Origin of the sequence: Mycoplasma buteonis (assembly GCF_000733865.1) — a bacterium.
GTDB lineage: Bacteria > Bacillota_I > Bacilli_A > Mycoplasmatales > Metamycoplasmataceae > Mycoplasmopsis > Mycoplasmopsis buteonis.
Map to the genome: position 1 here is coordinate 1 of NZ_JPOK01000009.1, position 57,671 is coordinate 57,671.

The 57,671-nt window shown below is 28.0% G+C and carries 59 protein-coding genes, 2 tRNA genes and 1 rRNA gene (1 of these 62 running past the window's edge); 46 read left to right on the plus strand and 16 right to left on the minus strand.

Annotation, left to right across the window (positions count from 1 at the left end; genetic code table 4):
- The 14 genes from EI91_RS02785 to EI91_RS02850 form a co-directional block, all read left to right on the plus strand.
- Positions 1-249, plus strand: a 23S ribosomal RNA gene (locus tag EI91_RS02785); the annotation flags it as partial.
- Between the two features lie 166 nt (positions 250-415).
- Entirely contained in the window at positions 416-1,795 is a 1,380-nt protein-coding gene (gene secY / locus EI91_RS02790) for a preprotein translocase subunit SecY (protein WP_245597292.1), read from the plus strand.
- Positions 1,789-2,436 carry an adenylate kinase family protein gene (locus EI91_RS02795; protein ID WP_036452870.1) on the plus strand — a complete coding sequence of 216 codons (648 nt, stop codon included), beginning with the start codon at positions 1,789-1,791 and terminating at the stop codon, positions 2,434-2,436. Before secY ends, EI91_RS02795 begins: the two co-directional genes overlap by 7 nt.
- Positions 2,437-2,509: 73 nt before the next feature.
- Complete coding sequence (gene map, locus EI91_RS02800) at positions 2,510-3,256, plus strand: type I methionyl aminopeptidase (protein WP_036452872.1); 747 nt, start codon at positions 2,510-2,512, stop codon at positions 3,254-3,256.
- A 1-nt stretch (position 3,257) separates the two neighbouring features.
- Positions 3,258-3,473: a translation initiation factor IF-1 gene (gene infA / locus EI91_RS02805; RefSeq protein ID WP_036452873.1), complete on the plus strand. Its 216-nt coding sequence runs from the start codon at positions 3,258-3,260 to the stop codon at positions 3,471-3,473.
- 12 nt (positions 3,474-3,485) lie between these two features.
- Positions 3,486-3,599 (plus strand): 50S ribosomal protein L36, encoded by a 114-nt coding sequence (gene rpmJ, locus EI91_RS02810; protein ID WP_036452875.1) that lies wholly within the window; start codon positions 3,486-3,488, stop codon positions 3,597-3,599.
- An 18-nt stretch (positions 3,600-3,617) separates the two neighbouring features.
- Positions 3,618-3,986 carry a 30S ribosomal protein S13 gene (rpsM, locus tag EI91_RS02815; protein ID WP_036452877.1) on the plus strand — a complete coding sequence of 123 codons (369 nt, stop codon included), beginning with the start codon at positions 3,618-3,620 and terminating at the stop codon, positions 3,984-3,986.
- A gap of 2 nt (positions 3,987-3,988) precedes the next feature.
- Complete coding sequence (rpsK, locus tag EI91_RS02820) at positions 3,989-4,378, plus strand: 30S ribosomal protein S11 (protein WP_036452879.1); 390 nt, start codon at positions 3,989-3,991, stop codon at positions 4,376-4,378.
- A gap of 28 nt (positions 4,379-4,406) precedes the next feature.
- The gene (locus tag EI91_RS02825) at positions 4,407-5,414 is read left to right on the plus strand and encodes a DNA-directed RNA polymerase subunit alpha (RefSeq protein ID WP_036452881.1); all 1,008 of its coding nucleotides are present in this window, start codon (positions 4,407-4,409) and stop codon (positions 5,412-5,414) included.
- 1 nt (position 5,415) lies between these two features.
- Entirely contained in the window at positions 5,416-5,778 is a 363-nt protein-coding gene (gene rplQ, locus EI91_RS02830) for a 50S ribosomal protein L17 (RefSeq protein WP_036452883.1), read from the plus strand.
- Between the two features lie 88 nt (positions 5,779-5,866).
- Positions 5,867-6,721 (plus strand): bifunctional DNA-formamidopyrimidine glycosylase/DNA-(apurinic or apyrimidinic site) lyase, encoded by an 855-nt coding sequence (gene mutM, locus EI91_RS02835; protein ID WP_036452885.1) that lies wholly within the window; start codon positions 5,867-5,869, stop codon positions 6,719-6,721.
- The gene (locus EI91_RS02840; protein WP_036452887.1) at positions 6,700-7,245 is read left to right on the plus strand and encodes a cysteine hydrolase family protein; all 546 of its coding nucleotides are present in this window, start codon (positions 6,700-6,702) and stop codon (positions 7,243-7,245) included. Before mutM ends, EI91_RS02840 begins: the two co-directional genes overlap by 22 nt.
- On the plus strand, positions 7,233-7,556 hold the full coding sequence (locus EI91_RS02845) for a Smr/MutS family protein (protein ID WP_036452890.1): 324 nt from the start codon (positions 7,233-7,235) through the stop codon (positions 7,554-7,556). The genes EI91_RS02840 and EI91_RS02845 overlap by 13 nt, the downstream gene beginning before the upstream one ends.
- A 9-nt stretch (positions 7,557-7,565) precedes the next feature.
- Positions 7,566-9,203, plus strand: a complete 1,638-nt coding sequence (locus tag EI91_RS02850) for a hypothetical protein (RefSeq protein ID WP_036452892.1) — start codon at positions 7,566-7,568, stop codon at positions 9,201-9,203.
- A 136-nt stretch (positions 9,204-9,339) separates the two neighbouring features.
- Here the strand turns inward: EI91_RS02850 and EI91_RS02855 are convergent, their stop codons facing one another.
- Positions 9,340-9,846, minus strand: coding sequence for a PTS sugar transporter subunit IIA (locus EI91_RS02855; RefSeq protein ID WP_036452895.1), 507 nt, complete (start codon positions 9,844-9,846; stop codon positions 9,340-9,342).
- Positions 9,847-9,987: 141 nt separating this feature from the next.
- Between EI91_RS02855 and mnmA the strand changes: the two genes are divergently transcribed.
- The 25 genes from mnmA (at position 9,988) to EI91_RS02985 (ending at position 34,064) form a co-directional block, all read left to right on the plus strand.
- Positions 9,988-11,103, plus strand: a complete 1,116-nt coding sequence (mnmA, locus tag EI91_RS02860; RefSeq protein WP_036452897.1) for a tRNA 2-thiouridine(34) synthase MnmA — start codon at positions 9,988-9,990, stop codon at positions 11,101-11,103.
- Positions 11,104-11,110: 7 nt separating this feature from the next.
- Positions 11,111-13,732: an alanine--tRNA ligase gene (gene alaS, locus EI91_RS02865; protein ID WP_036452899.1), complete on the plus strand. Its 2,622-nt coding sequence runs from the start codon at positions 11,111-11,113 to the stop codon at positions 13,730-13,732.
- The gene (gene ruvX, locus EI91_RS02870) at positions 13,725-14,162 is read left to right on the plus strand and encodes a Holliday junction resolvase RuvX (RefSeq protein ID WP_036452901.1); all 438 of its coding nucleotides are present in this window, start codon (positions 13,725-13,727) and stop codon (positions 14,160-14,162) included. The genes alaS and ruvX overlap by 8 nt, the downstream gene beginning before the upstream one ends.
- The gene (locus EI91_RS02875; RefSeq protein WP_051789182.1) at positions 14,162-14,860 is read left to right on the plus strand and encodes a BC85_0335 family putative methyltransferase; all 699 of its coding nucleotides are present in this window, start codon (positions 14,162-14,164) and stop codon (positions 14,858-14,860) included. The genes ruvX and EI91_RS02875 overlap by 1 nt, the downstream gene beginning before the upstream one ends.
- Positions 14,861-14,909: 49 nt before the next feature.
- The gene (gene greA, locus EI91_RS02880; RefSeq protein WP_036452902.1) at positions 14,910-15,389 is read left to right on the plus strand and encodes a transcription elongation factor GreA; all 480 of its coding nucleotides are present in this window, start codon (positions 14,910-14,912) and stop codon (positions 15,387-15,389) included.
- Between the two features lie 44 nt (positions 15,390-15,433).
- Positions 15,434-16,513 carry a M42 family metallopeptidase gene (locus EI91_RS02885; RefSeq protein WP_036452904.1) on the plus strand — a complete coding sequence of 360 codons (1,080 nt, stop codon included), beginning with the start codon at positions 15,434-15,436 and terminating at the stop codon, positions 16,511-16,513.
- 165 nt (positions 16,514-16,678) lie between these two features.
- Positions 16,679-16,990 (plus strand): YneF family protein, encoded by a 312-nt coding sequence (locus EI91_RS02890; protein ID WP_425411719.1) that lies wholly within the window; start codon positions 16,679-16,681, stop codon positions 16,988-16,990.
- 53 nt (positions 16,991-17,043) lie between these two features.
- Positions 17,044-18,693 carry a TrkH family potassium uptake protein gene (locus EI91_RS02895; protein ID WP_156954237.1) on the plus strand — a complete coding sequence of 550 codons (1,650 nt, stop codon included), beginning with the start codon at positions 17,044-17,046 and terminating at the stop codon, positions 18,691-18,693.
- A gap of 8 nt (positions 18,694-18,701) precedes the next feature.
- Positions 18,702-19,406 (plus strand): potassium channel family protein, encoded by a 705-nt coding sequence (locus EI91_RS02900; RefSeq protein ID WP_036452905.1) that lies wholly within the window; start codon positions 18,702-18,704, stop codon positions 19,404-19,406.
- Positions 19,407-19,546: 140 nt separating this feature from the next.
- Complete coding sequence (locus EI91_RS02905) at positions 19,547-19,975, plus strand: division/cell wall cluster transcriptional repressor MraZ (RefSeq protein WP_036452906.1); 429 nt, start codon at positions 19,547-19,549, stop codon at positions 19,973-19,975.
- Positions 19,968-20,876 (plus strand): 16S rRNA (cytosine(1402)-N(4))-methyltransferase RsmH, encoded by a 909-nt coding sequence (gene rsmH / locus EI91_RS02910; protein ID WP_036452908.1) that lies wholly within the window; start codon positions 19,968-19,970, stop codon positions 20,874-20,876. Before EI91_RS02905 ends, rsmH begins: the two co-directional genes overlap by 8 nt.
- A gap of 7 nt (positions 20,877-20,883) precedes the next feature.
- Entirely contained in the window at positions 20,884-22,107 is a 1,224-nt protein-coding gene (locus tag EI91_RS02915) for an MAG3720 family protein (RefSeq protein ID WP_036452910.1), read from the plus strand.
- Between the two features lies 1 nt (position 22,108).
- A complete protein-coding gene (ftsZ, locus tag EI91_RS02920; protein WP_156954238.1) occupies positions 22,109-23,533 on the plus strand; it encodes a cell division protein FtsZ in 1,425 nt (474 codons plus the stop codon).
- Between the two features lie 309 nt (positions 23,534-23,842).
- On the plus strand, positions 23,843-24,778 hold the full coding sequence (locus EI91_RS02925) for a PTS sugar transporter subunit IIAB (RefSeq protein WP_051789183.1): 936 nt from the start codon (positions 23,843-23,845) through the stop codon (positions 24,776-24,778).
- Positions 24,779-25,366: 588 nt separating this feature from the next.
- Positions 25,367-26,146 (plus strand): F0F1 ATP synthase subunit A, encoded by a 780-nt coding sequence (locus EI91_RS02935; RefSeq protein ID WP_036452914.1) that lies wholly within the window; start codon positions 25,367-25,369, stop codon positions 26,144-26,146.
- Positions 26,147-26,156: 10 nt separating this feature from the next.
- Positions 26,157-26,507 (plus strand): ATP synthase F0 subunit C, encoded by a 351-nt coding sequence (gene atpE, locus EI91_RS02940; protein ID WP_036452916.1) that lies wholly within the window; start codon positions 26,157-26,159, stop codon positions 26,505-26,507.
- Positions 26,508-26,512: 5 nt separating this feature from the next.
- Entirely contained in the window at positions 26,513-27,070 is a 558-nt protein-coding gene (gene atpF / locus EI91_RS02945; protein ID WP_051789184.1) for a F0F1 ATP synthase subunit B, read from the plus strand.
- Between the two features lie 2 nt (positions 27,071-27,072).
- A complete protein-coding gene (gene atpH / locus EI91_RS02950) occupies positions 27,073-27,624 on the plus strand; it encodes an ATP synthase F1 subunit delta (protein WP_036452918.1) in 552 nt (183 codons plus the stop codon).
- On the plus strand, positions 27,625-29,193 hold the full coding sequence (atpA, locus tag EI91_RS02955; RefSeq protein ID WP_036452920.1) for a F0F1 ATP synthase subunit alpha: 1,569 nt from the start codon (positions 27,625-27,627) through the stop codon (positions 29,191-29,193).
- A gap of 9 nt (positions 29,194-29,202) precedes the next feature.
- Positions 29,203-30,054 (plus strand): ATP synthase F1 subunit gamma, encoded by an 852-nt coding sequence (atpG, locus tag EI91_RS02960; RefSeq protein ID WP_036452921.1) that lies wholly within the window; start codon positions 29,203-29,205, stop codon positions 30,052-30,054.
- A gap of 12 nt (positions 30,055-30,066) precedes the next feature.
- Positions 30,067-31,509 carry a F0F1 ATP synthase subunit beta gene (gene atpD / locus EI91_RS02965; protein ID WP_051789185.1) on the plus strand — a complete coding sequence of 481 codons (1,443 nt, stop codon included), beginning with the start codon at positions 30,067-30,069 and terminating at the stop codon, positions 31,507-31,509.
- On the plus strand, positions 31,496-31,927 hold the full coding sequence (locus tag EI91_RS02970) for a FoF1 ATP synthase subunit delta/epsilon (protein ID WP_036452922.1): 432 nt from the start codon (positions 31,496-31,498) through the stop codon (positions 31,925-31,927). Before atpD ends, EI91_RS02970 begins: the two co-directional genes overlap by 14 nt.
- Positions 31,928-32,005: 78 nt before the next feature.
- A complete protein-coding gene (locus EI91_RS02975; protein WP_036452926.1) occupies positions 32,006-32,830 on the plus strand; it encodes an MAGa3780 family membrane protein in 825 nt (274 codons plus the stop codon).
- Positions 32,831-32,839: 9 nt separating this feature from the next.
- Entirely contained in the window at positions 32,840-33,925 is a 1,086-nt protein-coding gene (locus EI91_RS02980) for a hypothetical protein (RefSeq protein ID WP_036452928.1), read from the plus strand.
- Positions 33,926-33,988: 63 nt separating this feature from the next.
- Positions 33,989-34,064, plus strand: a tRNA-His gene (locus tag EI91_RS02985).
- Positions 34,065-34,155: 91 nt separating this feature from the next.
- Here EI91_RS02985 and EI91_RS02990 read toward each other — a convergent pair.
- The 13 genes from EI91_RS02990 to EI91_RS03050 form a co-directional block, all read right to left on the minus strand.
- A tRNA-Trp gene (locus EI91_RS02990) sits at positions 34,156-34,229 on the minus strand.
- A 10-nt stretch (positions 34,230-34,239) separates the two neighbouring features.
- Complete coding sequence (ychF, locus tag EI91_RS02995) at positions 34,240-35,340, minus strand: redox-regulated ATPase YchF (protein WP_036452930.1); 1,101 nt, start codon at positions 35,338-35,340, stop codon at positions 34,240-34,242.
- Between the two features lie 8 nt (positions 35,341-35,348).
- Positions 35,349-36,671, minus strand: coding sequence for an ABC transporter permease (locus tag EI91_RS03000; protein WP_036452931.1), 1,323 nt, complete (start codon positions 36,669-36,671; stop codon positions 35,349-35,351).
- Positions 36,664-37,635, minus strand: a complete 972-nt coding sequence (locus tag EI91_RS03005; RefSeq protein WP_036452933.1) for an ABC transporter ATP-binding protein — start codon at positions 37,633-37,635, stop codon at positions 36,664-36,666. Before EI91_RS03005 ends, EI91_RS03000 begins: the two co-directional genes overlap by 8 nt.
- The gene (hpt, locus tag EI91_RS03010; protein WP_036452935.1) at positions 37,613-38,161 is read right to left on the minus strand and encodes a hypoxanthine phosphoribosyltransferase; all 549 of its coding nucleotides are present in this window, start codon (positions 38,159-38,161) and stop codon (positions 37,613-37,615) included. Before hpt ends, EI91_RS03005 begins: the two co-directional genes overlap by 23 nt.
- Before the next feature lies 1 nt (position 38,162).
- Positions 38,163-38,816: a deoxynucleoside kinase gene (locus tag EI91_RS03015; RefSeq protein WP_036452937.1), complete on the minus strand. Its 654-nt coding sequence runs from the start codon at positions 38,814-38,816 to the stop codon at positions 38,163-38,165.
- Between the two features lie 11 nt (positions 38,817-38,827).
- Positions 38,828-39,508, minus strand: coding sequence for a 16S rRNA (uracil(1498)-N(3))-methyltransferase (locus EI91_RS03020; RefSeq protein WP_036452938.1), 681 nt, complete (start codon positions 39,506-39,508; stop codon positions 38,828-38,830).
- A complete protein-coding gene (locus EI91_RS03025) occupies positions 39,508-41,127 on the minus strand; it encodes an ABC-F family ATP-binding cassette domain-containing protein (RefSeq protein ID WP_036452939.1) in 1,620 nt (539 codons plus the stop codon). Before EI91_RS03025 ends, EI91_RS03020 begins: the two co-directional genes overlap by 1 nt.
- 117 nt (positions 41,128-41,244) lie before the next feature.
- Complete coding sequence (gene era, locus EI91_RS03030; RefSeq protein ID WP_036452940.1) at positions 41,245-42,120, minus strand: GTPase Era; 876 nt, start codon at positions 42,118-42,120, stop codon at positions 41,245-41,247.
- Between the two features lie 2 nt (positions 42,121-42,122).
- Entirely contained in the window at positions 42,123-42,521 is a 399-nt protein-coding gene (gene cdd, locus EI91_RS03035) for a cytidine deaminase (protein WP_036452942.1), read from the minus strand.
- Position 42,522: 1 nt separating this feature from the next.
- A complete protein-coding gene (ybeY, locus tag EI91_RS03040) occupies positions 42,523-42,999 on the minus strand; it encodes an rRNA maturation RNase YbeY (protein WP_051789186.1) in 477 nt (158 codons plus the stop codon).
- Between the two features lie 31 nt (positions 43,000-43,030).
- Positions 43,031-43,417, minus strand: a complete 387-nt coding sequence (locus tag EI91_RS03045) for an MAG1140 family protein (RefSeq protein ID WP_036452944.1) — start codon at positions 43,415-43,417, stop codon at positions 43,031-43,033.
- A gap of 106 nt (positions 43,418-43,523) precedes the next feature.
- Positions 43,524-45,431, minus strand: coding sequence for an Mbov_0121 family peptidase domain-containing ABC transporter (locus EI91_RS03050; protein ID WP_036452945.1), 1,908 nt, complete (start codon positions 45,429-45,431; stop codon positions 43,524-43,526).
- A 115-nt stretch (positions 45,432-45,546) separates the two neighbouring features.
- On the opposite strand from EI91_RS03050, the gene EI91_RS03055 reads away from it, so the two are divergent.
- From EI91_RS03055 to EI91_RS03085, 7 genes are all read left to right on the plus strand, one after another.
- A complete protein-coding gene (locus EI91_RS03055; protein ID WP_036452947.1) occupies positions 45,547-45,984 on the plus strand; it encodes an RpiB/LacA/LacB family sugar-phosphate isomerase in 438 nt (145 codons plus the stop codon).
- A gap of 113 nt (positions 45,985-46,097) precedes the next feature.
- Positions 46,098-47,594, plus strand: coding sequence for a phospholipase D-like domain-containing protein (locus EI91_RS03060; RefSeq protein WP_036452949.1), 1,497 nt, complete (start codon positions 46,098-46,100; stop codon positions 47,592-47,594).
- Positions 47,595-47,736: 142 nt separating this feature from the next.
- Positions 47,737-48,753 (plus strand): glycosyltransferase family A protein, encoded by a 1,017-nt coding sequence (locus tag EI91_RS03065; RefSeq protein WP_036452951.1) that lies wholly within the window; start codon positions 47,737-47,739, stop codon positions 48,751-48,753.
- Between the two features lies 1 nt (position 48,754).
- Positions 48,755-49,426, plus strand: a complete 672-nt coding sequence (locus EI91_RS03070; RefSeq protein WP_036452952.1) for an RDD family protein — start codon at positions 48,755-48,757, stop codon at positions 49,424-49,426.
- Positions 49,407-51,608 carry an ATP-dependent helicase gene (locus EI91_RS03075; RefSeq protein ID WP_036452953.1) on the plus strand — a complete coding sequence of 734 codons (2,202 nt, stop codon included), beginning with the start codon at positions 49,407-49,409 and terminating at the stop codon, positions 51,606-51,608. The genes EI91_RS03070 and EI91_RS03075 overlap by 20 nt, the downstream gene beginning before the upstream one ends.
- A 2-nt stretch (positions 51,609-51,610) precedes the next feature.
- On the plus strand, positions 51,611-53,212 hold the full coding sequence (locus EI91_RS03080; protein WP_036452954.1) for an MHO_4530 family protein: 1,602 nt from the start codon (positions 51,611-51,613) through the stop codon (positions 53,210-53,212).
- Positions 53,213-53,426: 214 nt separating this feature from the next.
- On the plus strand, positions 53,427-55,550 hold the full coding sequence (locus tag EI91_RS03085) for a bifunctional metallophosphatase/5'-nucleotidase (protein ID WP_036452955.1): 2,124 nt from the start codon (positions 53,427-53,429) through the stop codon (positions 55,548-55,550).
- Positions 55,551-55,593: 43 nt separating this feature from the next.
- Here EI91_RS03085 and EI91_RS03090 read toward each other — a convergent pair whose 3' ends face one another.
- Both EI91_RS03090 and EI91_RS03550 read right to left on the minus strand, forming a co-directional pair.
- Entirely contained in the window at positions 55,594-57,519 is a 1,926-nt protein-coding gene (locus EI91_RS03090; protein WP_036452957.1) for a ribonuclease J, read from the minus strand.
- A gap of 129 nt (positions 57,520-57,648) precedes the next feature.
- On the minus strand, positions 57,649-57,671 hold the 3' end of the coding sequence (locus EI91_RS03550; protein ID WP_051789187.1) for a hypothetical protein. It continues 1,852 nt past the right edge of the window; 23 of the gene's 1,875 nt are visible here — the last part of the coding sequence; its start codon lies off the right edge, out of view; the stop codon is at positions 57,649-57,651.

Sequence of the window (57,671 nt, forward strand, 5' to 3'; positions counted from 1 at the left end):
ATGAGAGCTGCTCTTAGTACGAGAGGACCGGAGTGGACGTACCGCTGGTGTTCCAGTTGTTTCGCCAGAAGCATAGCTGGGTAGCTAAGTACGGAAAGGATAACCGCTGAAAGCATCTAAGTGGGAAGCCTCCTCAGAGATAAGTATTCCCTTGAAATTCCTTGTAGACGACGAGGTTGATAGGATGGAAGTGTACGTGTAGCAATACATTTAGCTGACCATTACTAATAAATTGATAGGTTTAAAAGTTAAGATGTATATTCAGACATTTTAATAAATTATTATTACTATTCAGTTTTCAAAAAACTAAGCCCAAGAGGGCATTTTTTTTATTTTATTAATTATTTTTTGTGCTAAAATAATACTTTATTAAGTATAATATTGTAAAAGTAAAAGATAGAATTGAGGTGTAATTGTGAATAATATTTTTTTAAAAACAAAAAATAGATGAAATAATTTTTGAAAACACAAAAATCTTGCAAAAAAATTTATTTATACAACTACATTATTAACAATTTTTATTTTAGGTACTACTTTAACACTACCTTTTGTTAGAGTTAATAGTGGAGCGTTAGATAATAATTCATTTATTAATACTCTTAACCTAATTGGTGGTGGAGGATTAAGACGTTTTTCTGTTTTTGCATTAGGTATTAGTCCATTTATTAACGCTTCGTTAATAATGATGATTTTACAAACTAAAATATTTCCACCAATTTATAAATTAAGTCAAAGCGGGCCACAAGGACGTAAAAAAATTAATATTATAACTAGAGTTTTAACATTAATAATCGCGTTTCCGCAAGCTATTTTTTTGACTAAAGGTTTAACGGTTGGAACAAATAATTTTATAACAATTAGTTCTCAAGTTTTTTCTATAAATTTTTTAACTTATTTTTTATTACCTTTAATGTTGATTAGTGCTTCGTTATTTGCTTTATTTATTTCAGAGCAAATAACATCAAAAGGTGTTGGAAATGGTACGAGTTTAATAATTTTTGTTGGTATAGCAGCAAGAATTCCTTTTCAATTTCAAACGGCTTTTGGTACATATATTCAATCTGAATCTTCAGGTAGCGGTACTCTTGTAGGAGTAATTAATTTTGTTACTTATGTTTTAGTGTATTTGAGTGTAATTATGGTTGTTTCTATAGTTTATGTAGCAGAAAGACACATACCAATTCAACAGGTTGGAGCAGGTCGCTCTAAAACAAAAAAAGAAATTGGTAAATTACCAATTAAATTAAATCCTGCAGGTATTATGCCTATAATTTTCGCTATGATGGTTCTTTCATTCCCAGGGATGATTGCAAACATTTTACCTGATACAAGTGCTTCAAAACAATGAATAAATATTAACTTACAATTTACTCAACCATTAGGTTTTTCATTATTATTAGTTATTATCTTTTTCTTTTCGTTAATTATGGGGATTCAACAATCAAAAGTTGATAAAATTGCTGAAGATTTTGCTAAAAATTCAACATTTATTCCTGGCGTTAGACCTGGGGAAGAAACACAAGATTATTTAATAGCTGTTGTATTTAGATTAAGTGTTTTTTCATCAATTTACTTATTAGTTTTAGGAAGTATGCAATTTGTAGAAATAATGACAGGTGTTTTAAATCAGGCTATCTCTTTCGGTGGAACATCAATTATGATTTTGGTGTCTACATCAATCGAAACAATCGCACAAATTCAAGCTAGAAATAAGACTAATAAATTAGCAAAAGCTAAAAGAATGACTATCACTAAAAGTGATGAATCAAATAATTTAGAAGGGTTATTATGATAAACAAAAATATTATTTTCATGGGAATGCCAGGAGCTGGAAAAGGTACTGTTGCTTCTTTAATTAAAGAAAAAACAAATTTATTTCATTTATCTACAGGTGAAGTTTTCCGTAATGAAATTAAAAATAAGACAGATTTAGGATTAAAAGTTCAAGAGTATGTTACTTCAGGAGGATATGTTCCTGATGAAATTACAAACAAAATCGTTGCTAAAGCGATAGACTCATTAATAGAAAATAAACAAAGATTTATTTTAGATGGATATCCACGCACATTAGCTCAAGTAGAGTTTTTACAAGCTCAGTATGGTGATCAGTTTGCAGTAATTGAGTTAAAAGTATCTGTTGATGAAGTTTTAAGAAGACTAGGTGGTAGAAGAGTTTGTCCTTTATGTCAAACCGCATACCATGTTGAGTTTAAAAAACCTAAAAATGAAGGACATTGTGATTTAGATAATCAAGAGCTTTTAATCAGAGCAGATGATTATGCTGATAAAATAGTTAATCGTTTAGATATTTATAATCAACAGACTAAACCTCTTCTAAATTACTACCAAAACAGCAACAATTTATATACTGTTGATGCTAGTGCAACACCAGATGAAGTTGCTAAAAAAGTTTTAGAAATAATAAATAATATCTAAAAAAATGGTAAAATGTAAGTACTTTAAAGATGCTTGCATTTTTTATTGATTTTTTTATTCAAATGAGGTTCTAATGATTACAATTAAAGATAAAAATGCGATTGAAAAAATTAAAAAAAGTTGTGAAATCTTGGCAGAAGTTAAGAGTGTATTATATGACTTTGTAAGACCAGGGGTTTCTTTAAAAGAACTTGATCAATTGGCTTTTAAAGAAATAACAAAGAGAGGTGCACAACCTGCATTCCTAGGACTTTATGGTTTTCCTGCGACTGCGTGCATTTCCGTTAATCAACAATTGATTCATGGTATTCCATCTGATTATGTAATTAAAGATGGTGACCTTGTTAGTATTGATTTAGGATGTAAGTATCAAGGATATAATTCTGATAGTGCTTTTACAAAAGCTGTTGGAAATGTATCAGAAACTGATCGAAAAATTATTAGCGTGGCTGAAGGTGCTTTCCGAGCTGGTTTAAAAGCAATTAGACGTGGTGCCAGAGTTGGAGATATTTCATACGCTATTGGTCAATACATTAAAAAACACAATTTATATACTCCTGATGAGTTCTGTGGTCATGGGATAGGGCTTCAATTACACGAAGATCCAAATATTCCAAATGAAGGTAAAAAGGGAACCGGTCCTTTAATCAAAAATGGGATGGTGATTTGTATTGAACCTATGATTACACAAAGTCCAGGAATTAAAATCTTAAAAGATGGTTGAACTGTAGTTTCGCGTGATAATAAAAATACAGCACATTATGAACATACAGTTTTAATCGAGGATTTTAAAGGTGTTGTTTTAACGAAAGGAATTTAATTTGGCAAAAGATGCAATTAAATTAAAAGCAACCGTTAAAGAAATTCATTCAACTGATTTATATTCAGTTGAATTAGAAAACGGTTTAATTATTAAAGCTCACATCTCAGGTAAAATGAGAGTAAATCATATTCGTATTTTACCAGGTGATAATGTTGATGTAGAGATGAGTCCTTACGATTTAACGCAAGGAAGAATTGTCTACAGACATAAATAAAAAGGAGAAACTATGAAAGTTAGAGCTAGTGTTAAGAAAATGTGTAAAGACTGCAAAATTATTAAACGTAAAGGAGTTATCCGTGTAATTTGTGTACTTCCAAAACACAAACAAAGACAAGGATAATTAGAAAGGAAATATAAGATGGCACGTATTTTAAACGTTGAAATTCCAAATGACAAACGTGTAGTTATTTCTCTTACATACATTTATGGTATTGGGAAATCAATTGCTAAAGAAATTTGTCAAAAAGCAAATATTGATGAAAATGCTCGTGTAAAAAATCTTTCAGAAGATGAATTATCAAGAATTCGTGAAGTTGCTAAAGATTATTTAACAGAAGGTGATCTACGTAGAGAAGTTACATTAAACATTAAACGTTTAATGGAAATTAAATGCTACCGTGGAATTAGACACCGTAAAGGTTTACCAGTTCGTGGTCAATCAACTCAAAAGAATGCTCGTACACGTAAAGGACCTAGAAAAACTGTTGCAGGAAAGAAAGGTAAATAATAATGGCACGTAAATCAAAGAAAAAAAATATTACAAGTGGAGTGGCACACATTCACTCAACTAACCAAAACACAATTGTTACCTTTGCAGATGAAAACGGAAATGTAATCGCTTGAAGTTCAGCTGGTGCAATTGGTTACAAAGGAACTAAAAAGAAAACTCCTTATGCTGCTGGATTAGCAGCTCAAGCTGCTGCAGAAGCTGCTAAAGAACAAGGAATTAAAACTGTTAAGGTTGAATTAAAAGGTCTTGGAGCAGGTAAAGATGCTGCAAGAAAACAAATTGAAGTATCGGGTATTACAGTTACAGAAATTAAAGATGTTACACCAGTTCCACACAACGGAACAAGACCTCCAAAACGTATCTTAAAACGTGAACGTATGAAAAAATAATTAGTTCGTAATTGAAAGAGGGTATCAAATGGAAAAAATGAAACAATTAGTTTACTTAGAAAAACCTGAGATTAAACAAGTTGGAGAATACGAAACAACTTTTGTTCTTCAAGGATTAGAAAGAGGATATGGTAATACACTAGGTGTTGCTTTAAGAAGAGTTTTACTTTCAAGTATTACTTCTCTTGCTCCTTTTGCAGTTCGTATCGAAGGTGTAGAACATGAGTTTCAAACAATTAAAGATGTTGTAGAAGATGTACCAAGTTTAATTATGAACTTAAGAAAAGTGCGTTTTATCTACAATCCTGACATGATTTCTGATAATGATATTATTAAAGTTTCATTATCATCAGATGAAAAAGGAAGAATAAATTCTAGATATTTAGAAGTTAAAAACGCTGCTGGTATCGAAGTTATTGATCACAACTTACATATTGCAGAAGTTATGACTGAAAACGCTTTAAAACTAGAAATGTTCCTTCGTCCTGGTCGTGGATTTATGTCTTTTGAGGAAAATAAAGCTTTTTTAAGTAAAAAAGAAGCTGAACTTGAATCAGATATTAAAAAAGGTAAATTTATTGCAGTAGATTCTAATTTCTCACCTATTGAAAAAGTTTTCTACAATGTTACTGAATTAAACTCATCATCAGCAAAAATTGAAGAACAATTAGAGTTTACAATTAAAACTGATGGTACAGTTAAAGCAAAAGATGCAATTAAAACTGCAAGTCAAATTTTAATTGGTCATTTACAAATTATTGGTGATGTTGATCAAATGAGTAAAATTGAATTATTCGAAGAAGAAACAAAAGAATTAGAAACTAAAGATGAAGATGATATTGATATTACTCAATTAAATCTTTCAGTTCGTTCACTTAATGCTTTAAAAAGAATTAAGAAAACAAAACTTAGTCAAATTGCTGCAATGAAATATGAAGAACTTGAACAAACAAAGAATCTAGGTAAAAAATCAATTCAAGAAATTGTTGAAAAACTTGAAGAACATGGTTATGAACTAAAAGAAGGAGATGAATAGAATGGCAAATCCAACACAAATCTACTCACGTGATACAAAATGAAGAAATGGTGTAATGCGTTCATTAGTTAGTGAACTTTTTGCTAACGGCAGAATAGTAACAACTGTAACAAGAGCTAAAGAAGTTAGAAGACACGCTGAAAAAATGATTACAAAAGCAAAACAACCAACATTAGCAAACAGAAGAATTGTTGCTGCTTACTTACGTCCAATTAACGCAAGTAACGGTCAAGATGTTCTTAAATATTTATTTGCAGAAATTGCACCTAAGTACGCTGAAAGAAATGGTGGTTACACAAGAATTATTAAATTACCTAAACGTTTAGGTGATAACACACGTATGGCTATTATTGAATTAGTTTAATCTAATCTTCGCTTTAATAATTAAAATTTAAATTATAAAATATCAGTTCAACAACTGATATTTTTTTCTTTTTTGATAAAATAAGAATATGCCAGAATATCCAGAAGTAACAGTAGTAACTAATAGCCTAAAAGCACAAATTTTAAACAAAAAAATTACAGATTTTAAAACTTTAAATCCTAAGTTTTTAAAGAATATTTCTCCAGAGGAATTTAAAGCAAATATTTTAAATAAAACAATCACAAAAGTAATAAACATAGGTAAATTTATCGAGATAACTCTTAGTGATCAAAGTAGAATTATTTCTCACTTACGCATGTCAGGTAAGTATTATATTTATCCAATCAAAATGCTTGATTTTGCATATAGTCAAATGCATAATTATGTATTTTTTATTTTAGATGAACAGTTTATTATCTGCTATAACGATGCTCGAATGTTTGGTGGTTTTGATTTTATCCCTTCTGATGATCAAAGAGATTTATCCCAAATTAAAAAATTAGCTAACTTACCAATTGATGTAGATGTTGAACAGCTATTTAATAAACTTAAACGTAAAAATATCAGTATTAAAAGTGTTTTATTAGATCAATCATTGGTTTTAGGTATCGGAAATATTTATGCTGATGAATCTTTATGAGCTAGTCAAATTCATCCAATGCAAAAATGCAACACTTTAACCAAACAGCAGTTAGAATTATTGCTATCTAATGCACAAAGAATAATGGATCAAAGCATTTTGCAAGGCGGAAGCAGCGTGCATACTTACCAATCAGTAAACGATACAAAAGGTACTTACCAAAACGAACTTAAAGTTTATGGTCGTGCAAATAATTTATGTTTTAGATGTAAAATTGCAAATTTAGTAAAAGTAAGGTTAGATTACAAACCAAATGGGAGAGGAACAACATTTTGTCCAATATGTCAAGAAATAAAGAATTAATAATTGTTATTGATATGCTTAATGGATTTGCAAAAACAGGTCCATTAGCTAGCGATAATATTAATGCAATTATTCCGAATATTCAAAAAATTTTAGAAAATAAAAAAGCTGATAATTTATTCATTTGTGATTCTCATTCTACTAGTGATCTTGAAATGAAATGCTATCCTGAGCATTGTTTAACTAATACTTATGAAGCTAAAGTTGTTTCAGAATTAGAAAAATATGTTCAAAATGTGATTTTAAAAAATACTACTAATGGTTTTTTTAATCTTGATAAGGATAAGTTATTAGAATATGATGTTATAACTTTAGTTGGTTGTTGCACTGATATTTGTGTTTTACAACTTGGTCTTAGTTTAATTACTTATTTATACATGCTTAAATCCAAAACGAAAGTAGTAGTCTATTCAGATGCAGTTGCAACCTATGATTCTGAAAATCACAGTGCTACAGAATTTCATGAGTATGCTTTAAAATTAATGCATAATGCTGGAATCGAGGTAACTGAATGAAAACAGTAGATTTACATGGTTTGGAGTCACAAGAGGCTTCAATTATAGTTTTAAAAGAAATTCTATCTTTCAAAAAAGGCCTAATTGATGAGCTTTTTTTAGTAACTGGACATGGAACTGGAATTTTGAAAGTAACTGTTGAAGATTTACTTAGAAAAAATGATTTAAATTATAAATTATCAAATAATTCTGGTGCTTTTTATCTTTCCAAATCTAATAATTTTGATTATTTTTATAATATAAAATATAATGAAGATGACGAACAAATAATAGATGAGCAAGAAATAAAAGATTTATTTGATGAGTTTAGTTTAAAGTAACAATTAATTATGAAAAAAATTAAATTTCCAAAATGATTAATACTCTTTTTATCATTTATTTCTTTACCTTTACTCTCTTTTTCTTGCCAATCAATGCCTGAAGACAAAATTCAGATTAAAGAAAACAAACCTGAAAAAAATCAAAGTATAGATAATCAAACAAATGAATCGAATTTTGATTTAGATTCAGTAGAGAATAATAAAAATTTAGATGCTACTACAACGCGCTTACCAGAAGATATTTCTAAAAATAATCAAGATCCAAATTATTTACCTAAAGAAAATAATTCAGTAGCTAAAAGCAAAGGTGATAAGCAACGAAACGAAATTGATAGTTCTAAAAATGAAGAAAAAGAAAATTCTGAAGTTTTAGCAAAAAAAGATTTGTCAACAAATAATTTAAATCTTGAAAATGGAGAAGCTGAAGAATCCAATTCTTTTAATTTGAAAGAAACTGAAACACGTATAGATGAAAAAGAAAATCAAGATTTATCTAAAAATATAAAAGAAACAAAGTCAATAAATATCAAAAGCATTACTCTAGTTTTTGAGCAAGAAAATTTAATGAAAAATAAAATGACAAGTGCAGACTTTCTTAATAATACTCTAGATTTAACGAACTATATTAAAAGTGTTAGAGCAATAGATTGAGAAGACAACTTAATAAATATTAGTTTCCCAAGTTTAGAGTATAGATTAGAAGTGGATAATTTTAAAAATACAAATATTGGTTATAAAATAAATTTAAAATTACTGAAAAAAGATAAAATAGTTTATTCTGGTTCAAACGTTTTTACCGAAGGATTAAATTATTCAAAATCTGATTATTTAAATTATTTATTAGAAAATCAAGTATCACTTAAAAAAATAGATCGAGAAGTAAAAAAACATTTTCCTTCGTTTTTTGTGGCAAAGAAATTACAAGACTTAGACTTAAGTTCTTTATTTTTAAATTTAAATTCTGACTATCAAATGTTTGATCATTTTCCGATTTTAATTCGTAGCAATTATTATGCTAATGATAATGAAGGTAAGTTATTTTTAAATTATTATTTAGAATACAACAATGAAAATACATCTGAGACTATAATTTCAAATTCTAAAAATATAGAAGTTCTAGATTTAAGTTCATTGAATTTAGATAACGATTTTAATTTTGCTTTAGTTCACACTTTTGAATTTCCACAAAATGAAAAAATTAAGAATAAAATATTTTCCTGATATGAGCAAAATAAAAATAAAGATAACTTAGCTTTAAGTAAATTTGATATAGCTCGTTTATTTAGATTTTTAAATAGAAATTTATATCGGATGATTGAAGCAACACAAAATGAGAACTTCGAACTTTCTCTTTCTAACAACTACAATTTAGTAGGTAAGGTATTAGATACTAATTTTGTTATAAGTGGTTCGCACTCTGAAAATAGTTTTAATTTATCCAATGGTCTTTTAGCTAATCAAATTCAAATATTGAGAATTGATTTAGAGTTTGAAGGAGCTAATTTTACAAAAATATCTGATAATCGCTTAGAATTAAATGTCCAATATAAGATATTAGTTACAATAAATGGTGCTACTTTAGAAAATTGATCTAATACTAAAGTTTTAGAATTTCAAGGAAATTTACCATTATATTTCCAAAAATAAAACCACAGTTTAGTAATTATTAAACTAAAAAGTTGACAATTTAATTTGCCAACTTTTTATTTATTTTATCTTGCTATATTTTATGAAATATCAACTTAACAAATTGATTAATAGTTAATTTGATAATATTTTTAATTTACTTTTTTAAAATTTCAAAAACAGGTGTTTCTAATTTTAATTCCTGATTAGTATTAACTTCTAACTTACCTAATTCGTAGTTCCCGGTTTCTGGTAAAACTAAAACTATACAATCGCTCCTAAAACCTTCTTTTTTAATTAAATTTAAATCAATTTTTCCAATTAGATCACCGTGTTTAACGATATCTTTTTCATTTACATATATTTCGAATCCGTTTCCTTTTAAATTGACAGTGTCAATCCCGACATGAATTAAAATATTAGATTTACTTTTTGTTGTAATTCCTAAAGCATGTTTAGTAGGAAAAACAAGATTTACTTGACCATCAACTGGAGCATAAATTTTTCCTTCATCATCAATATTAAATTCAATAGCAAATCCTTCGCCTAGAGATTTTGAAGAAAAAACACCGTCATTTAAAGATTCTAAAGTTTGAAATTTACCTTTTGCTGCTGGGTATAATAGCTCATTTTGTACCTTATTAAAAAATTTAAAAAAACCCATAACTTCCTTTCTTTTTTATTATATTATTTTTAACTCTTTTTAAAAATATTTCAACCTTCTTGTTTATTTTACGTATATAAAAATTTAAAAAATATATAATTAATTAAATTATTAATAATTTAATTGCAGTAAGGAGGATTGATGTCTAAAAAAGTTATTATTGGTATGTCAGGTGGTGTAGATTCATCTGTAGCAGCATATTTACTTTTACAACAAGGTTATCAGGTAGAAGGATTATTTATGCGTAACTGAGATTCAATTTTAAATAATGATGTTTTAGGTAATGCTGATATTTCGCAAGATATTTGTCCACAAGAACAAGATTATCAAGATGCTCAAGCGGTAGCAAATAAATTAGGATTTCCTTTACATCGTGTTGATTTTGTTCAAGAGTATTGAGATAATGTTTTTGAAAACTTTATCGAAGAGTACAAAAAAGGTAGAACACCAAATCCGGATATTTTATGTAATAAATATATTAAATTTAACGCCTTTGCAAAATACGCTTTTAATGAATTAAAAGCAGATTATATTGCAATGGGACATTACGCAAAAGTAGCTGATGGACACTTATATCGTGCTAAGGACGAAAACAAAGATCAAACTTATTTTTTAGCTCAGTTAACACATGAACAGCTTTCAAAAGTTATTATGCCTCTTGCTGATTTACTTAAAAGTGAAATTCGTGAAATAGCAAATAAGTTAGATTTAATTACTGCTAACAAAAAAGATTCAACAGGAATTTGCTTTATTGGTGAACGTAATTTTGGACAGTTTTTACAAAATTATATACCAGCACAAGAAGGTGATATTGTTGATATTACTACCCTAAAAGTAGTTGGTCGTCATGTAGGATGCTTTTACTATACTATCGGACAACGTAAAGGCTTAAATTTAGGTGGTATGTCTGAACCATATTATGTGTGTGGTCACGATGTGAAAAAAAACATTCTGTATGTAGCACCTAATTCTCAAATTCAATATTTAGATTCTGACAGTTTAATCGCAAGTAACTTAACGCTTAATAATACAGAATATGACCCAAATAATTTAACTGCAAAATTTAGATATCGTCAAAAAGATATTCCGGTAACAATTCAATTATTGGCAAATCATAAAGTTAAAATTAATTACCCTCAAAAAGCACAAGCAGTAACGCCAGGTCAACAAGTAGTACTTTATGATGGTGAAAAATGTCTTGGTGGAGCTGTTATTGAAGAACTTTTTATAAATAATAAAAAAATAGAATATATTTAGGAGAATTATGAATTCAAAAGAAATTAGAGAAAGTTGATTAAAGTTTTTTGAATCTAAGCAACACATGATTGTACCTACTAAAAGCTTGGTTCCACAAAATGATCCTTCATTATTGTGAATTAATTCAGGTGTAGCTACATTAAAAGATTATTTTGCGGGTAAAAAAATACCACCAGCACGTAGATTAACTAACTCACAAAAAGCTATTCGTACAAATGACATCGAAAATGTCGGTGTTACAGCTAGACATCATACGTTTTTTGAAATGTTGGGTAACTTTTCAATTGGTGATTATTTCAAAAAAGAAGCAATTTCATTTGCTTTTGAATATTTAACAACAGTTTTAAAAATGGATGTTAACCGTTTATATTTCACTTATTATTTTGAAGATTTAGAAACCAAAGAATTATGAATGTCTCATGGAATTAGCGAAGATCATATGATTCCAGGTACTAAAGACACTAATTTTTGAGAAGTAGGTAGCGGTCCATGTGGTCCAAATACCGAAATTTTCTTTGATCGTGGTGAAAAATACGATGCTCGTGGAATTGAATTACTAAAAAAAGACATTGAAAACGATCGTTATATTGAAATTTGAAATATTGTTTTTTCAACATATAATTCAAATGGTGAAGGTGAATACACAGAATTAAAACAAAAAAATATTGATACTGGTGCAGGTTTAGAAAGAATTGTTTCAATTTTACAAGATGCTCCAACTAATTTTGATACAGACTTATTTTTACCAATTATTCATGAGATTGAAAAATTCACCGATTTTAAATATGATATTAAAAATTATTTTACAAAAGATGTAACACAAACTGAAATTAATTCATGCTTTAAAGTTATTGCTGATCACATGAGAACTGTTGTTAATGCAATAGCTGATGGAGCTAAACCTTCTAATGTTGGACGTGGATACATTTTAAGAAGATTAATTCGTAGAAGTGTTTATAAAGCAATGCAATTAAATATTTTTGAACCATTTCTTTATAAGCTTGTTCAAATCGTTAAAGATTCTCTCCCATTTGAATATGATGTGCAACCAATTGCTAAAATCATTAAAGATGAGGAACTTAGTTTTGGTCGTACTATTGAAAATGGTAAAGAAATTTTAAATTCTTACTTAAATGATAATACTAAGGTTTTACCTGGTGATATCGCCTTTAAATTATTTGAAACTTATGGTTTTCCTATTGAATTAACTAGCGAAATTTTAAATCAAAAGAATATCTCAATTGATTATCAAGGATTTGAAGCAGCTAAAAATAAACATGCAGAAGCGTCTAGAAATTCAAAATTATCAGGAATGGATAAGGTAATTAATTCCTTAACAATTTTAAAATCAAAAGTTGATAAATTTATCGGTTACGAACATACATATGCAAAAACAAAAATTTTACATTTACTTAACACAGAAACAGAAGTTAGTCAAGCTGAAGGTATTTCTTATTTAGTTTTAGAAGAAACTCCTTTTTATGCAACTAGCGGAGGACAAAAACACGATCGTGGATTTATCAAGCAAGGTGATAATAATATTGAAATTATTGATGTTTTCAAAGATAAATTTGGAAATCACATTCATAAAGTTGAAGGTAAAGTTAATGCAAAACAACTAGTAGAGTGTTTTGTTGATGAAACAATCAGATTGGGTCTTGAAAGAAATCACTCTGGAACACACTTACTATTTTGTGCTTTAAGAACTATTTTAGGCCCACAAATTAAACAATTAGGATCAGATAATAACGAAGAACGTTTAACATTTGATATGCCAGCTGATGAGCGTCCTAGTGATGATCAAATAGCTGAAATTGAATCACTTGTTAGAAGTTATATTAAAAAAGATGCTCCACGTTCTTATTTAAATATGTCAACTGAACAAGCTAAAGAAATGGGTGCTATCATGACATTAGAAGAAGCTGAATATATGGATCCAAAATCTGTACGTATTGTTGAATTCAAAGATATTACTGCTGATTTATGTGGTGGAACTCACCTTTCAAACACTGCTAAACTAGAGAATTTTAAAATTACTTCAGTGGAGAAAAAGGCGGCAGGTGTATACCGGATTAGAGCTATTTCATCTAATTTAATTGTTGATGAATATTTACAAAATGAAGTGAACTTACTTATTGGTGATGTTAACCGTGCAATCGAAAAAAATGAAAAATTAGATTCTAATTACAAATTTGATTTAAATATTCCAGAAGACTTAGAGATTGCTATTAAATATTTAAAAGACACTTTAGTAAGTTTAAAAGAAGATAATAAAAAATTAAACAAACAGGCAACTAATAATTTTGAGTTTGATTATGAAAATGTAGAGTTTAAACTAATTAAAGATAAAAAAGTTTACTTTAATAATCAAATTAATAAAGCAAATTTAAAAACAGTTGCTTCTACACTTAGAGAAAAATACGAGGATTCAATCATTGTTTTAGTTTCTAATGATGAAAACCCAATGTTAGTTGTTGCTTCTAAAAGTGCAGATTCAAACGCTTTAGCTCAAAAACTTTTTGCTATTTATAATGGAAAAGGTGGAGGTAACCAAATTTTAAGTATGGGTAAACTTTCAGCTACTCCAGAAAAATTACTTGACAAACTTGTGGAAATTTTAAATGCGTAAATTGGGTTTAGATCTAGGTACTAAATCTTGCGGTTTTGCAATAACTGATGAATCTGAAATTTTAGCAACAAGTTTAGAAAACTTTAACATGTCAGAAAACGACTTTGATGCAGTTTTAAAACGTATTGCTGAATACTTAGCTGAATATAAAGGGAAAATTGATGGTTTTGTTTTAGGTTATCCATTAAAAATTAGTGGTGAAAAAAGTGAACGCACTTTGATGGTTGAACAATTTAAAGAAAAACTTGCCGAAGCTTTTAAACTACCAATTATGCTTGTTAATGAACAATATTCAACTAAAAGAGCAACTGAAGTTTTATTTGCAGCAAAAGTAACTAGACAAAAAAGAAAACAAGTAAAAGATAAATTAGCTGCACAAGTGATTTTGCAGGATTACCTAGAATATTACAAGGAGCGTTGGACTAAATAATGCAAGTTTTTACACATAATTTATTAGAAACAAACGTTCATTTATCTAATACAGCAAAAAGTGCACTGACAATTTCAGCAATCGTTATTGTGCTTTTAGGTTTAATAGTTTATATTAGCATTATTATTTGAGCTAAAAAAACACGCAAAAAATATCAGACAAAAGCTATGCAAGAAGCTTTAATTAAAATCGAATCAATGCGGAATGATGTGGGTGTTTTACCATTTCATTTAAAAAAGGTTTTTAAGTCAAAAACTAATGATTATGATATTGAAGGCTGCATTAATACTGTTTATCAAAATCATTACCAAAAAGTTTTATGCATTTCAGAGGACTTATATACTTTTGCAGCAATCAGCTTAAAAACCGAAAATAAAATTTATTATTATTTACCTGAATTTGATTTTCATACTTATTCGCAAGCTCAATTAGATTCAGACAACAAAATTAATAAAGCTATTTCACCTTTTGAAAATCAAGCTTTAGATTTTGTTGTTTGTTGGAGTTCAAAAACGAATATTCAGGATTTATTTGAAAAGTTTTATCCAAATTTAAATCCAAAAGGAATGATAGCTATTAGAATGAAAGATTATCCTAAAAAAGATTTAAATAGTTTGATAAATTCATTGAAACTAACTAATAAAAAGTTTGATGCTAGTTATTTTGGAACTAAATTTTTATTCATTGTCAAAGAATAAAAAAATTTTTATAGTAAAATAAAGATATTAAACAGCTTAAAGGAGTTGTATGTCAAATATTAACGATAACAAATTATATCTTTCTCAAGAAACTTTAGATAAGTATAAAAAAGAATATGAACACTTAATTAGTGTTGAACGTCCTGCAGTACAAGCAGCTTTAAAAGAAGCACGTGCACAAGGTGACCTTAGTGAAAACGCTGAGTATGATGCAGCTAGAGATAAACAAGCAGCAGTTGAAGGTAGAATAGCTGAATTAGAAAAAATTATTGATCAAGCAGTTTTAATTGAAAATACAAATGCTAGTTCAGTTGGGATTGGTGCACACGTTACATTTTTAAACTTAGAAACAAATCAAGAAATGTCAGTAAGCATTATGGGTACTCACGATTCAAATCCATTTGAAGGAAAAATTTCAAACAAAAGTCCTCTTGCTGTAGCTATGCTAGGACACAAACCAGGTGATGTTGTTGAAGTTGAAGCACCTAAAAAATTTAGCATTAGAATTGTTGATGTTAAATTAGCATAATAAAATGTCGTTTGACATTTTTTTTAAAAAAATAAGGATGAAACATGGAAAAAATAAATAAATTTAAACAAAGATTAATTACATATTTAGAAATTGAAGCAATGAGTCGTTATGAAGAACCTGTTGCTGATGAATTAAGAAAAAATATTCAAGGATATGAAATTTTACGTGATAAGTTTGGATCAATAATTTTTCATAAACCAAGTAAAAACGCAAATGCTCCAAAAGTGATGATTGCAGCTCATATGGATGAAGTAGGTTATATCGTTCGGGAAATTGATAAAACAGGTCAATTATTACTTTCTCCAATTGGTGGAATTTGAGCTAACGTGGTAATTGGTACTAAGGCTAAATTAGTAACATCTACTAAAGAAGAATACTTAGGAGTTTTTGGTCATACATCAATTCATATAATGCAAGCTGAAAAAGTTGGTAAAGCTGTTTCTAATGATGATTTATATGCTGATTTTGGTTTTAAAAATAAAGAAGAAGCACAAGCAGCAGGTGTCGAGCCAGGTGATCGTGTATATATGTCTGGAGAAACTATTGAGTTTAAAAATCCTGATTTAATCGGTGGTAAAGCAATGGATAATCGTGCAGGTGTTACGGTTTTAGAATATATTGCTAATAATTTAGAAAATGAAAATTTAGATATTGATTTATATCTTGTTGGAACAGTTCAAGAAGAAGTTGGAACTCGCGGTGCTAGAACATCAGTTTCTATCATTAACCCTGATGTGGCTATTGCTTTAGATACTACTTCTAGTCATGATACTATTGGAACAATTTCAGGAACTACAGCTTTATTTAAAGGAGCTGCCCTTCGTTATCGTGATGGTGGAACAATGATGGACCCTAAATTAATTGAGTTTTTTGAACATGTAGCACAAAAGAACAACATCCCTGCATATCGATTTTCAGCTATGGGAGGCGGAACTGATGCACATGAACTCCAATATGCAAAAGGTGGTGCATCTGTTTTAACAATCTCTCTTCCACAAAGATATCTTCACAGTCCAATTGGAGTGTGCTCAATAAGCGATTTAATAGCTGCAGGAGATTTATTAATAGAATTTTGTAAGTCTTTTAATGCACAAGCATTAGAAAATTTAAAATATAAATAAAAAAATAGATATATTGCTTATCAATATATCTATTATTTTTGTTTTTTATTTAAAATTAAAATATCAAAATAACAATTTTTTAATCTAAAATTTAGACAATAATGATTTTGTAAAATAAAATTAACTTTAAAAATTGATATAATTTAAAAAATTAAGGAGAAATTCATGAATTTAAGCTTAACTAATTTATTAGAACAATTAGAACAAACAGGTAAAAGTGAAACGGGATTCGTTAAACTTACTAATTTAGAATTTACTATTATGATTATTTTTCTTGTAATTGGTGTAGTTTTAATCACAGCTTTAGCAACCTTTTTTGTAGCTAAAAGAATGTTTGAAAAACAAATTAAAGAAAATCCACCTGTTACTGAAAAAATGATTCGTGTTATGTTTCAACAAATGGGACGTAAAGCAAGCGAAACTCAAATTAGACAAATTATGCGTTCAATGCAAAATGCCAAAGACGATAAAAAATAATGAAAATTCATTCAGCAAATGAATTTTTTTATTAGATTCAGAAAGGACAAATTTTGACTGTTTTAGAAAAAATCAAAAGAAACTTTCAAAAAAGCAAAGTTAAAGCAGCTTTTGATAAATTTTGATATTGAAAAAGTAGTTTTTCTCGTTTAAAATATTTACTTTTTATTTACTTTATCATTATTTTAATATCAAGTTTATTGCTGTATTCTCCATGAACTCAAAATGTTGCCAGCAATGAACGAATTGGTTATTTAGATGCTGTTTTTACCACAGCTAGTGCTTTTAGTGATACTGGATTAGTTGTTAAAAATACTTTTGAACATTGAAATATTTTTGGACAAGCAATTATTGCTTTATTAATTTTAGCTGGTGGTATTGGAGTTTTTGCATTAAAATTTTTCATTATTACCTATATTTTTCGTAAGCGTACTTCTTCGATTGGAGATATGATTTTGCTCCAAACAGAACGTGGTGGAAGCGAAGAACGTAAGGTTAGTCGTATCATTATTGCTTCTGTAAAATTTTTATTAATTACAATTGTCATTTTTTCAATAATTTTGAGTATTTATTTTTATTTTGTACCTTTTAAAACTACAAATGCAATCGCTAATGAAATTATTTATGATAAAGATCATAATTTACTCTTACAAGATCCAAATGGAAATTGAGGACTAGCGATTCGTTTTGGTATTTTTCACACAATTAGTGCTATTAATAATGCAGGTTTTGATATTGTTTCGGGTAATTCTTTAATGCCTTATTATCAAGATCGTTTTGTTCAAATTTGTTTTATTATTTTACTCATTATTGGTGGTGTAGGTTACCCAGTAATTTATGATTTAAGAAGTTATTTAAAACACAAATTTTTACGTAAAAAACAAAAATATCAATTTACTTTATTTACTAAAGCTTCTTTAATTATTTATTTACTAGTTTTTCTTGTTGGTTTTGGTGGTAGCTTTCTTTTTGAAAGATTTAGCCAAGATCCAAATACTTTATGAAACAAAGGTGATGGACAATATTACGGAAGTTGATTTGATAAGACCTTTGCAATTTTCTTTACTTCCCTTTCAACTCGTAGTGCTGGATTTGCTACTGCTAATATGGATGATTTTACTCCTTCTAGCAAAATTATTTATGTTGTTATGATGATTATAGGAGCTGCACCCGCAAGTACTGGTGGTGGAATTAGAACTACAACTTTCGGAGTTTTCTTAATGTCTATTGTAGGGATGCTATCAGGTCGTCCAAGAGTTAGAATGTTCCGCAGAGCAATTGTAAAAGAAACTGTTGATATGTCAGCTCGTATAATTGGAATAGCTCTTATTATATTATTAACAGCTACAATTATTTGTTCAACTTCATTGGTTAATTTTGATCCTAAATTAGCTCAGTATTCAAAAATTAATGAAACTCAGCAATTTGGAGATGTTGTAAATAACAGTGATATTAAAACTGAAATTGAAAATCTAAGTCAATTCACTTCAGTTGACATTCTTTTTGAAGTTTCTAGTGCTTTTGGAACAACTGGATTATCAAGTGGAATTACTTCAAGTTTAAATAGCGTTTCAAAAATAGCTATTATTATTGTTATGTTCATTGGACAATTTGGAATTTCATCAACATTGTTAGTTTGAAAAAGAAAGAAAAATAAACACGATCGCTTTGAATATGTTGATGCTGACATTGCAATCGGTTAGGAGAAAAAATGAAAGTTAAATACAAAAATGATATAGCAGTTATTGGGACAGGACGCTTTGGTTCTGCAGTAATTGAACAATTAATTAAACTAGAAAAAAATATTTTAGTTATCGATAAGAGTGAAGATGATGTTCGTAATTATGCAGACGAAGTTCAAAAAGTTGTTATTGCTGATGCAGCTGATATGAAAGCTTTAAAAGCGATTCGTCTTGATCAAATGGAAACTGTAGTAGTTGCTGTTTCAGATAATATCGAAATTGTTGCTGCTTTATTAGAGCTAAATGTTAAAAATATTATCGCAAGAGCCAAAACAGAACGTCACGCTCGTGTTTTAAAACAAATTGGTGTAAACGTTATCATTAGACCAGAATACGAATCAGGAACAAGAGCAGCCTTAATTGCTGCTAACAAAAACTTTATTGACTTTTCTGAAAAATTATATGAACTTGAACCTAACTTTGTTATTGGAACTACCACATTAAAAAACATACATTTAGTAGATAAACCTATTCGGGATTTAAAATTAAATGAAAGAGGAATTAACGTTGTTTTAATTAAACGTGATAATGTACCTCATATGGCTTCAGCTAATGGAGTTTTAAAACTAGAAGATAACTTAACTATTTTTGGAAATGTTGCTGATGTAACATCTGCTTTAGAATGATTTAACGAAATTAATGAAGAGACTGATGAAATCGTTATAGAAGAGTAAAATAAAACAATTATTCAATAAATATGAAAAAATATGAAAAAAAATAACACATTTATTATTTTGATCATATTTTTTCTTTTTTTATATCATTTTATTTCTGTTTTTTTGTAAAATATTGGTGGATAGTGGGAGGAAGTGGTATGTTTGGACAACATGTAAGAAACCTAGATGATAAATCTAGGGTTGTTCTTCCACCAGCATTTAAAGAAATGTTGGGAGACAGATTTTTCATTACCGTCGGATTTGATGGAAATGCAGAACTTAGATCTGTCGAAAATTTCCGTAAATATGTTTCTATGCTAGAAGACAAGAGTTATTTCGATAAGAAGGTTAGAATTCTTTCCCGTCTTATAATGGGTAACGCTGTTGAAGTGACGCTAGATAACCAAAATCGGATTAACTTACCAAAAAATCTTAAAGAAAAACTATCCATAAATAAAGAAGTAATTTTTGTCGGAGCTGGTTCAATTATCGAACTTTGAGCTAAAGAACGCTTTGAAGAATTCGAAAATCAGTTTACGTCAGAAGATCTTATTGATATTGCACAGGAGCTTTCGAATAATGGATAATTCGAAATTACATTATTCTGTATTATTAACAGAAACAGTTGAATCATTAAACATAAATCCGGATGGGATATATGTTGATTTAACACTAGGTATGGGTGGACATTCTGCAGCAATTTTATCTAAACTAAAAAATGGTAAATTGTATGCTTTTGATAAGGATGATTACGCATTAGAAAAATCGGACATTCTTTTAAAAAGCATCAGCCCTAATTATCATTTAATTAAAAGTGATTTCAAGGATATAAAATCAAAATTAAATGAACTGGGAATTTACCAAGTAGATGGTATTATTGCTGATTTAGGAATCTCTTCACCTCAAGTCGATCAAGCAGATCGAGGTTTTAGCTACAATAAAGATGCTTATTTAGATATGCGAATGGATCGCACACAAGAATTAACTGCTTATAAAGTAGTTAATGAATATAGTGAAACACAGTTGAGTGATTTGCTATGAAAAAACGCTGATGTTAAGCTTAATTATAAAGTTGCGAAAGCTATTATAGTAAATCGCCCAATTTCTACTACTATGGAACTTGTTGATGTCATTAAGCGTGTTTATCCAGCAGCTCTATTAAAAGCGAAAAATCCTGCTAAAGCTGTTTTTCAAGCCTTACGCATTGAAGTCAATAATGAACTTGCTTCACTTGAAGTTATGCTAGATGATGCACTATCTTTACTTAATAAAAATGGTGTGCTAGCAATTATAACTTTTCATTCTATTGAAGATCGTATTGTTAAAACTTTCTTTAAAGAACAAATTGATAATAAAATTCCTTCAAAAATGCCTATTATGGAGGAAAGAAAATATCAAATTAAACAAATTAAACCTTCTAAACAAGAATTAGAAGAAAATCGCAGATCACGGAGTGCAAAATTAAGGGTAATTAAAAAATTAGTTTAGGAGTATTATGCTAAAGTATTTATTAAATATTCGTTTAGTTAATACTAATCTAGTAAGAGTTGTTTTAATTAAGGCAGAACAAAACAATTATTATAATGGTGGTATTTCTTTTAGCTTTAAATGAAATTCCGGTTCAGAAAAAGCTAAAATTATGAACTTTAGCAAACTTTCCAAATTTTTAAACAAATTACCTGAAAACTCTAACATTATTACAAACGTAATAATAGAAGATTCGCTACTTGAAAATTTAACAGTTACTAAAACAATTACACAATTAACAAGTACGGAAGTTATGCCTAAACTTCTGGAATCTAAACAAATTCAAAAAATTTTAGCAGAGCGAATGCAAAAAGATTTTTTAAACAATGATAGTATGCAATACTTGCACTACAACTATATGTATACAATCAATGAAAAAAAATCAGATACTAATGAAATGATTAAGGTTTATAAAAATTTTCCTTTTGATAAACCATTTAATGTTTTACAGCAACATTCTACTGTTTTTCAATTTTCTAAAAATGAAGTAGTTTTGGCGAAATTGCAGTCATTTTTAAAACAATTTAATTTAGAAAATAACATAACCAATTATTTTTTAAAATCACAAGTGCAAGCCAATGCATTAAGTGAATACAAGAAAACTACGTTATTAGTAGATCTTGGACTAGAAGCAATTACACTTAATAATGTACTATACGGAAAAATTGTTGACTATTATAAATCTAATGTGGGTACTTTAGATTTTGTTAACAAAGTCAAGTCTATTACAAATTTAAGACGTGATGAAATTAATTCGAGATTTAACTATTTATTAAAATTTCAAAACACAGATGAAGATGTTAACTTACAACCGTTTGAAGCAGCTTTGAATAAATTTGCTGAGTGACTTTTAAGTACAATAAAACTCAGAATTGCTGATTTGACTGAAAAAAATGGTGGTAAAATTGTATCAAGAGTAGCTTTTAGTGGTGAATTAGCTTGATTGGTGCAATATTTAGCAGCATATTTTAAGGATGAATTAGATTTTGAACTTATTGTTTTATCAAATTCACAAAATAGCTTTAATTTATTAACTTTAAACGACACAATAATTGAACAAATGTTAACACTTTTAGAAAATAAAAATACCAACGAGCAAGCACAAACACAAACTAGTCAAGTTTACTTGCAAAAATATTCCAAAACTAGTTTTTGAAGTAAAATTAAAGAACTATTAATTAAAGGAGTTTAAAATGAACGAATTATTCGGCGAAAAAATTATAAATAAAGAAAGCGAACAAGAAGCTATTTTTGATAAAAATACTGCGAAAATCGTCCTTAAAGTTATCGGTGTTGGTGGCGGTGGAAACAATGCTATCAAAATGATGCTTCAAGATCGTTTCACAAATGTTGAATTCATTATTGCTAATACAGATGCACAAGCACTTGCAACAAATGATTGTTCTAAAAAAATTCCTTTAGGAAAAGAAGGACGTGGGCTAGGTGCTGGAAGTGATCCAGAAGTTGGAGCTAGAGCAGCTAGAGAAAGTGCTGACAAAATCCAAGAATTCTTAAAAGGTGCTGATGTGGTGGTCATCGCCGCTGGATTTGGTGGAGGAACTGGTACTGGTGCTGCACCAATTGTTGCTGAAATCGCTAAAGGCAATGGTGCTCTTACTATTGGTATTGTTACAACTCCGTTTACTTATGAAGGTACAAAACGTAGAAAAATCGCAAAACAAGGAATTGAAGAACTTAAGAAAAATGTTGATTCATACATTATCTTATCAAATGATAAACTTGCAAAAAGTTTTGGTGACTTACCAGTTGAAGATACATTTAAACTTTCAAATATCTCATTAAAAAACATTATTTTATCAATTCACGACATTCTTTATCGTATCGGATCAATTAATATTGATTACGCTGACGTAAGAAAAATTTTAACTAATGCTGGACTTACTGTAGTGGGTATTGGACAAGCAACAGGAAAAGACCGTGCCGTGAAAGCTGTTGATAAAGCATTTGAACAAAACTTATACGAAAATAATATTAAAACTGCTAAAAGAATTCTTGTTAATATTCAACATGATTCAAAATCAACTATTAATGAAATTCAAGCAGCAATTAACAGAGTACACGAACTCCTTGGTGAAAATCAAGACGATGATGATTACGAATGCATCATCGGACAAGAAATGGTGCAAACTAAAGATAATTCAGAAATTTTCAAAATTTCAATTATCGCAGGTGGTGCCGATATAAATTCAAAATCAGAAGTTTATAACACTACTGGTCCAGCTGATTTAGTTTTAGATCAAGATGTTATTACTAAAGAGGTTACTTTAAATCCTGAGGATTTGCAAGATAGCGAATCAGTCAGTAACTTTCAGAGACTAGATGAGCAAACCGTTGAAAATGTAACTGTGGAACAACCGGAAGTTGAAGAAAAACCACAAGCACAAACCAGAAATCTAGAATCAAAAGAGTTTACTGATAGATTCGCTTCAAACAAAGAATCAGAAACTGAAGCTGAACTTTCAGAACGTAAGAAAAATCATATTTCTACAATTGAAATTAGCTCAATCTTTGATATTAATGAAAACGGAAATTACTCTCGTTTTTACGAATTAGAACCAGAAGATGATGTTGAAGATGATGAAAATACTCCTTGATAATTTGATGTCTTAGAAAAAGTATTAAAGAGTTTTTCGTCAGATTAGCAGAGTCGGTGCTAGTCACGAAACGTGTTTATTTATTAAAGAAAGCAACCAATTTGGTTGCTTTTTATTATTTTTATAAAATGTTTAAAAAATATTGTTTTTAAAAAAATACTTAAATAAATATGTTATTATTTTTATTAATTAGAAGTTATATTTCAAATTAGTTTTTTTAAAAAAAGTAAAAAATATTTTTTTATCAAAATAAGCGTTTTTTAGTGTTTAAATTTAAGATAAAAATAAGCTTTTTTCAATTAAGGAGAGAAAATGAAATTACTTGCAAAATGTAAAGAAATGGCAAATAATTGTCAAGCAAATCAAGTACCACAAGAAATTAATGAAGTTGTTGAAGCTTTTGGTGGTGTTGATAACATTTTAGCGATGAATAACAGTGTGTCTGAATTAAGATACGATTTAAAGGATGTTAATAAGTTAGATAAAGCTACTCTTGAAAAATTAGGAGCTAATAAAATCAAAGTTTTCGATCGTGAAAAACACGTTCAAGTATGCTTTGGTGGTGATGTTCAAGAACTTAACCAATTAGTAAAAAAATATGCTCCACAATTAAAAGAAGAATTAGCTTGTGCTTCTGTATCACAATGCTACTCTGAAACATCAGAAGTTAAAAATGATAGCTGTAATTCTGTATGTGAAACAAAATGTGATGCAAAAGATAATTCATGTTGTGATGAATCTCAAAAAGAATGCTGTCAAGCAAGTTGCGATCAAGTATCGACAGAAGATGATACAGAATTTTTAGCACCAGTAAGCGGAAAAGTTGTTTCACTTGAATCATTAAATGATGGAGTGTTTTCAGAAAAATTAGTTGGTAATGGTTTAGCAATTCAATTCGATTTAAACGCTTCAAAAATGGATGTAATTGCACCATATTCAGGAAAAATTTCTATGATGCCTGCTAACAAAACACAATTAATTTTTACATCTGCTAATGGTGTTGAAACAGTTATGGTTATTGGAAAAGATAGTGCAAAACTTGACGGAATTGGAATTGATGCTCACTTTGGATTAAACGATTCAGTTAGTCGTGGACAAGTTTTAATGACTGTAAATGTTGAGAAATTTAAAGAAGAAAATGTTGATAATAACTTTATTATTTCAACAACTTCAGATTCTAAATTCCAAATACTTTCAGATACATCTACTCAGGCAATTGCTGGAGAAAAGTTATTTAAATTAAATTAATAAAAAAAGCAACGTAAAGTTGTCTTTTTTTATTTTAAAATTCTTTTTTAACTAAAAAATAGTAATTTTTATATAAATATTTTTTATATAAATTTAAAAAGGTATAAAATAAATTTAGCAATTATTAAGGAGCTAAATGACGCTAAAAAAATACACAAAATTTTATGAATTAACATTTTGAAGTTTTTACAGTTTTTTCATAATTTTATTTTTGTGTTTGTTTAGTATTCATTCAGGTTTATTCCTTGGTTATGCTATAGGTGGACTGTTAAGTTATCTATTTTGAAAAATAAATTTAGTTATAGCAAGTTGAGTTTTACGTAAAACAAAAAAAACTTATGGCTATCTCTTTTTTTTATTTAAATCATTAATTGTTTTTGTTTTTCTTAGTTTAGTTTTATATTTTAGTTGAGAAATTAATTTTAGTTTTGCAACTAACGTTTTAAATGAAGAAACTAACCTATTTACTAAAGTTAACAAACCAATCAATCTTTTTACGTTATTATTTGGTTTATCGTTAAACTTTATTGTTATTATTACGCTTAATGTTATTGAACGAATCAAGACAAAAAGCAAGAAAGGAGCGAAGTGAATAAAATAATTGAAGGCTTTTCAAATTGAGCTCAACCACAACTTCTTTCCTTAATTGTAACGGTATTAATTATTACCATTATGTCAATTGTTGTTTTTTTCAAGGTTGACAAAGTTAAAGCTGATACTGCTCCAACTGGTGTAGCTTATATAGCTGAAGCCTATGTTGGTATGGTAGACCGTCAATTTGATGAAGCTGTCGGTGAGCAAAAACTACAAAAAGCAAGAGTTTATATTTTAACTCTTGGAACATTCTTGTTAGTTGGTAATGGAGTTTCAATTTTAGGTCTTGAACCAATTGTTACTTCTTACTCAATTCCTTTAACACTTGCACTTGCTAGTTGATTAGGAATTTTAGCTTCTGGTCTTATATATCAAAAAATTGGTTATATTAAAAAATTTTGAAATCCACTTGAGGTTATTGGTAAAATACCACCATTAATTTCTTTAGGTTTCCGTATTTATGGAAACGTAATTGGTGGTTCTGTAGTTATTTTTATTATTTACTCAATTTTTGCTAATCTTGGAACACCATTACCTAATGCACACGGTGCATCAGGATGGGTTTTATTAGGACCGATTATCACTCCCGTTCTTCACTTTTATTTTGATATTTTTGGTTCAACATTGCAAGCATATGTATTTTCATTGCTTACTATTGTTTACTGATATGTTGAAACAGGTAGTGAAGAAGAAAAATCAAAAAAGAAAAAGAAACACTACGGAAAACAAAAAAGAATTAAAGGTTTAAAAAAACAACTTGAAACTATTTATTAGGAGGTAAATTATGATTGAAAGTATGACAAAATTATTTGAAGCTGCAGCTAACTCAGAAGCAGTTAGTGTTGCTACTCAAACTACAGCAGAAGCTGTTCAAAAAACTGCAGATAGTGGAGTTGCTCCAGACCATGGACTTGTTTCTCTTGGAGCAGGTATTGGTGCTGGACTTGCTGCTGTCGGAGTTATCGGTACAGGTATTGGACAAGGGTATGCTGCAGGTAAAGCTGTTGAAGCTGTTGGTAGAAACCCTGAAGCAGAAAGTAAAATTCGTCTTATGTTAATTATCGGTGCCGGTATCGCTGAAACTGCTGCTATTTATGCTTTCGTTATTGCTTTACTAGTTAAATTCGTTGGATAATTAAAATGAATATTACAAAATTAACTAATTTACTTGAAGATAGACCACAAGTTTCAGATAAATTTGAGCAACTATTTCCAAGTTGACCAATTATGCTAGCGACTATTATTGCTTTTACAATAGTATTCCTAGTACTTTATAAATTAGTTTATAAAAAAGTAAAATCAAAAGTAAAAGAACGTCAAAATTTTATTCAACAAAATATTGACGATTCTGTTAAGCAAAAACAAGAATCTAGTGAAAAGCTTGAAGAAGCAAATTTAAACTTAATTAATGCTCGTAAGCAAGCTGACATAATTGTTACAAAAGCTCAAATTCGAGCTGAAAAAGTTTCAAATCTCTATACTCAAAAAGCAAAAGCACAATCAAAACGTTTACTTGATGAAACTCAAGTTGATATTGAAAATCAAAAACGTGAATTTGAAGAAAATTCTAAAAAATACGTTGTGTCAGTTGCTACTGCACTAGCTGATAAAATTCTCCAAAAAGAAATTTCAGCAGAAACTCAAAACGATATTATTGATCGTTTTCTAAACTCTGATAAGACTGTGGAAGAACTTTAATTATGTATAAAAAACGTAATGTAGCTGCTTATTCTGTTGCTATTTTTGACTTAGTAAAAGAAGAAAAAATGCTTTCTGATTTACATGAGCAATTCGAAAATCTTTTAGAGATTTTTAAAACTCATCCTGAGCTTATTGAATATCTAAAAAATGATTTAATTTCTGAAAAAGAAAGATTAGAAACAATTGAATTAGTATTAAAAGATTTTCACTGAATTTTAATTAATACAGTTAAGGTAATAATGCAAAGAAGAATGATGCCTTTTGTTGTTAAAATTCTTATCGAATACTTAAAATTATCAAATAAAGAACTTAGAATTCGTTTTGTTCGTGTTGTTTCTGCATTTCCTTTAACAGAAGAACAACTAGAAAAAATAAGATTAAAAATTCAAAAAGTTACACGCAGAACAATTGAGATTAAAAGTGTGGTAGATCCTTCTTTAATTAGTGGTATTCGTATTGAATCTCAAACTGAAATTTTAGAAATGAACTACAAACATGATTTAGAGACTATAAAAAATATTATTTTAACAAAGAAACAGAAAGGAGTGTAGATGGCAATTAGATTAGATGATATTTCAGCAATTATTAAAGATCGTATTAAAAATGTCGGTAATACTGCTGATTTAAGTGAAATTGGACAAGTTATTTCTATCGGTGATGGTATTGCAGTTGTTTCAGGTTTACAAAAAGTTAAAAACTCTGAAATTGTTGAATTCACAAACGGTGTTTATGGACTTGCTTTAAACCTTGAAGAAGAAACAGTCGGTGTTGCTCTTTTTGGTGATGCTAATTCAGTTTCTGAAGGTGATACTGTTAAAAGAACAGGACAAGTTATTTCAGTAAATGTTGGAAACGAACTTCTTGGTCGTGTAGTTGATGCATTAGGAAATCCGATTGATGGTAAAGGTCCAATTACAACTAATAAAAGAAGTGAAATCTTTAAAGTTGCGTCAGGAGTTATGTCACGTCAAGAGGTTAATCAACCTCTTGAAACAGGTATTATTGCTGTTGACACAATGATTCCAATTGGTAAAGGTCAACGTGAACTTATTATTGGAGACCGTCAAACTGGTAAAACAGCGATTGCAATTGACACAATTATCAACCAAAAAGGTAAAAATGTTAAATGTGTTTATGTTGCAATTGGACAAAAAAATTCTACTGTTGCTCAGATTGTGCAAAAACTTTCTGATGTAGAAGCTTTAGAATATACAACTGTTGTTGTAGCAGGTGCTAGTGAGCTTGCTCCACAACAATACATTGCACCATATACAGGTGTAACAATTGCAGAAGAATGAATGTCTCAAGGACAAGATGTTCTTATTGTGTATGATGATTTATCTAAACATGCTATTGCATATAGAACACTTAGTCTTTTATTAAGAAGACCACCAGGACGTGAAGCTTACCCAGGAGATGTATTCTACTTACACTCACAATTACTTGAACGTGCAGCACGCTTAAATAAAAATTTTGGTGGTGGAAGTATTACTGCTTTACCGATTATCGAAACTCAACAAGGTGATATTTCAGCTTATATTCCTACTAATGTTATTTCAATTACAGATGGTCAAATTTTTACCAAAGAAGCTTTATTTAATTCAGGTCAAAGACCTGCAGTTGATATTGGTTTTAGTGTTTCACGTGTTGGTTCAGCCGCACAAACTAAAGCAATGAAAAAAGTAGTTGGGTCATTAAAACTGGAATTAGCTCAATATAATGAAATGCTTGCTTTTGCACAATTTGGTTCTGATTTAGACGATTCAACTAAAAGCATTTTACAACACGGTGCTAAAGTGTATGAATTATTAAAACAAGAACAATATTTCCCAATTTCACAAGCTGCACAAAGCATTCTACTTGTTGGTATTAAGGAAAGAATTATTAACCCTCTTCCAGTTGAAAACATTCGTGAATATCGTGATGCAGTTCTTGCTTGAATTGCTCATGATGGACAAGAAGAATACGCTTTAATTTCTAGTGAAGGTGTAATTAGTGATGAAAATTACGCTAAAATCGAAAGTGCACTTGTACGTATTGTAAAATCAATTATTGCAACTATTCCAAATTATGACAGCAGAATGCATAAACCATTTCCAAGCAAATATCAAGAAGCATAGTTATTATTTATGGCGAACTTAAATAGTTTAAAAGGTAGAATTTCTGTTGTTTCTAACACACAAAAAATCACTAATGCTATGGAGCTTGTTTCGACAGCTAAACTAAGAAGAATTCGTAGTGAATTTGAAAGTATTCAATCTTATTTAGATTTATTAAGTGATACTTTTGAAGGATTAATTGCTCATGTTCAACCTGAAGATTTTTATGCAATTTTTCCAAATAATTCAAATGTTAAAGCAAAATTATATGTTTTAATTACTAGTGATTTAGGGCTTTGTGGTTCATATAACACAAATGTTATTAACTTATTAAAGTCAAAAATTCAACCTGAAGATAAAATTATTGTCATTGGGACAAAAGGATTCAGTTTACTTAATTCATCACAACTTAAAGAACAAATGATTGGACAATATTTAAATTATGGTGAAAAAGTAAGTTATCAAATTGGAAACCAAATTACTAAAATTGCAATGGATTTATATTTAAACCATGAAATTTCTGAAATTAACTTGATTTACACGCAATTTATTAATAATATGAATCAAGAACCGGTTATGAAAACTTTATTCCCAATTGAAATTGAGCGTAAAGTCAAAACTATTTCCCAAGCAATTGAATTTGAACCAAATGCAGAAGTAGTATTAAAAAATTCGATTCCACTTTACATTGGTAGTTTAATTTATTGTTTAGGAAGTAGCTCAAAAATTTCTGAGATGGCTTCACGTCGTAATGCTATGGAAAATGCTACAAACAATGCTAATGACTTGATTCACGATTTACACTTACAATATAACCGTGAGCGTCAAAGAGTGATTACTCAAGAAATTAATGAAATTGTTGCTGGTGCTGATGCAACATAGAAAGGAGTTTGTATGATTAAAAATCAAGGTACAATAGTACAAATTTTAGGTCCTGTTGTTGACGTTCGTTTTCAAGAAGGTAAGTTACCTAAATTGTTAAATGCTTTAACGGTTGAACACGAAGGACAAATTTATACTTTTGAAGTTGCTCAACATATTGGTGATGATACAGCCAGAACAATTTCAATGGTTTCAACAAATGGGTTACAAAGAGGAATGATTGTAACCGATACAGGTAAAGCTATTTCTGTTCCTGTTGGGAATGCTGTTTTAGGAAGAATGTTTGATGTTCTTGGAAATCCAATTGACGAACAACCTATTGCTGATGATGTTGAGAGATCACCTATTCACGCTGCAAGTCCTTCATATGAAGAACAAAAAACTACATCAGAAATTTTAGAAACAGGTATTAAAGTTATTGACTTACTTATCCCTTATGCAAAAGGAGGGAAAATCGGTCTTTTTGGTGGAGCTGGAGTTGGTAAAACTGTTCTTGTTCAAGAATTAATTAACAACATTGCTTCACAACATAATGGACTTTCTGTTTTTGCTGGTGTTGGAGAAAGAACACGTGAAGGGAATGACCTTTACTACGAAATGAAAGCAGCAGGTGTTTTGGATAAAACAGCTTTAGTCTTTGGACAAATGAACGAACCACCAGGTGCACGTATGAGAGTTGCTCTTTCAGGTTTAACAATGGCTGAGTATTTTAGAGATAAACAAAATCAAGATGTGCTTCTTTTCATCGATAATATTTTTAGATTTACACAAGCAGGAAGTGAGGTTTCAGCTTTATTAGGAAGAATGCCTAGTGCTGTTGGATATCAACCTACACTTGCTACTGAAATGGGTGCATTGCAAGAAAGAATTACTTCTACACGTAGAGGTTCAATTACTTCAGTTCAAGCGGTTTACGTTCCAGCTGATGACTTAACTGACCCAGCTCCTGCAACAACTTTCACTCACTTAGATGCTAAAACAGTTTTAGACCGTGGGATTGCTGCTCTTGGTATTTATCCTGCTATCGACCCACTTAACTCTTCATCTAGACTTTTAGATCCACTAGTAGTAGGACAAGATCACTACTCTGTTGCTCAAAATGTTGTAGCAATTTTACAACGTTTTAAAGAATTACAAGATATTATTGCAATTCTTGGTATGGGTGAATTATCAGAAGAGGACAAAAAAATTGTTGCTCGTGCAAGAAGATTGAGAAATTTCCTTTCTCAACCTTTCCACGTTGCTGAAAAATTCTCAGGTATCCCTGGTGCATATGTTCCACTTCAAGATACAATTTACAGTTTTAAAGAAATTTTATCTGGTAAATATGATGAATATCCAGAAGATCTCTTTAGATATGCAGGAAATATTCAAGATGTAATTGATCGTTTTGAAAAATTAAATGCAAATCAAAAACAAGAAGCTGAAAAAGTAGAAAAAGATGGCGACAAATAATATAAAAGTTACAATTACTACACCAGATGGTGTATTCTTTGAAGGAGATGCACCGATTGTATCTTTAAAAACCGCTGCAGGTTACATCGGTTTACAAGCTAATCGTACTCCACTTTTTAGTAATGTAGAAATTGGAAAATTGATTATCGGATGAGAAAATTCAGATGATTCAATTAAATGTTGAATCGGTGGCGGTATTGTCTATGCTGATTCTGAAAAAGTTAATATTATTACAGAAGATATTCTTAATGTTAAGGATATTGATGTAGCTCGAGCTCAAAGAGATGTTGCTGAAATTCGTCAAAAAATGAATTCAAACATAGGTAAAGAAAGCAGCATTGAGCTTTCAAAACTTGAGATTAAGCTTAAGAAGGCATTAAACAGAGTTGATACTTATAATCAATTTAATAATAAATAATGTTATGAGGTGATAATTTTATTTATCACTTCATTTTTCATAATTTTATTTTATATATAATACTTATGAAAGGACGATATGTTAAATTTTATTCAAACAAGATTAGATACTAAAATTAGACGTGCTACATTTTTAGCGGGACTTACAATTTTATTACTGCTAGCTATTTCATTTATTGTAGTACTTGTTGCGGATGGGAAAAGTAATTTTGAAATTATTACTTCTCTCCAAGGACAAAATAAACTAAACGATGAAAATTTAAGTACATTAATTCAGCAAGGTTTATTTATTAATTTTAAGTCATCGTTTTGACATCGAACAATGACTTTTACTTATTTAAGTAATTTTGCAATTGGCTTAGCTTTAACTTTTTATTCTTTATTTATGAATAAAAAAGGTTTAAATAATTTTGTAGTTTGAAGTAGCATCTACATTTTTGTGACATTTTTAATTTTTTGATCTTTAGTTTTCCCAGGATTGTTTAAAAGTGGTGTATATAAACCAGATAGGTTAATAGCATCTTTAATTACGCACTTAATTAATCCTCTTATTGCAATTATTTTTATTGTATTAAACCGTAAAAAATTAGTATATACACATAAATGAATTATAGCTTCTATTATTCCGATGTTTATTTACTACTTTTTTGCTATGATAATTTATTTTAATGCATTACCTACCTCGCATCTTTTAGCCAAAAGCGTGACAGATTTAGAGGTATGAAAACTACAAGATAAATTAGGATTAACAATTTATGGATTTTTAAATTTTGAATATCCTTTATTTTATCATGGTGATTCAACAGCATTAAAAGTAGTTTTTAACTTAATAATTGTTTTGGTTGGTGTGGCTTTACCTATTGGGATTGGTTACTTGTGAAAATTAGTTTGCTTAAAAAAGTAGGGAAGTAAAATGGAAACACCATTAAAAAAAGAAATTCTGTTTATTGATTTTGAAGCAATAACTCCGAATTTATTTGATAAATATACAGATTATTTAGTCAAAGAAGAAATAATTTATTGCTTTACTATTGGTAAAGTTATTAATAAAGCTCATTTTGTAAAAAAAACATATTTTGTAGATTTAAAAGCTTTTGATTTTAAAGTTTATCAAACTTTATTAAAAGCAACTCTTTATCAAGCTATTTTTGATTTTGTGGGAAAAGAAGTAGAAATTAATTCTGATAACATTACACTTTATGGTTGAAGTCCTGTATTAGAAACTAAAATTACTTCGCGTTATCTTAAAATACCAACTCAATCTTTAAATGATAAAAGTGTATCTTTAGATGATGTTTATAATTACATGGAAAGCGGAGAAGTAGATATTTTTGAACCTATACGTGATTTAAAAATAAATACTAAACACAACTTTAACTTGAAAACTGTACAAAAAACAGGCTTATTAGCAAGTTATTTAGGTTTTGTCATTTTCATGTATCAAAATAATTTTCCACCTGTTAAAAATTCGATTACTTATGATGAATATTTATTAATTTGCGATACTCTTACCAAATATAATAGTTTAGATGTTGAAAAAATGTTTTACATTTTAAAAAATATTAAAGAGGCTACTAAAGCTATTGAACATTTAACTGAAATTAACGCTAAAATTCTCCAAATTTCTAGTCAAATTTCTAAACATCATAATTTTTTAACAATAATTAAATCTAATTTAGGTTTAAAAAAACCTGATATTTTTATAAACAAGTACTTAGAAAATTTAGAACAAGAAAATTTTAAGTTTCAAACCAAAATAGAGAAATCAAATCAAGAAGATGAAGTGTTGATTCGGAATTTAAAAAGAAATATTAAGCAAAATGAGTATTTAATTAAACGTTTTAAAGCTGATTCAAATTGCAAAACTGTTAAAAATGTGATTACCAAATATTCTAAATATATTAATACTTTAGAAAAATCAAAAAATCAACTTAGAGAACAAAAAAAGTTAGGTAATTCAACTAAAATGAAAAGAAAAGTACCTAACAACATAAAATAAAGTAAAAAAAGTATAAAAATGCTTTGAAATATAAAGGTATTTTGTATAATTATTTTACTTATGGCGATTGTGGTGAAGTGGCTAACACAGCGGGTTGTGGTCCCGTCATTCGCGGGTTCGAATCCCGTCAATCGCCCCATATGCTTAATTGCACCTTAGTAAGCTAATTAGCTTACTTTTTTATTTTTTTATATAAAAAAACTTACCGAAGTAAGTCATAATAAATTCATTGGCGGGAGTTAAAGGAATCGAACCCTTATCATCGGTTTTGGAGACCGCTATAATGCCATTATACTAAACTCCCAATTTGGTAATTACTTACCAAATTTGAAGTGACAAATGTCACCATCTTTCATTATATAGTTTTTACCTTCAGAACGTAATTTACCAGCTGATTTTGCACCAGCTTCACCACCGAAGTTAATATAATCTTCAAAAGAAATTATATCGGCTTTAATGAATTTTTTTTCAAAATCTGTGTGAATTACGCCAGCGCATTTAGGTGCGGCTCATCCTTTATGGTAAACTCAAGCTCGAGCTTCTACTTGACCTGCTGTAAAATATGTTTCTAAATTCAGTAAATCAAAAGCTTCTCTAGTTAGAATATCTAAACCACTAGTTTCGATTCCGTACATTCCTAGTAGCTCCATTTTTTCTTCTTCACTATCTACTTCAATTAATTCACTTTCGAGTTGTACGCAGATAGGTAAAAGCTTTTCGTTTACTTTCAGAGAGTTTTTAAGTGCACTAAATAAAGAATCATTTTGATAATTTGCAAATTGATCATTACTTAAATTAGCAACATAAATAATAGGTTTTAAAGTCAGTAAATGATATCCTTTAATAAATTTTAATTCATTTTCATCTAATTCAACTTCACGAGCTGGGATGTTGTTTTCAAGAGCTTCTTTAACTTTCAAGGCAGCATTTTGTTCGATGATACCATCTTTATCGCCAGCTTTAGCTTTTTTAGCTACACGATTTAAAACATTATTGATGGTTTCTAAATCAGCTAGTAGTAGTTCATAATTAATTACTTCTTTATCACGCACAGGATCTACGCTATTAGCTACGTGCATAATGTTTTTATTTTCAAAACAGCGAACAACATGAATAATTGCATCTACTTCACGGATATTAGCTAAAAATTTATTTCCTAAACCTTCGCCTTTTGATGCACCTTGAACTAATCCTGCGATATCAACGAAATCAAAAGTTGCGTAAATAACTTTATCAGGATTAATTATCTTAGCAATTTGTTGTAACCTTTTATCCACCAATGGAACTGATGAAATATTTGGTTCTATTGTTGTAAAGGCGTAATTGGAAGCCTCAACTTGTTTACGAGTAATAGCACTAAAAAGAGTGCTTTTACCTACATTTGGTAATCCTACAATACCTGCTTTTAATGACATATAGTCTCCTATCTTCTTTTTTGGTTAGCGTTAATGAAAAAGTTTATTCCTAAAATAAAAACTAATCACACAGATAAATATAAAATAATATATCAAATCTCAGGAGTAGTACCAAATAAAATTGCTGGATTAGTATCTAAAATAGGTTTAAACATCGCTATATCGTTTAGTGTCGCATAAGTAATTAAATTGGTTATTTGAGTAGATGGCAAAATACTTGCTATTTGTTGTAATCAACCTGGAAGTTGTGCTAGCGGAATGTATGCACCAATTATAAAACCACCACCAGCAGAAATTGATGCTGATAATGCAGAGAATACTCCTAAGTTTTTAACAAATGAAAAAATAAAGTTTCAAATTGAAGAGTTTATTAAAACTCCAAAAAACATAGCACAGAAAATTTTCAAAATAATTAAAGGAGTAAAAAGAAAATTTTGATCTGCAGCAATATAAATTAAAGCTATTAATAAAATAATTGCTGAGATGAAAGTGTTTAATAATATATTAAATAGTAAGTAACTAATACGTACAAGAGAAGAACGCATTGGTGTAATATAAAAATCATTTAACACTTTCTTTTGTTGATCTTCTACCATAATTGAACAAAGTGAAATAGCTGTTGTTAAACTAGTAATTGTTAGCAAAGTGATTAGTAAAGAAGTGTCAGAATATTGATTTTTAGTAACTTTTATAAAACTATTAATTTTATCAATAATATCTTGATTAAAAATAGTTTGATAAATTGTTGTATTTTCTAATTGTGGATTATTCAATTTAGCTAAGTACATTTTTTGCATTATATTTGAATTATTAAAAATGCCACTAAAATTTAAATTTTTTAATAAAGGATTATATAAATCATTTATAGATAATTCATTTCTATTTTTTAAGATTATCTGATTCATATCTACTGTCTTAATAACTTCATTAATTGATAAAGAGTTATATTCTGCATAATTTTTAGAAATTTCTGAATTAATTAAAGGTCAAATAACTTTTCAGTCATATAGTTTATTTAAATAATTTAATTGTACATTTTGGTCTGGATTTAAATTTAATTTCATTAAGCCTATAAAATGTTGAATTGAGACTTGATCTAATTTAGATTGCAAAGCATGATCGTCTTGAAAATTTGAAAATAAATTATTTCAAATTACGTCATTAGTAGCAAAAGCAATATTTGGAACTTGATCTTGATAAAATTCTTTGGTAAATAAAATAAAAATTAAAAGAACAAATAATGGAGACATTAAAACAAAAAAGATTCTTCTTGGATCTTTAAAAAACATTTTAAAGTTACGTAAAAAGAGTATATTAATCTGTTTAAACACTTTTTTCTCCTAACTGATTTAATTTTTCTGGATGTGTAACATTTAGGAAAACTTCATCCATTGTTCCTTTTAGTAATTCATAATCTTTAATTAAATCTTGGTTTTTAAATACAAAATTTTTGGCTAAACTATACTCACTAAATTTTAGAACGTAGCAATTTTGTTCGTAATTAAAATTAATATTATTTTTCTTTAAAATTGCTTCCAGTTTTAAATTAAAAGTGTCAAAAATTTTAATAGTGGTTGTTGAATAAACTTGTTTTAATTGACTTGGTGTACCCTCAACTAATTTTTTACCCTTATTTATAATAATTGCGTATTGGCAATTATTAGCTTCTTCCATGTAATGAGTAGTAAGCAAAATAGTTAATTTTCTTTCTTTTTGAATTTTAAATAAAATTTCTCAAACTAATTTTCTAGAAGATGGGTCTAAACCTGTTGTTGGTTCATCTAAAAATAAAATTTCTGGTCTATGAACTAAAGCACGAGCTATATCAACCCTTCTTTTTTGTCCACCACTCAATTTTCCATATGGTCTTTTAGCAATTTCTTCTAATTGAAATTCTTTAATAATATTTTCAACAACTTCCTTTACAGTAACTTTTTGTACTTTAAAAAAATCTGTATACATGGTTGCTCTTATCATTAAGTTATCTTTAACACTTAATGTAGGATCTAAAATAGATTCTTGAAAAACAATTCCAATACTTTTGCGAATTTGCTTAATGTTTTCTTCAGCGTTTAAACCATTAATTGTAATTAAACCTGAGTCTTTACTAAGTAATCCTAAAATAATGTTTAAGGTAGTGCTTTTACCTGCACCATTTAAACCTAAAAAACCAAATAGTTCACCCTTGCGAACTTTAAAACTTAAATTATCTAACGCTTTATTTTCTTTAAAAGATTTTGATAAATTTTGAATTTCGATAGCTATTTCAGAATTATTTTTCAATATATCGTTCATCAAATACTCCTATAAAAGGTAAATTTCTAAGTTTTTCTTGATAATCAAGTCCAAAACCAACTAAAAACTCATCAGGAACTATAAAACCAGAATAATCAGCGTTTAGATTAGACTTACGATTATAAGGTTTATCCATTAACGTTAAAATTCTGAAACTTTTTGGTTTACGATTTATTAAAATTTCTTTAATTTTTTCTAAGGTAATTCCACTATCAATTATATCTTCAACTATTAAGACATCTTTGTTTTCAATATCTTCTGCTAAATCCATGATTATTTTTACACTGCCAGATGTTGAATGACTTCCGGCATAACTTGACGCTGTCATAAAATCAATTGCATGGTCGACTTCAACATTTTTAATTAATTGAGCTAGAAAAGGAACAGAACCTTTTAATAAACCAACCAGAATTAGTGAGTCTGAATCTTTATAAGTTTCATTAACTCAATTAGCACAGTCTTTAATTTTTTCTTCAATGAATGCTTGATCAAAAAGTATTTTTTTAATTTTTTTATGACTATTCATTTTAAGCTCCTTGATATTTTTTTATTATACTTACTGCTTGATAAAAAACTTCATCTTCGGTTTTATTGTTAGTGTCTATAATTTCGTATTTTATGTTTAATTTTTTAACAACTTCAATAAAAGTGCTTTTATAAATACTTAATAGTTCATAAAAGTATGGTTCATTTTTATCTCATGTTTGAATTTCTACTTCTCTGCCTCTTTTGAATAATCTCTTTTTAAAATTATCAAATGTAACATCTAAAAAGATAGCTACTTCTGGTAAATCTTCTTTTTGTACGATTGTATTAAAAAGCGAATTATAAGCGTTTTGAATTTTAGCTTGTGCATTTTTTAAATTGATTTTAGAAAACACATAGTGCTCAGCTACAAAACGATCAATAACTATTAAATCGTTTTTTGGGTTCATTTTTCTTCTATTAAATTCATCTTTAATTTTTTGTATGCTACCTAGATGGTGTTCAATTGCATAAACTTGAAATGTTAAATCAAAATTAGGTTTTCTTTGATAAAGTCATTGTAGCATTGTATTAAAAACTTCATCTTCTTCGGAAAACTCTTGCAATAAAAGTGCTTTATCATTATAAAAATCTTTTAATTTCTCAGATAAAACGCTTTTTCCACTACCAATCATTCCTGAAATTCCAATTAACATAACTTCTACCTCTAATTAATTTTTATTTGACTTAGCAAGAAAATTCCTGCAGTTTCAGCTCTTAAAATTCTTGAACCCAATGAAACAATTTTTGTATTATTTTTTACCGCTAAATCAATTTCACTTTCAGAAAATCCACCTTCTGGACCAACAATAAAAGTGCTGCTTTGATTTATAGGTTGTTCAAGCGAACTGCTTAAATTAGTTTTTTCGTGTGCTAGTATTTTATTTGGAAAACTTTGCTTAATAAAATCACTAAATTTCATTATTTCAGTAATTTCTGGTACTTGATTTCTATAAGATTGCTCAGCAGCATTTAAAACAATTGTTTGAAAGCGCTCTCTTTTTTTGTTAAACTTATCAAATTTTAAAAGATCATGATTAGTATGTTCTGTTACCAAAGGAATAATTTTTGTAACACCTAATTCAGTTGCTTTTTGCAACAACCACTCAAATCTTTCAAATTTAATTATTGCAGCTGCGAGTACAATTTCATATTGATGCTCATGATTCTCATCAATTTTAGAAATAATTTTAGCTAAGTTATTTTCAAGCTTACAGATATAAAATTCTTTTTCATAAACACAAACAAATTCTTTTTCTTGAATTCTAAGCACTTTTAAATGTTTTAAAGTTTCTGGATTTAAAGTAAAAAAATCACCTTTTTTAGTTGAAACAAAAAAACGATTCATTACTCTTCATCCATAATTTCTTCGTATTCTTCAAGTGTTCCTCTAAATAAGAAACTTTTTGTAGGTGATTTTAATTCTAAAATAACATCTGCACATTGGTTAACAAATGCACGGTTATATGTAGTAAAAATAGCTCCACCTTTATAGTTTTTAACTCCTTCAATTACTGAGTCAATACTTTCTGCATCAAGGTGATCTAAAGGTTGGTCTAAGATAATAAAGTTACTTTCAAGAAGCATCATTCTAGAAAACATAAGTCTAGCTTTTTCTCCACCGCTAGTTACTGCTACTTTTTTAAATACTGAATCATTGCTAAAAAGCATTCTTCCTAAAAATCCTCTCATACGAGCATCGTCGTTTTCACGATTTTCTTTTTCTTTATTTTCTAAAGGTCATTTTGAAATTCATTCTAAAATATTTTCATCAGTATTGAAATATTTTGAATTATCATTTGGGAAATAACTATGTGTTATTGTTTGTCCTCACTCTACTGTTCCACTTTTTGGAGTTCTAAGTCCGACTAAACATTCCAAAAGTCTTGTTTTAGCGATATCATCATCACCAACAATAACCATTTTTTCTCCAGGTCTTAATGTGAAAGAAACATTTTCAAATAGTACATCACCATTTTCGTTTTCGTATGATAAGTTTTCAACATTTAAAATTTGTTTTCCATGATCACGATTCATTTCTCAACGAACAAAAGGATATTTTCTGTTAGAAGGTTTGATTTCTTCTAGTTGAATTTTGTCAAGAGATTTTTTTCTTGATGTTGCTTGTCTTGATTTTGAAGCGTTAGCACTAAAACGAGCAATAAAACTTTTTAGTTTTTCGATTTGAGCTTCTTTTTTAAGATTTGATTGTTTCATCATTTCTCTTGCTAATTCTGATGATTCTTTTCAAAAGCTGTAATTTCCTGTGTAAATTTTAGCTTCATTGTAGTCGATATCAACAATATGAGTACAAATTGCGTCTAAAAAGTCGCTGTCGTGACTAACAACAATAACAACATTTTCATAATCAATTAAAAAGTTTTCTAATCAACGAATACTTCTAAGGTCTAAGTGGTTAGTTGGTTCGTCCATGATTAAAATATCAGGATTTCCAAATAAAGCTTTTGCTAATAAAACTTTAATTTTTTGATTAGCTGTTAACTCAGACATTTTTTCATTTCATTTGTCTTTTGGTATATTTAAGTTGCTAAGCAATTCTTGAGCATCATTTTCAGCTGTTCATCCACCTAATTGACCATATTGATCTTCAAGTTCTGCGGCTCTTTCATAATCTTCCATTGTGGCTTCTGGGTTTGCATAAATTTTATCTTTAGCTTCTTTAATAGCATATAAATCAGTATTACCCATAATTACTACTTCAGTAACTTCAAATTCATCATACGCATTATGATCTTGGCTTAAAACAGAAATACGTTTATTTTTTTCTTTTAAAATTTGTCCAGATGTTGGTTCTATGTTACCAGCAAGCATTTTTAAAAAAGTACTTTTTCCAGCTCCATTAGCTCCGATAATTCCATAAGTGTTACCAGCAGTAAATTTTAAATTAACATTTTCAAACAACTTCTTATCAGTAAATATTTTGCTTAAATTTTGAACTTCTAACATTTTTTCTCCTTTTTAAGTTTATTTTTTATATAAATTGTTTATATTATATTTTATTTTTAGATTTTAAATCATACTTTCTAAGTATAAATCTGGATAAAAAAATAAGGAAATGATTCCTTATTTGTAACCAAACTTATTAAGTGCTTTTTCATCATCAATTCATTTATTAGCTACTTTTACTTTTAAATTTAAAGTTGTTTTTATATCAAATTGTTGAGTAATTTTCTTACGAGCATCAATTCCTATATTTTTAATCATTTGTGCATTTTTACCAATAACCATTCCTTTTTGGGAAGCTTTTTTGACATAAATAATTGCTTCGATTGTTAAATATTGTTCTTCTTCAATAAATTCACTAACTTCTACAGCAATTGAATGCGGCAATTCTTGATAAAGACGATTAATAGCTGATTCTCGAATAATTTCTTTTGCTAGAAATCTCATTGATTTATCAGTAACATAATCTAAATCGTATTGCGGTTCACCTTGATAGCCATAAGTTTTGATTAAATTAATTAACGCTTCGATAGAATCTAAATTTTGAACATCAGTAGAAACGATGTGTTCAAAATTATAAGGCTGCAATGAATTAATTTTTTCGGTTAAAAGATCAATATTACCTTTAATTTTGCTAATTTTAGAAACAACAGCAATTTTATGTTTAACATGCTTAATGTTATCTAAAATCATTAAGTCACCTTTTCCTAAAATTTCATCACTTGGAGTTAAAAATAAAAGAACATCAACTTCTTTAATTGAGTCATAAGCATTTTTATTAAGTGATTCACCAAGTTTATTTAAAGGTTTATGGATTCCAGGTGTATCTGTAAAAATTATTTGGTATTCATCATCAGAGTAAATACCAGTAATTTGATCTCTGGTTGTTTGTGCGGTTGGAGTAACTATAGCTACATTATAACCAATGATTGAATTTAATAAGCTACTTTTACCAACGTTTGGTCTTCCTATAATACTTGCAAAACAAATTTTCATAATTATTTAATATCTTCTGATCTAATTCCGAAAGGAACTAATTCTTCAACAGTGTTTACTCTAACTTGTTGACCATCATTACTATATTGGTAAACTTTAGCATCTGAAGGGAAAAATTCAGTCATGACTTGTCTACATCCAGCACATGGGCTAATAATTTCGTTCTTTTGGCTAATAATATGTATTTCTTTAAATTGTCCAACTTTTCCACCGTATGCCACAGAACCAAAAAGTGCACTTCTTTCTGCACATAAACCTGATGGATAAGCAGCATTTTCTACATTAACTCCGTAGTGTTCTTTGTCATCTTGATCAATAGCAATAGCGGCAACTCTAAAATTTGAGTAAGGAGCGTAAGAGTGTTTCAAAAGATCTCTTAATTTATCAAATTCAATTTTCATGTTATTCCTCTTCTCTAGTAATTTTAAGTGGTTTAAAGATTTTATCAACTAATTTATTCATCTGAATTCTTTCTTGCTCAACTTCATGGTCATATCCCATTAAATGTATTAATCCATGAGCAAAAAGATAACAATATTCCCTTCTAATTGAGTGACCGAATTCATCAGCTTGTTTAAGCATTTTATCTCAACAAATAACAAGTTCTCCAAGATGAATAAAAGGCATTTTCTTATAAAGTTCAATATCACCAAAATCAAAAGATAAAATATCAGTCACGTAATCCTTATTACGATATTCACGATTTAATTCTCTAATTTTTTTAGGCGAAACAACTGAAACATCTAAAACGATATTTTGCTTTATTTTAAAAACTTTTCTTAAGTTTTCTATTAGTTGTAGCATCTCTTTTTCGTAAACCACTACATTTTTTATTCTTGTTTTAAATGTAATTAAAACATTGTCATTTTTAATATGCATATTTTAATTATATTTTATTAATTGATTAGTACTATAAAAATTGGAAAATCATTTCCATAATTGTCTTTTGCTCTAGGAAAATGGAAATGTTTAAGTTTTTTATATTATAATCATTCATCAATTGTTTGGTATTTATTGCCTCTATAAGTATTTTTTGATCTAAATAACCTTTTATTAAAATTGTATCTTCATAAAATTGTTCATTAATTTGATAAGTAATTTTATATTCGTTATTTTGCAATATGTTTCAATCTACATTTTGTAAGCTTAATTCATTTTGATTTAAAAATAAAAATCCATTTTGGTATTTTTCAACTTTGAAAAATATAAAAAAATAAATTAGTAAGCTAGTGTTAATTATCAAGAAAACTAGTATTAAATAAAAAAATCATAAATTTCTAAATTTAGCAAATTTCATAAGTTTCACTTTCTGGGAAAAAGAATTTATTATTGTGACTTATTTCTACTACCATTTTATCTTTCAATAATAATGTGAGTGCTTCTTTGATTTTTAAATAATTGTTTTAATCTATTGCTTCACACGCTTCATCAAAAATAAATAAATCAGTTTCATAAAAATAGCATTTTAATAGTTTTAAGATTTGTTTTTGTCCACTTGATAAATTAGAAATATTTTCAAACAAAATATTATTAGTTTCTAAATAATCAAAAAAATATTTATTCGGAAGTTGTTTTAAAAATATCATAAATTCATCCAAATTCTTAATATCTAAAAAATCTTGTACCGCCATATTTAAATCTATATCTTCATTTGTAATGAGCATAATTTTTGACTTATAATCTGTGTTTAAATAAGTACAAAAGGGAATATCATTTACTAAAATTTCACCACTATCTGGTTTTAAATTACCTGCTAATAATTTGTATAATGTACTTTTACCAGCACCGTTTTTTCCTTTAATTATTAATTTATCTTTAATTTCTAATTTAGTAATATCAATTGTATTTTTCAATTTATTCTTATTAAATTTAAAACTTAAGTAGCTAATGGTAATTTTGTTAATTTTATTATTTAATTTCAATTTGTCTTGATTTTTTTGTTTTAGTTTTTCGTCTAAATTAAGGATATTTAAATAACTTAAATTTTTATTATTTTCATTATGTAAGTTTCATAAAGTTAAGATTGATTTTATAGGTTTTGTCATTAGGTTAGCAGCAGTCAAAAAGAAAATTAATTCAATTATTTTTAACTGATTTTCTCATATTTGAAAACTACCAAAAATTAACACGATAAAAGGAGCTAAAATTTCAAGAAAATCATTTAAAAGCATAATATTGGTATTTTTTGTTTTAAATTCGAATTGGAATTTATTTATTTGCTCAAATTCTTTATTAAAATCATTTTCGGTATTTTTTTCAATATAAATATCATAATTATTGCGGTAAATATTTAGTAAATTATTGATTTTGCTGTCTAAAATATTGTTTTGCTGTAATAATTTATAGTAGTTATTAGTGTATAAATTTTTATTTATTCAACTAATTATTATGCTTAAGAAGGAATAAATAAGTAAAATAAACATTAAAGTTCAGTTTACTTTTCAAAGAAGAAAAAAACTAATTGCAAAAGAAACAAAGTTGTTAATTACTGTTGCTCAAAAAACAGTTTGATATTGAATTACATTAAAACATAAACTAAGTCTATTTTTTATTTCCAAGTTACTAAACTTATTTAAAAGCGAAAATCGATTATAACTAACATTCTCCAGAAAATCTAAAAACATTTTTTGTGATTTTTGAAAAAGTATTTTATTTATTTGTCTTTGAATTAAGGTTTTAAAAAGCAAATAAGTAGTAGTAATTCAAAAAAATGTTAAAGCAATCATAATAATTTGTGAATTTAACCTGCTAGGAATTACTGTGTTTAGCAAATACTTTGAGACAAAAGGAAAAATAAAACTCACCAGCGTTTCTGAAATTAAAATTAATAAAAAAGGAATATTTATAAGTTTCTTTATTTTATTGCCTTCTTTTAATTCATCGTTTTGATTTTTTGTCACTTTTTTTGAGCTTTTTTGAAAACTAATAACTACATTTAAAAAAGATTTAGCAAAATTGTTATAGCTTATTTTAACTTTTCCTTGTGCTGGATCAAAACATATTAAATTTTCTTTTGTAATTTTTAAAATAACAATAAGATGGGACACATTATTTCTATTAATAATTGCAGCAAGAGGAAATGATTTTTTGTCTAATTGCAGCATTTGTTCAAAAGATAAATTGTATGTGTCTGCTTGAATGTCATACTTATTTGCCACAGTTGTTAAATCTGCAATTGAAACACCGTTGTCAGAATAAAAAACTTGTGATTGTAATTCACTAATACTTGGTACATTTCAACTAAATTTTTCTATAAAAAATTGAAGAACATATAATCCGCAGTCTTTTTGGTCGAATTGTTTTGCTTCCATACATTTAATAAGTAAAAAAAGTAAGTGACTGAACAAAAATAGGAAAAATTACATAATTAGCTCTATAAAGTTTTATAATAATTAAACTTAAATTTATTTTTAAAGGAGTAACTAAATGAAAAAAGTAGTTGCATTAGCTAGCGATCACGCTGGTTATAAACTTAAAAAAGAACTTTGCGATTATGTTCGTTCATTAGGATATGATACAGTTGACTTAGGACCAGATACTGATGAAAAATCAGTAAGTTATGCCGAACAAGGAAAAGAGCTTGCAGAATACATCGATTCAAGACACCCGGACTTTGGAATTGGAGTTTGTGGTACTGGACTTGGGATTTCATACGCTTTAAACAGACACAAAAGAATTCGTGCTGCTAGAGTTACAACAGTTGAAGATGCACATTTAGCAAAACAACACAACAATGCAAACGTTTTAGTGTTCGGTGGAAGACAAGTTAAATTAGAAGATGCTAAAAAGATGGTTGATGAATACATTAAAACAGAATACGAAGGCGGAAGACACCAAGTTAGAATTGATCAACTAGATGAATAAAAATAAAAAGATGCAAAATTAATTAGCATCTTTTTTGTTTTAAATATCTACAAAACTTAATTTTTATAATCAATTGATTAATTAAAAAAAATTTAATATATTAAAATTTAATTATGAAAAAGAAAAACTTTCATTTTAAAAAGATTTTGTGAATTATTTTCGAAATCATCATTTTTGGTGGTTTAATTTTTGGTTTATCACTACTTATAACACAAATTAATATTTTATTAAGTTGATTATTTTTACTTATTTTTTATTTAATAAATGTTTTGTTTGCTTTCATTATTTATTCACAGAAACGACAAACAAATGCAAAACTCAGCTGAGTGTATTTAATTTTAATTTTCCCAATAATTGGACATATTATATTTTTAACATTTGGTTTAATTTTCGTTAATCGTTATGAAATTAAGACTCAGCATGATACAGAATACCAATATGAAACTTATTTTCAAAAGCAAGCTACTTTAGCTGATAATGACACAAGAGCTTTAAGTGTTTTAAATAAAAAAAATTTTCTGAGTGCTAATTTTCAATTTTACTCTGAAGGTTATCATTTTTATCATGAATTAATTGATGCTTTATCACAAGCTCAAAAGAGCATATTTATTATTTCGTATATTATTAAACGCAGCGAAATTACAACTGAATTTATGCAATTGATAAAGGATAAGCTTGCAAAAGGAGTTAAAGTTTACTGGCTTGTTGATGATTTTGGTGTTATGCCATCTCAAAAAAAAGAGCTTAGAAAACTTAAAAAATTAGGTGCACAAATTTTTATTATTGGAAAAATACATTATCCATTTATTAATGCAGCAAGTTTTAGTAGAAATCATCAAAAATTTATTGTTATTGACAATAAAATAGTTTATTCTGGTGGTAACAATATTTCAGACGAGTATGCTTCACTTAGCAAGAAATATGGTCACTGAATTGACTTAAATTATAAAATTACTGGCGAGTATGTCAATGAATACAATTTATGATTTATGAGATTTTGAAATATTGTTACAAAGCAAAAATTAGACATAAAAAACTTTTTAAATTATGACTTTAACACTGAAAACAATAGTAAATCGCTTTTAGTTATCGATTCACCTTCTTATAACTATTCAACTTCAGAGTTTAACTGATTAAAGCTATTTGGAGATGCAAGATGTGAAATTAAGATAGCAACTCCGTATTTTGCTATTAGTAATTCATTAGAAAAACAAATTATTTTAGCTTTACAATCAGGTGTTAAAATTACAGTATATATACCTGGCCTTCCTGATAAAAAATTTGTTTATAAAGTTACTTTAAATCAACTTAATTATCTAATTAAATATGGATTAGAAGTTAAGGTATATAAAGGATCTTTTTTACATACAAAAGCAGGAATTGTTGATTATAAATATGCATGAGTTGGAACTAACAACATGGATAGTCGCAGTATGTTTAGTCAGTATGAAACAATGGATTTATTTTATGGTGAATCGGTTGTTGATTTAGCTAAAATTTTTGAAATATACGATCGTAATTGTGTTGATTTTAAAACTCTTTATGATCTAGAAAAAAACGGAACTTCTTTTGGGAATTTTTTAGCTAATTGAACCAAACCTTTAATCTAATTAAGTGTGGATTTCCACACTTTTTGTTGTTGTTTATTTTTATTAACTAGCTACCAGAATAATGATAAAATTTATATATATGTTAAAACTATATTTTATTGTAAAATATTAGTTTTATTTTTTTATAAGAAAGCGAGGACGGATGAAATTATCACTTATTTCCTTAACCAGCAACTCAGCAAAAGAAGTTGATTGATATTTAAAAGATTTAAAAGATCAAAGTAATCAAGACTTCGAAGTAATTTTGTGTGTTAATAAAAACTTAGAATTGAAAGGAATTCTCAAAGTTGTTAAAGAACACTTAGATTTTTTTAAAAATCGTTTAGTTCTTGTGTTAAACACCAAACAAAACTCATTTCACCATAATTTAAAAAGTGCATTTAATTTAGTTAAGGGTGAATATGTAGCGGTGTTAAATGCGGAAAATAGTCTAAAAAAATATTATGTGCAAAATATGATAGATGCTGCAACAAAGGCTAATGTTGATATTTTAGAATTTAAACCAAGAATTGTGGGAAGCATTCGTTTTAAACCTAAAGCACGTCTAGAAGAAGGTAAAAATTTACTTGTTGCACAAAATTCTCAAATCTTCGCTTATTCATATCCTTTTATTTTTAACAAAATTATTCGTAAATCAGTTGTTAAAAAAGTTTTAAAACAAAATATCGATTTTACTAATGATTCAAAATTGTGTACTTTTTTTGTTTATCTACTATTAATGGAAGCAAAAACTTACATGTATTTAGATTATCGTATTTATCGTGAATATTTTGGTTCAGACATATGATTTAATACTAAAAATTATTTAGTTGTTATGAATGAAATTGAGCAAATTTTTGCAACTAATAACTTAAAATTAACACAAGAACTGAGATATGCTAGGTATTATTTAGTTAAATTGTTAATTACTGCTTTTTTAACAGAAACATCTTATCTTTATAAGACGACTAGATTTTTAAGAAGTAGTTTTAATGAAAAACGCTCTGATAAAGCAATTCAGAAACACTTAGATTTAGTTGCTAAAATGGAAGCTTCTGCTGATTACCAAAATTTTGATTCATTGAACTTTTATATGCTTAAACATACAGATGAAACAGAATTATTAGGTAAGAGCATTTCACAATTATCAAAATCTAAAATTTTAGATAACCTCGAGTAGTATGCTTTATAAAAATTCACCAATATTTAGAAGACTAATTGCTAATATATTTGACTGATTAGTTTTACTGAGCATTTCTTATTCTTTTTTTGCTCTTTCCTCTTTAGCAAATAGCAATTTAAATGTGAATTATTATTTACCTACTGCTTTATTTTTTGTATGAATAAATTTTTATTTTTTGTTGTTGCCGGTTATTACAAGAGGTAAAACGCTAGGATATATTATTTTTAATTTAAAAATAATATCAACTAATGAAAAAAAATTTACTTTTTTAAGTTTAATCAAGCGTAATTTAGTTTTAACTTTTTTACTTGATGCAGCTTTAATAATTGCACTTAGCGGTGTTAAACCTATATATTTGCTGCAAGTATCAGAGAATGTAAAAAAAGTTGATCAAAATAAAAGTCAACAGTTATTATTGTGGCTAGCAATTGCATTTATTGATGCAGTTTTATTAATAAATTTTTTCGGATTTTTTTATGGTCTTTTTGATAAAAAAAATCTAACTTTTACTGACATTATTTCAAATTCTAGAGTGGTGGTAAATAAGCCTATCACAGAGGAAAAAAAGATTGATTTAGTTTTTTTACCTTATTATTCACATCGTAGAAAATATCAATATTATCAAGTAAACACAGACAATTTGGAGAATTATGATTTTAAAGAAAATTAATTTACTAGAAGATTTAAATAGTAAGCAAAAAGAAGCTGTAGAGTATTTTGATACTCCGCTAAGAATTATAGCTGGTGCTGGTTCTGGAAAAACAAAAGTGCTAACACGAAAAGTAGCATATTTAATCAATGACTTAGGTATTTCGCCAAAAAATATTTTAGGAGTAACATTTACCAATAAAGCTGCTAATGAAATGTCAGATAGAATTAGTAAATATGTTAATACACAAAATAATAAAATTCAAATTTTTACTTTTCACTCATTATGTGCTCAAATTTTAAGACGTAAAATTAAATACCTAGGATTTCATAGCAATTTCTTAATTATTGACGAAGTAGATCAAATTCAAATTTTAAAAAATATTTATACTAGATTAAATATTTCTAATCACGAAATCAGCTATCGGAACATGTTGCAATATATTTCGTGAGCTAAAAATTTAGATTTAACTAAGGAAGAACTAGCAACAAAACTCAAAAACGAAGCAAGCGAAATTGTCTCACAAGTTTATCAAGAATATATTAATGAACTAGCCTTAAAAGGTTCATTGGATTATGATGATTTAATTATTCATACACACTTTTTACTTACAAAGCGCAAAGATGTAGCTAAAGAATATCAAAAATTATTTTCTTATATTTTAATTGATGAGTTTCAAGATACATCAGTTAAACAATACGAAATCATTAAAGCAATTACTGGTCAAAATACGCATTTAACAATTGTGGGCGATCCAGATCAAACTATTTATAACTGACGTGGTGCTGATGTTAACTTAATTTTAAACTTTGATAAAGATTATCCAAAAGCTAAAACTGTTGTTTTAGATCAAAATTATCGTTCTACTCAATCAATTTTACAAGCTGCTAATAAACTTATTAAACATAACAAAAATCGTTTCCATAAAGATTTAGTTACTCAAAATGAAGTGGGTGAAGAAATTGAATTTTACCATGGTTTTAACGCTGAGGCAGAGGCACGTTGAGTTGTGCAAAAAATTAATGAACTTAAAAAACAAAAAAATCAGTTAAAAAATATCGCTATTTTATATCGTTCAAATTATTATTCTCGACCTTTTGAAGAAGCTTTAATCAACGAAGGGATTAACCACAAAATTTTTAATGGTACAAAATTTTTCCAACGTACCGAAATTAAAGATGCAATTGCTTTTTTATGAGTTCTAGAAAATGGTCAAAGTATTGCGTTAGAAAGAATTATTAATGTTCCAGCTAGAGGTATTGGTGAATCTAATTTACAAAAATTAAATAAATTTGCACTACAAAAGCGCAAAACATTATTCAACTGCTTAAGAGAAGATTTAAAAACGCTACCTATTTCAAATGCTTTAATTGCTAAAAGCATTTACCCATTTATGAAAACAGTATTAACATATCGTAAGCTACTAAAACAAAGAAAAGAAAAAATTGCTACTGTTTTAGATAATTTTTTACAAGATATTAATTACTATAAACACATTGAAGGAAACAAAAATTTACGCGGAAGTGCTATTGATAATGTTAAAGAATTAATTAACTCTATTAATACATGAGAGCAAAAAAATCCAAATAAAACTGTTGAGGATTATCTTAATACTGTTGCATTATTAAGTGCTTCAGATGAATATGATAACATTCCGAATTACGTTTCACTTATGACAGTTCATTCAGCTAAAGGTCTTGAGTATGACAATGTTTTTATTGTTGGGATGAGTGAAGGAATTTTTCCAAGTATTAAAGCTATAAATAATAATAATAATTTATTTTCTGATAATGATTTATCTTCAAATGTTGCTGATAACCTTGAAGAAGAACGTAGATTAGCCTATGTAGCTGTAACTCGTGCACGTAAAAAACTATTTATTTCTGATGCTCGTGGAAAAATCATTGGTACAGAAATCAATAAAAAACCATCACGCTTTATTGAAGAGATGGGAATTGATGTTAATCAAGTTATTTTATACAACGAACATGATTCTGCTTTTGATAATGAGCAAAAAAGCGAAGAAGAACAAAAACAAATTAATAAGTCAATTGTAGTTGGTGATATTGTTAGTCACGTAGTTTTTGGTGAAGGTGAAGTTATTGATGTTAATAACTTTGAAATTGTCGTTGAATTTGTTAAAGATAAAAGTGTTAAAACTTTAAATAAATTTCATCAATCAGTTAAATTAATCTCTAAATAATAATGATTTACTTATTTTTACTTACTTTAATTACAATTTTTTTATGTACTTGCATTGCTTTTATTATTGTATTAACATACTATAATGCCAAAGCTTCCTCTGGTATTATTTTATTTAAAATTGACAATAACAACAAAAGAGTTTTAAGACTAAATCATAAGTATCGTTTTTTATCAACTATTTTTGATGCTAAAAAAGCTAAATTTGATGCTTTTTCTTTTATTCCATTACAAGATTTTTTAGAATTTCTAATTTTAGAAGATCAAGAAAAACTAAAAGAATTTTTATCAGAAGGTACAAACAAACCATTTGAACATTCGATACATGTAAAAAATAACCCAAGTCAAGAACTAACTTTTTATGAAAAGTTTTTAGTTCAAGTAGATAAATCTATTTTGCATAGTTCTCACTTTTTTCTTCGTTTGGTTCCGATTGACAACAACGAATTTATAGGGTCTATCAAGTGGACAAGAGTTAATAAGAAAAATAATAAAAAAGATTTACTTAATTCTGCTAATTCAAAAGTAAAAATTCCAAACAAAACAACAGTTATTGCTTTTGCTTTGAAACCTTATTTTTATGTTAATAAAATTTTTGATGATGACTTAATAGATTTAAGTTCACAATTAAATTTAAATTTAAAAAGAAGCAAAATTTTCATTAAAGATGGTATTTTGTATTTTATAACTCGTAAAATGTATAAACGAAATTTTAATTATATTTATGATATTTTGTTAAATTTAAATAAAAACAGTTATTTTTCAAAATTATTTATAGCTGGAACTATTTTTAATCATTACAGTTCTAATTTTGAAAATCAAGAGGTAATTTTATCTAAAATAAAATATTCTTTATACAACATTATTAACGTTAACAATAAAGATGAGTACGTTAAATATATGGATTTACCTTTAGATATTGAAACTCATTATTCTTTCAAAGAGTTTGTTAAAAATTTAAAAATTTATATAATATCTAATTTAGCTCAAGAAAGCTTAAAAATAGAAACTACATTTTTAAGAAAGTATGATTCAAATCGTGAATCTTCCTTAGTTGCTGCTTGAATTAATACGGAAAATATTGAACCTAAGTGAAATACATTTTTTAAAAATATTCCTCGCTTAAATTTTAAATATGAAGAATCACAACTAAACTTTATTAAAAATATTTCAAGTAATGAAATGAATATTCTACCAAGTAACATGCTGGTAAAAGTTTCTCAAGAAGTATATTTAAGCGAAAACTTTGTTAGTCACACTAATTCACCTATTTGTTTAGTTTATGCGTACAAAAATATGTTTGATTTCGAACGCTTAAAAAACAAAATTCGAGAGAATTATGATAAAGAGATTCCTACTGCACTATATATAGATGAAATCACAAAACCCATTTATAATATTTTAAATAGTACTAAGTTAAAAGCAATTGTTATTAGTGAAAATGTTTCTAAAAAATTGCATTCAACATCTACTTTTTATGATTGTCTGAGCATAGTATTATTATCTCGAACTCATGGAATTAAATTAATATATGAAAATCCTCCAAAAAACTTAGATAAGTTAATTACTGAAAAAGCAGAAGTTGAAATTTGTTATTATAAATAATTAATATTATTCAATATTTTAAAAGCTAGCCAGTTATTTGCTAGCTTTTTATTGTCTTTATTATTTTTTACTATCATGAGGATAAAACATTAATAATTATGGAAAAATTTCCACAAATTAAACTGTATTAGTTTCATAAATATTTTAAAAGTTATAATAAAAAATAGGTAGTCATGACATGAATACCTATTGATAGAGAAATAACGGAGACAAAATGAAAAATAGTAAAAAAATATTTACATTTTTACCATTAATTATTGGAACTACTACATTACCATTAGTAGCAGCTTCATGTACAAATACGCAAAAACAAGAAGATAAAGCAAAACAAAATCTTGACAAATTAAATGCGATTGTTAAATCTATAAAAGACACTTATAAAGAAGTTTATACTAATTATGATGCCAAACTATCAGAACTAGCTGGTGTTTTAAAATCAGTTAAACAAATTAAAGATGCACAAGAAAAGCAACGTTCTTTAGAAGAATTAAAAATGAGAGTTCAAAATGAACTAAAACCATTAAACTACAAATATCAAACACTGTTTAAACTACTTAGAGATGCTGAAGCACAAGCAAACTCTAAAGTGAGAACTGTTAAAATTTATCACACTAACGATGAACATGGAAGAATTGAGTTTGATGATGGTAAATACAATTTATATTCTGGAATGCTACGCACTGGCTTGTATTTAAAAGATAAACCAAGAGATTTATTATTATCAGCCGGTGATATGATTCAAGGCTTACCACTTTCGGATACTGATAAAGGAGAAACAATTGCTACTATGGCTAAAAACATTGGTTATCAAGCGGTAGCTGTTGGAAACCATGAATTTGATTATGGACTTAACCATATTTTAAATTTAAATAGCAAATTAAACCTAAATGCAGAAAAAATGCCTTTTTTATCAGCGAATATTTATTACCGAGAATTATCTGATGATGAGCAAACTAAAGTTCAAGGATATGATGCTTCTAAAGTTGGAAAAAGAGCATTTAAACCATATATTATTCGAGAATTAGAAAATGGTGTTAAAGTTGCTGTTTTTGGTTTAACTACTCCAGATACAAAAGTAACATCACACCCAAGAAACTCACAACTTGTAACATTCACTGAGCCGCTTGAAGAAGCTAATAAAGTTATTGCAGAAATTAAACAAAACCACCCTGATATTAAGTTAATTATTTGTATTGCGCACCTTGGTAAAGGAAGAAGTAATGCTGCTTGAACTTCTGAATATTTAGCACAGCATTCTAATAACGGACTTGATTTAATTATTGATGGTCATTCACATACGTTTGTAAAAATTAATAATGAAAATAATGATGATGTTTATGTAACACAAACTGAAGCATATACGAAATATTTAGGTGATATTGAACTTGAATTTGATACTGAATCTGGAAAAATTCTGTCACAAAGACAAGTTTTAAGAGATATTTATCAAGTTGAAGTAGCTACTCTAGCGGATTCTTTACCAGCAGCAGATGAAAATTTAGTGCTATTAAATAAATTAAAAGAAAAGTACTCTGCTGAAAACGATGTTATAAAATTCAATTCACCAGTTAATTTACTAGAAATTGATGAAGTAGTTGTTGATGGAACACCATATTGAAGAGGAAGAGTCTTACCAACAGCAATGGGTCAAATTTTTGCTAATGCAGGAGTATGAAACTTTTTCCAAGCTAAAACATGAGAAGGAAAAGATGGGTATGAACCAGCAACTATTGATAATTCTTTTGGTTTAGTTAATGGAGGTGGATTACGTGCTAATATTGCTAAAGGTCCAGTTAAATACGGTGACTTAAGAGCTGTTTCACCATTTGGTAATCGACCAAATGTTGTGCGCATTAAAGGAGATGCAGCACTAGCAACAATTAAGTACGGAATTTCAAAAGCTCGTTCAGGAGGTTTCTCACAACTTTCAAGCAATATCACTTATGAAGCAGAAATTACAAAAGGTATTAATCCAAAAACTGAAAAAGAAGAATATCTATGAAAAGCAAAAGAAGGTACTATTAAAATTAATGGTAAAAGTTTTGAACCAGCAAAATATTACTATGTTGCAACAAATGATTATTTAGCTGCTGGCGGAGATGGTTATTCTGAACTTAACTACGTAAAAAATCCTGAAAAAGTTCAAATGGTTTATGAAGGTTCTAGTTTAATTGAAGAAGCAGTTAAATATATTCTACATGTTGAAAATACAGAAAATCAACTAGATTTAAATAAACTTGAAAAAAGATTAGAAGAAATAGTTAAGCCAGAAAGCTTGCAAGGACAATTAATAATAATTCCGGAAGAAGCAACTAGAAAACCAGCACCAGTTAATTAATAATTAATTTGATTAAAAAAATCTTATGCATGCATAAGATTTTTTAAATTTCATCTTCTTCATCAATATCAAATTCATCATTATCAACGTCACCGAAAATTGATTGACGCACAAGTTCAAGCGTTTTCTTTTGTGAATTTTTAATGTTGTATTTTTTAGTTGATTTTTCTTTGTTTTTAACCTCTGAATTAACTTTAACATCTTCAACTTTTTCAGCTTTTTCTTCAATGACATCTTCTGAATCGGTTTTATTATTTGTAAATTGAACTTTTAAATCTTCTAAATCAGTATCTGGTTTTTCATCTGTAAAAATAATTGTTGGAATAATAATTGGATCTCTACGTTTTTCTTTATAAAATAAGGCTGATAGCCGATCAACAATTATAGCTTCTAAATCTTTGATAGTTCAATTTGGGAAATTTTTAATATGATAAAGAACCGCACCGTGTGCTACCCTTTTTGTTTCGTCGATTAATTTTTTTGATGTTTTTACAAAGAAACTACCACGTGTAATAATTTGTGGACGTCCAATAATTAAATTTTTTGTTTTGTCAATAACAAATACAATATTAACAAATCCGCTATCTTTTAACTGAGTTCTTTCTTTTAAAATTTCATTTGAAATACTTAAAATACTATTTCCATCAATGTAAATTGGACCGTAATCAACAGTTTCGTTTGTTGGATAAATTTCTTCATTTAGCATGTTGTACACTTGACCTTTTTTGATAACAATAACATTTTTAGGATCTACTCCATTATCAATTGCGGTTTGTCCGTGTACTTTACACATTCTAAATTCACCATGATAAGGTAAAAAATACTTAGGTTTTGTTAATTGGAAAATTTTATCGTGTTCTCATTTATATGCATGACCAGAAGTATGTAAGTAACCGTCAGGTCCATTTTCTTTAATTAAAGCACCCAATTTATATAATCGATTAACTAGTAATTCCACTACCATTCTATTACCTGGAATTGGACTTGATGAAAAAATAACGGTATCACCTTTACTAATTTTAATAGTAGCATGTTTTCCGTAGCTCATTCTTGAAAGAGCAGCTAATTGCTCTCCTTGTGAACCTGTTGTTAAAATAACCAAATCAGTTTCGGGTACACTTGCAAGTTGTTTTTTGTCAATTAAAACATCATTACCAACATTAATATAACCTAATTTACGACCAATTTTAATTCCTTGTATCATTGAACGACCAAAAGTAATTACTTTTTTATTTAATTTGGCTGCTAATTCAATGATTACCTTAACTCTTGTTAAGTTTGAAGCAAAAGAAGTAATGATAATTTTTCTTTTAGCATTTTTCATGTGAAATTCTAAGTCAGTTAAAATATCACTTTCACTTGGTGAGTGATTAGGACGCATAGCGTTTGTTGAATCGGAAAGCAATGCTGTTAATCCTTCTTTTCCGATTTGATCTAAACGAGCAAAATCGGTGTAATTTCCAATTGGTGTATAATCAAATCTAAAATCACCAGTACACATAATTTTTCCATTTGGAGTAGTAATTCTAATACCGAAAGCATCAGGAATTGAATGTTGAGCAGTTCAAAAATCTATTGTACAGTTATTTGCAAACTTATGAACATCTGCTTTTTCAATTTCGATAAATTCAATATTACGTGTAATTTTATGCTCTTCAAATTTTAATTTTAAGTATTGAATTGCTATTCTTGGTGCAAAAATTTTGTTTAACTTAGTTTGCTGAACTAAGTAAACCACACCACCAATATGGTCCTCATGACCATGGGTAATAAATAAACCTTCGATGACTTTTTCTGGTTGATTTAAATATTGATAACTAGGAATAATTCCTTTAATACCAGTGTTAAAAGTATCTGCAAATTTAATACCTGAATCAATTATAAAAATATGATTTTCATGTTCAACAAGCATTGTTGATTTACCGATTTCCTCAAAACCACCCAGTGCAATTAAGCGTGTTGGTTGCATATTTCTCCGTTCTATTAATTATTGTTTGAAATTATTTTGCATATTTAAAATATGTTAAATATATTATAAATAAAAAACTTCTTTTTATTAAATTAAAAAAAGAAAAAAGCTCTTATTTTAAAGAGCTTTTTAGTCAGCTAAGTAAGGGATTT